Annotated in this window: 57 protein-coding genes and 3 pseudogenes (1 of these 60 only partly in view); 25 read left to right on the top strand and 35 right to left on the bottom strand. The window is 61.6% G+C overall.

The features are described 5' to 3' along the window. The 5 genes from NKH98_RS22520 to NKH98_RS22500 all read left to right on the top strand — a co-directional run. Positions 1–760: the 3' portion of an ABC transporter ATP-binding protein gene (locus tag NKH98_RS22520; protein ID WP_352901774.1), read on the top strand. It extends 905 nt beyond the left edge of the window; only the last 760 of its 1,665 coding nucleotides appear in the window; its start codon lies beyond the left edge, outside the window; it ends in the stop codon at positions 758–760. A 23-nt stretch (positions 761–783) separates the two neighbouring features. Beyond that, positions 784–2,454, top strand: coding sequence for a peptide ABC transporter substrate-binding protein (locus tag NKH98_RS22515; protein WP_352808166.1), 1,671 nt, complete (start codon positions 784–786; stop codon positions 2,452–2,454). A gap of 86 nt (positions 2,455–2,540) precedes the next feature. After that, positions 2,541–3,491: an ABC transporter permease gene (locus NKH98_RS22510; protein ID WP_352507726.1), complete on the top strand. Its 951-nt coding sequence runs from the start codon at positions 2,541–2,543 to the stop codon at positions 3,489–3,491. 32 nt (positions 3,492–3,523) lie between these two features. Then, entirely contained in the window at positions 3,524–4,402 is an 879-nt protein-coding gene (locus tag NKH98_RS22505) for an ABC transporter permease (protein ID WP_352808167.1), read from the top strand. Positions 4,403–4,492: 90 nt separating this feature from the next. Then, positions 4,493–5,743 (top strand): NAD(P)/FAD-dependent oxidoreductase, encoded by a 1,251-nt coding sequence (locus tag NKH98_RS22500; RefSeq protein ID WP_502894298.1) that lies wholly within the window; start codon positions 4,493–4,495, stop codon positions 5,741–5,743. A 130-nt stretch (positions 5,744–5,873) separates the two neighbouring features. Here the strand turns inward: NKH98_RS22500 and NKH98_RS22495 are convergent, their stop codons facing one another. Beyond that, positions 5,874–6,812, bottom strand: a complete 939-nt coding sequence (locus tag NKH98_RS22495) for an ornithine cyclodeaminase family protein (RefSeq protein ID WP_352808169.1) — start codon at positions 6,810–6,812, stop codon at positions 5,874–5,876. A gap of 54 nt (positions 6,813–6,866) precedes the next feature. Between NKH98_RS22495 and NKH98_RS22490 the strand changes: the two genes are divergently transcribed. From NKH98_RS22490 to NKH98_RS22470, 5 genes and pseudogenes are all read left to right on the top strand, one after another. After that, the gene (locus NKH98_RS22490; RefSeq protein WP_352901768.1) at positions 6,867–7,904 is read left to right on the top strand and encodes a GNAT family N-acetyltransferase; all 1,038 of its coding nucleotides are present in this window, start codon (positions 6,867–6,869) and stop codon (positions 7,902–7,904) included. Positions 7,905–7,915: 11 nt separating this feature from the next. Next, positions 7,916–9,094: an alanine racemase gene (locus NKH98_RS22485; RefSeq protein WP_352901765.1), complete on the top strand. Its 1,179-nt coding sequence runs from the start codon at positions 7,916–7,918 to the stop codon at positions 9,092–9,094. A gap of 54 nt (positions 9,095–9,148) precedes the next feature. After that, positions 9,149–10,422: pseudogene (locus tag NKH98_RS22480) on the top strand (NAD(P)/FAD-dependent oxidoreductase). Then, positions 10,419–11,873 (top strand): aldehyde dehydrogenase family protein, encoded by a 1,455-nt coding sequence (locus NKH98_RS22475; protein WP_352901763.1) that lies wholly within the window; start codon positions 10,419–10,421, stop codon positions 11,871–11,873. The pseudogene NKH98_RS22480 and the gene NKH98_RS22475 overlap by 4 nt, the downstream one beginning before the upstream one ends. A 285-nt stretch (positions 11,874–12,158) precedes the next feature. Then, positions 12,159–12,377 (top strand): hypothetical protein, encoded by a 219-nt coding sequence (locus NKH98_RS22470; protein WP_352478687.1) that lies wholly within the window; start codon positions 12,159–12,161, stop codon positions 12,375–12,377. Positions 12,378–12,642: 265 nt separating this feature from the next. Here NKH98_RS22470 and NKH98_RS22465 read toward each other — a convergent pair whose 3' ends face one another. Then, on the bottom strand, positions 12,643–12,801 hold the full coding sequence (locus NKH98_RS22465; RefSeq protein ID WP_352901869.1) for a hypothetical protein: 159 nt from the start codon (positions 12,799–12,801) through the stop codon (positions 12,643–12,645). Here NKH98_RS22465 and fghA point away from each other — a divergent pair. Further along, positions 12,745–13,596, top strand: coding sequence for an S-formylglutathione hydrolase (gene fghA / locus NKH98_RS22460; RefSeq protein ID WP_352901761.1), 852 nt, complete (start codon positions 12,745–12,747; stop codon positions 13,594–13,596). The two genes, NKH98_RS22465 and fghA, sit on opposite strands and share 57 nt — an antisense overlap. A gap of 22 nt (positions 13,597–13,618) precedes the next feature. Here the strand turns inward: fghA and pqqE are convergent, their stop codons facing one another. The 7 genes from pqqE to NKH98_RS22425 all read right to left on the bottom strand — a co-directional run bounded on the left by pqqE (position 13,619) and on the right by NKH98_RS22425 (position 20,624). Beyond that, on the bottom strand, positions 13,619–14,740 hold the full coding sequence (pqqE, locus tag NKH98_RS22455; RefSeq protein WP_352478690.1) for a pyrroloquinoline quinone biosynthesis protein PqqE: 1,122 nt from the start codon (positions 14,738–14,740) through the stop codon (positions 13,619–13,621). Further along, on the bottom strand, positions 14,737–15,033 hold the full coding sequence (pqqD, locus tag NKH98_RS22450) for a pyrroloquinoline quinone biosynthesis peptide chaperone PqqD (RefSeq protein ID WP_352646240.1): 297 nt from the start codon (positions 15,031–15,033) through the stop codon (positions 14,737–14,739). The genes pqqE and pqqD overlap by 4 nt, the downstream gene beginning before the upstream one ends. After that, positions 15,030–15,785, bottom strand: coding sequence for a pyrroloquinoline-quinone synthase PqqC (pqqC, locus tag NKH98_RS22445; protein ID WP_352901758.1), 756 nt, complete (start codon positions 15,783–15,785; stop codon positions 15,030–15,032). The genes pqqD and pqqC overlap by 4 nt, the downstream gene beginning before the upstream one ends. Further along, the gene (gene pqqB / locus NKH98_RS22440) at positions 15,782–16,720 is read right to left on the bottom strand and encodes a pyrroloquinoline quinone biosynthesis protein PqqB (RefSeq protein ID WP_352901755.1); all 939 of its coding nucleotides are present in this window, start codon (positions 16,718–16,720) and stop codon (positions 15,782–15,784) included. The genes pqqC and pqqB overlap by 4 nt, the downstream gene beginning before the upstream one ends. A 464-nt stretch (positions 16,721–17,184) precedes the next feature. Next, entirely contained in the window at positions 17,185–18,045 is an 861-nt protein-coding gene (locus NKH98_RS22435; RefSeq protein ID WP_352901752.1) for a quinoprotein dehydrogenase-associated putative ABC transporter substrate-binding protein, read from the bottom strand. 1 nt (position 18,046) lies between these two features. After that, positions 18,047–18,571, bottom strand: a complete 525-nt coding sequence (locus NKH98_RS22430; protein WP_254819800.1) for a c-type cytochrome, methanol metabolism-related — start codon at positions 18,569–18,571, stop codon at positions 18,047–18,049. Between the two features lie 151 nt (positions 18,572–18,722). After that, complete coding sequence (locus tag NKH98_RS22425) at positions 18,723–20,624, bottom strand: methanol/ethanol family PQQ-dependent dehydrogenase (protein ID WP_254819801.1); 1,902 nt, start codon at positions 20,622–20,624, stop codon at positions 18,723–18,725. Positions 20,625–21,295: 671 nt separating this feature from the next. Between NKH98_RS22425 and NKH98_RS22420 the strand changes: the two genes are divergently transcribed. Then, positions 21,296–21,649 carry a hypothetical protein gene (locus tag NKH98_RS22420; protein ID WP_352803864.1) on the top strand — a complete coding sequence of 118 codons (354 nt, stop codon included), beginning with the start codon at positions 21,296–21,298 and terminating at the stop codon, positions 21,647–21,649. A 392-nt stretch (positions 21,650–22,041) separates the two neighbouring features. Continuing rightward, positions 22,042–22,422: a c-type cytochrome gene (locus NKH98_RS22415; RefSeq protein ID WP_352901749.1), complete on the top strand. Its 381-nt coding sequence runs from the start codon at positions 22,042–22,044 to the stop codon at positions 22,420–22,422. Positions 22,423–22,486: 64 nt separating this feature from the next. Here NKH98_RS22415 and gph read toward each other — a convergent pair whose 3' ends face one another. The 10 genes from gph to NKH98_RS22365 all read right to left on the bottom strand — a co-directional run bounded on the left by gph (position 22,487) and on the right by NKH98_RS22365 (position 32,460). Next, the gene (gph, locus tag NKH98_RS22410; protein ID WP_352901747.1) at positions 22,487–23,188 is read right to left on the bottom strand and encodes a phosphoglycolate phosphatase; all 702 of its coding nucleotides are present in this window, start codon (positions 23,186–23,188) and stop codon (positions 22,487–22,489) included. Continuing rightward, a complete protein-coding gene (locus NKH98_RS22405; RefSeq protein WP_352901745.1) occupies positions 23,185–23,742 on the bottom strand; it encodes a thioredoxin family protein in 558 nt (185 codons plus the stop codon). The genes gph and NKH98_RS22405 overlap by 4 nt, the downstream gene beginning before the upstream one ends. A gap of 22 nt (positions 23,743–23,764) precedes the next feature. After that, the gene (gene rpe / locus NKH98_RS22400; RefSeq protein ID WP_352803875.1) at positions 23,765–24,451 is read right to left on the bottom strand and encodes a ribulose-phosphate 3-epimerase; all 687 of its coding nucleotides are present in this window, start codon (positions 24,449–24,451) and stop codon (positions 23,765–23,767) included. A 62-nt stretch (positions 24,452–24,513) separates the two neighbouring features. Beyond that, a complete protein-coding gene (gene cbbX, locus NKH98_RS22395; protein WP_352901741.1) occupies positions 24,514–25,452 on the bottom strand; it encodes a CbbX protein in 939 nt (312 codons plus the stop codon). An 8-nt stretch (positions 25,453–25,460) separates the two neighbouring features. Beyond that, a complete protein-coding gene (locus NKH98_RS22390) occupies positions 25,461–25,895 on the bottom strand; it encodes a ribulose bisphosphate carboxylase small subunit (protein WP_254819809.1) in 435 nt (144 codons plus the stop codon). 18 nt (positions 25,896–25,913) lie between these two features. Further along, positions 25,914–27,407 carry a ribulose-bisphosphate carboxylase large subunit gene (locus tag NKH98_RS22385; RefSeq protein WP_502894294.1) on the bottom strand — a complete coding sequence of 498 codons (1,494 nt, stop codon included), beginning with the start codon at positions 27,405–27,407 and terminating at the stop codon, positions 25,914–25,916. Positions 27,408–27,428: 21 nt separating this feature from the next. Continuing rightward, positions 27,429–28,508, bottom strand: coding sequence for a class II fructose-bisphosphate aldolase (fba, locus tag NKH98_RS22380; protein WP_352901737.1), 1,080 nt, complete (start codon positions 28,506–28,508; stop codon positions 27,429–27,431). A 10-nt stretch (positions 28,509–28,518) separates the two neighbouring features. Further along, positions 28,519–30,525, bottom strand: a complete 2,007-nt coding sequence (tkt, locus tag NKH98_RS22375; protein ID WP_352901734.1) for a transketolase — start codon at positions 30,523–30,525, stop codon at positions 28,519–28,521. Positions 30,526–30,535: 10 nt separating this feature from the next. Further along, a complete protein-coding gene (locus NKH98_RS22370; RefSeq protein ID WP_254819812.1) occupies positions 30,536–31,408 on the bottom strand; it encodes a phosphoribulokinase in 873 nt (290 codons plus the stop codon). A 5-nt stretch (positions 31,409–31,413) separates the two neighbouring features. Next, entirely contained in the window at positions 31,414–32,460 is a 1,047-nt protein-coding gene (locus NKH98_RS22365) for a class 1 fructose-bisphosphatase (RefSeq protein ID WP_352901731.1), read from the bottom strand. A gap of 123 nt (positions 32,461–32,583) precedes the next feature. Here NKH98_RS22365 and NKH98_RS22360 point away from each other — a divergent pair, with 123 nt between their 5' ends. Then, positions 32,584–33,543, top strand: coding sequence for a LysR family transcriptional regulator (locus tag NKH98_RS22360; RefSeq protein WP_352901729.1), 960 nt, complete (start codon positions 32,584–32,586; stop codon positions 33,541–33,543). 129 nt (positions 33,544–33,672) lie between these two features. Here the strand turns inward: NKH98_RS22360 and NKH98_RS22355 are convergent, their stop codons facing one another. Then, positions 33,673–34,035 carry a hypothetical protein gene (locus NKH98_RS22355; RefSeq protein WP_352901727.1) on the bottom strand — a complete coding sequence of 121 codons (363 nt, stop codon included), beginning with the start codon at positions 34,033–34,035 and terminating at the stop codon, positions 33,673–33,675. 79 nt (positions 34,036–34,114) lie between these two features. On the opposite strand from NKH98_RS22355, the gene NKH98_RS22350 reads away from it, so the two are divergent. The 4 genes from NKH98_RS22350 (at position 34,115) to NKH98_RS22335 (ending at position 37,401) form a co-directional block, all read left to right on the top strand. Further along, complete coding sequence (locus tag NKH98_RS22350; RefSeq protein ID WP_352901724.1) at positions 34,115–34,693, top strand: TetR/AcrR family transcriptional regulator; 579 nt, start codon at positions 34,115–34,117, stop codon at positions 34,691–34,693. 46 nt (positions 34,694–34,739) lie between these two features. Next, positions 34,740–36,044, top strand: a complete 1,305-nt coding sequence (gene fabF / locus NKH98_RS22345; protein ID WP_352901721.1) for a beta-ketoacyl-ACP synthase II — start codon at positions 34,740–34,742, stop codon at positions 36,042–36,044. Positions 36,045–36,111: 67 nt separating this feature from the next. Then, positions 36,112–36,927, top strand: a complete 816-nt coding sequence (locus NKH98_RS22340) for an oxidoreductase (RefSeq protein WP_352901859.1) — start codon at positions 36,112–36,114, stop codon at positions 36,925–36,927. A 273-nt stretch (positions 36,928–37,200) separates the two neighbouring features. Then, entirely contained in the window at positions 37,201–37,401 is a 201-nt protein-coding gene (locus tag NKH98_RS22335; protein WP_352480432.1) for a hypothetical protein, read from the top strand. Positions 37,402–37,422: 21 nt separating this feature from the next. Here the strand turns inward: NKH98_RS22335 and NKH98_RS22330 are convergent, their stop codons facing one another. The 5 genes from NKH98_RS22330 to NKH98_RS22310 all read right to left on the bottom strand — a co-directional run bounded on the left by NKH98_RS22330 (position 37,423) and on the right by NKH98_RS22310 (position 42,053). After that, the gene (locus tag NKH98_RS22330) at positions 37,423–38,052 is read right to left on the bottom strand and encodes a hypothetical protein (RefSeq protein ID WP_352901718.1); all 630 of its coding nucleotides are present in this window, start codon (positions 38,050–38,052) and stop codon (positions 37,423–37,425) included. After that, positions 38,052–38,912, bottom strand: coding sequence for a lanthanide ABC transporter permease protein PedC (locus NKH98_RS22325; RefSeq protein ID WP_352901856.1), 861 nt, complete (start codon positions 38,910–38,912; stop codon positions 38,052–38,054). The genes NKH98_RS22330 and NKH98_RS22325 overlap by 1 nt, the downstream gene beginning before the upstream one ends. A gap of 11 nt (positions 38,913–38,923) precedes the next feature. After that, on the bottom strand, positions 38,924–39,712 hold the full coding sequence (locus NKH98_RS22320) for a lanthanide ABC transporter ATP-binding protein PedB/LutE (protein WP_352901716.1): 789 nt from the start codon (positions 39,710–39,712) through the stop codon (positions 38,924–38,926). A 98-nt stretch (positions 39,713–39,810) separates the two neighbouring features. Then, complete coding sequence (locus NKH98_RS22315) at positions 39,811–40,782, bottom strand: YVTN family beta-propeller repeat protein (RefSeq protein WP_352901714.1); 972 nt, start codon at positions 40,780–40,782, stop codon at positions 39,811–39,813. Between the two features lie 20 nt (positions 40,783–40,802). Continuing rightward, entirely contained in the window at positions 40,803–42,053 is a 1,251-nt protein-coding gene (locus NKH98_RS22310; protein WP_352901712.1) for a lanthanide ABC transporter ABC transporter substrate-binding protein PedA1, read from the bottom strand. A 255-nt stretch (positions 42,054–42,308) separates the two neighbouring features. On the opposite strand from NKH98_RS22310, the gene NKH98_RS22305 reads away from it, so the two are divergent. Together NKH98_RS22305 and gfa are read left to right on the top strand one after the other, a co-directional pair. After that, positions 42,309–43,436, top strand: coding sequence for an S-(hydroxymethyl)glutathione dehydrogenase/class III alcohol dehydrogenase (locus NKH98_RS22305; protein ID WP_352901709.1), 1,128 nt, complete (start codon positions 42,309–42,311; stop codon positions 43,434–43,436). A gap of 70 nt (positions 43,437–43,506) precedes the next feature. Continuing rightward, positions 43,507–44,076 carry an S-(hydroxymethyl)glutathione synthase gene (gfa, locus tag NKH98_RS22300; protein ID WP_352751279.1) on the top strand — a complete coding sequence of 190 codons (570 nt, stop codon included), beginning with the start codon at positions 43,507–43,509 and terminating at the stop codon, positions 44,074–44,076. Between the two features lie 35 nt (positions 44,077–44,111). Here the strand turns inward: gfa and NKH98_RS22295 are convergent. Continuing rightward, positions 44,112–44,198, bottom strand: a pseudogene (locus NKH98_RS22295) (transposase); the annotation flags it as partial. A 213-nt stretch (positions 44,199–44,411) separates the two neighbouring features. On the opposite strand from NKH98_RS22295, the gene NKH98_RS22290 reads away from it, so the two are divergent. Both NKH98_RS22290 and NKH98_RS22285 read left to right on the top strand, forming a co-directional pair. Continuing rightward, on the top strand, positions 44,412–44,657 hold the full coding sequence (locus NKH98_RS22290; protein ID WP_352901706.1) for a type II toxin-antitoxin system Phd/YefM family antitoxin: 246 nt from the start codon (positions 44,412–44,414) through the stop codon (positions 44,655–44,657). Beyond that, on the top strand, positions 44,654–45,040 hold the full coding sequence (locus NKH98_RS22285; protein WP_254819822.1) for a type II toxin-antitoxin system VapC family toxin: 387 nt from the start codon (positions 44,654–44,656) through the stop codon (positions 45,038–45,040). Before NKH98_RS22290 ends, NKH98_RS22285 begins: the two co-directional genes overlap by 4 nt. Before the next feature lie 40 nt (positions 45,041–45,080). On the opposite strand, the gene NKH98_RS22280 is transcribed toward NKH98_RS22285, so the two are convergent. From NKH98_RS22280 to NKH98_RS22245, 8 genes are all read right to left on the bottom strand, one after another. Continuing rightward, positions 45,081–45,911 (bottom strand): BtpA/SgcQ family protein, encoded by an 831-nt coding sequence (locus tag NKH98_RS22280; RefSeq protein WP_352901703.1) that lies wholly within the window; start codon positions 45,909–45,911, stop codon positions 45,081–45,083. After that, complete coding sequence (locus NKH98_RS22275) at positions 45,908–46,816, bottom strand: ribokinase (RefSeq protein WP_352901701.1); 909 nt, start codon at positions 46,814–46,816, stop codon at positions 45,908–45,910. The genes NKH98_RS22280 and NKH98_RS22275 overlap by 4 nt, the downstream gene beginning before the upstream one ends. A gap of 3 nt (positions 46,817–46,819) precedes the next feature. Next, a complete protein-coding gene (locus NKH98_RS22270) occupies positions 46,820–47,590 on the bottom strand; it encodes a glutamine amidotransferase (RefSeq protein ID WP_352901698.1) in 771 nt (256 codons plus the stop codon). Between the two features lie 18 nt (positions 47,591–47,608). Continuing rightward, entirely contained in the window at positions 47,609–48,706 is a 1,098-nt protein-coding gene (locus NKH98_RS22265; RefSeq protein ID WP_352901695.1) for a phosphotriesterase family protein, read from the bottom strand. Between the two features lie 4 nt (positions 48,707–48,710). Further along, positions 48,711–49,715: an ABC transporter permease gene (locus NKH98_RS22260; RefSeq protein WP_352901693.1), complete on the bottom strand. Its 1,005-nt coding sequence runs from the start codon at positions 49,713–49,715 to the stop codon at positions 48,711–48,713. Further along, the gene (locus tag NKH98_RS22255) at positions 49,712–50,509 is read right to left on the bottom strand and encodes an ATP-binding cassette domain-containing protein (protein WP_023721835.1); all 798 of its coding nucleotides are present in this window, start codon (positions 50,507–50,509) and stop codon (positions 49,712–49,714) included. Before NKH98_RS22255 ends, NKH98_RS22260 begins: the two co-directional genes overlap by 4 nt. Positions 50,510–50,582: 73 nt before the next feature. Next, positions 50,583–51,521 carry an ABC transporter substrate-binding protein gene (locus NKH98_RS22250; RefSeq protein ID WP_254819828.1) on the bottom strand — a complete coding sequence of 313 codons (939 nt, stop codon included), beginning with the start codon at positions 51,519–51,521 and terminating at the stop codon, positions 50,583–50,585. Between the two features lie 116 nt (positions 51,522–51,637). Then, positions 51,638–52,249: a cupin domain-containing protein gene (locus tag NKH98_RS22245; protein ID WP_352480706.1), complete on the bottom strand. Its 612-nt coding sequence runs from the start codon at positions 52,247–52,249 to the stop codon at positions 51,638–51,640. Positions 52,250–53,269: 1,020 nt separating this feature from the next. Here NKH98_RS22245 and NKH98_RS22240 point away from each other — a divergent pair. Further along, the gene (locus NKH98_RS22240) at positions 53,270–53,587 is read left to right on the top strand and encodes an SAM domain-containing protein (protein WP_352480705.1); all 318 of its coding nucleotides are present in this window, start codon (positions 53,270–53,272) and stop codon (positions 53,585–53,587) included. Between the two features lie 138 nt (positions 53,588–53,725). On the opposite strand, the pseudogene NKH98_RS22235 reads toward NKH98_RS22240, so the two are convergent. After that, positions 53,726–53,991: pseudogene (locus tag NKH98_RS22235) on the bottom strand (helix-turn-helix domain-containing protein); the annotation flags it as partial. A 133-nt stretch (positions 53,992–54,124) separates the two neighbouring features. Here NKH98_RS22235 and NKH98_RS22230 point away from each other — a divergent pair. Continuing rightward, the gene (locus NKH98_RS22230) at positions 54,125–54,427 is read left to right on the top strand and encodes a PilZ domain-containing protein (RefSeq protein WP_502894293.1); all 303 of its coding nucleotides are present in this window, start codon (positions 54,125–54,127) and stop codon (positions 54,425–54,427) included. A gap of 412 nt (positions 54,428–54,839) precedes the next feature. Next, positions 54,840–54,987: TadE/TadG family type IV pilus assembly protein (locus NKH98_RS22225; protein ID WP_502894297.1), on the top strand; the 148-nt coding region annotated here is incomplete at its 3' end.

Genomic DNA, 54,987 nt, shown 5'->3' with positions numbered 1-54,987 from the left:
GCTGTTCGGCGCGCAACGGACTGTGACAGCGGTCAACGAGGTTTCGTTCGAACTGGCGCCCGGCCGCACGCTTGGGGTCGTAGGCGAGAGCGGTTCGGGGAAATCGTCGCTGGGCCGGCTGCTGATCAAGCTGCTGGACAGTGACGGCGGCGGGATCTTGTTTGAGGGCTGTGACATAGCCAAGCTTTCCGAAGCGAAGTTCCGCCCGCTTCGACCGCGGATCCAGATGATCTTCCAGGATCCCTTCGCTTCTCTGAACCCACGCTCGACGGTCGGTCACATCATGACGGTAGGCCCGCTGGCGCACGGGATGCCTTATGTCCAAGCGCGCGATGAAGCGCGTGCGCTTCTGGCCCATGTCGGTCTCGATGCCGGCGCTTTTGGCCGCTACCCGCACGAGTTCTCGGGTGGGCAACGCCAGCGCATCGGCATCGCTCGTGCGCTGATGTTCAAGCCGAAGCTGTTGATTGCCGACGAGGCGGTCTCCGCACTCGACGTGTCGATCCAGGCGCAGATCCTGCAGCTTCTGGACCAGATCCAGCGCGAGACGGGCGTGTCGATGGTCTTCATCACGCACGACCTGCGCGTCGCCAGCCAGATCTGCGACGAAATCGCAGTGATGCAGAAGGGCCGGATCGTCGAGCGCGGACCGCCCTCGCAAATATTCCTGAACCCGCAAGCAGCCTACACGCGCCAACTGGTAGCGGCGATTCCAGGAGAGCGGCCGGGCAATGCCCGTCCAGTAGCAGCAAACGCATAAGAAATAACAAGAGAGGAACTACCATGACCAAAAATTCATCGACTACGTCCAACTACTCGAGGCGCGAAGCGCTGCGCCTGATGGCGATAGGTGGGGCTGCAGGCCTGATCGCGCCCAATCTGTTGGGCAAGCCCGCCTTCGCCAAGACCCCTCCTGCAGGGCCGGCCGGGCGCGTCGTCGTCGGCCTCTCCCAAGAGCCGACCGTGTTCAATCCGCTGATGGCGCATATCGAAGTCGATGACGCGATCCATTTCTCGGTTTTCGACGCGCTGGTCCGCATGGATCCCCAAGGCGACCTACATCCAAACCTCGCGGCCGAGGTGCCAAGCCAAAAGAACGGCGGCATTTCGGAGGACGGTCTCAACTGGCGCATCCGGTTGCGTGACAATGCACGCTGGCACGACGGTGAGCCCTTCACGGCCGAAGACGTGAAATTCACCCTTGAGCTCATCACGAACCCGAAGTTTCGGGCTTGGCGCACGAGCGGCCATTCGCTCGTGCAGGACATCACAGTGGTTTCGCCCACCGAGATCACATGGCGGATGAAGGAGGCCTTCGCGCCCTATCTTTCGTTCTTGGCCGAAACCTTCATCGTGCCCAAGCACATTCTGGGGAAAGAAGCCGATCCGAACACAGCCGCGTTCAACCAGGCGCCGGTCGGCACCGGAGCATTCAAATGGGGCCAGCGTGTTGCGGGCGATCATATCGAGCTCGTCGCCAATCCTGAGTACGCCGGCGAAGGTCCCTATGTCGAGCAGCTCATCTTCAAATACATCCCCGACATGACCGTGCTCTACACTCAGTTCAAGAGCGGCGACGTGGACCTGGTCGATCAGTCGTTCATCACCGCCGACCATTATACCGAAGCCCGCGAACTGCCGGACCGCGTGGTGACACTGGAGACAGGGGCATCCCTGGAGTCGATCTACCTCAATTTGGGCCGCCCGCAGTTCAAGGACCTGGCAGTGCGCCAGGCGCTCTACGCCGCGTTGGACAGGAAGGCGATTGTCGACACGATCTATTACGGCGTGGGTACCCTCACCGAGACCTTCATGCCGAAGGAGTCCTACTACTATGACCCGAAACTGCCGGTTCAGGAGTTCAATCTGGACCGGGCGCGCCAAATCCTCGATGAGGCCGGCTGGGTGCCGGGGCCGGATGGAATCCGCGCCAAGGATGGGGTGCGACTGTCCTTCTCCAACTCGACAACTTCCGGCAACAACCTGCGCGAGCAGACGCAGCAGTTCCTGCAGCAGACGTTTGCCGAGATCGGCGTCGAGATGACGATCTCGAATTTGCCGGCTGCAGTCATGTGGGGCGAGTTCTGGCTGAAATCGCAATTCGACACCGCCATGGTGGGCGTCACCTATCTGATTGCCGCGGACCCCGACGCCACAAACCGGCTCCATACGAAGGCAATCGCCGCTCAAGGCGGACACGGTTCGAACACCGGGCAATATTCCAATCCTGAGGTCGATGCCCTGCTCGAAAAGGGTGCTCGCAGCTTCGATCCGGAAGAACGGCGCGCGATCTATAATCGTGTGCAGGAAGTCGTGCGCCACGATCTGCCCTTCCTGCCGCTGTTCGCGTACACAATCGTCCTCGGGCGCAAGAAAGGGCTGGACGGCTTCGAGCCCAACGCCAACACCCGCACCGCGTCGTGGAATGCCGCGGCCTGGCAGTGGAAGGCCTAGATCCACGCAGTTGCCGCCGCCCAGCCCGATTCCGCCGCGGCGGCGGCAACAGACCAAAATCATCAACCCACAATGGAGGGACTCGAATGCGCGGCTTCCTGCTCAATCGCCTCTTGCAGAGCCTGGTGCTGCTTGTGATCGTTTCGATCATCGGCTTCGGCATTTTGAACCTCCTTCCCGGCGGCCCGCTGGCGCAATTCGGGCTTGATCCCGGAATGACCCAGCAGGATATCGAGCGTCTCAAGGGGCTGCTGGGCCTCGATCGCCCTATATGGATCCAATATCTGGACTGGGCATGGCGGCTGGTGCGGGGCGACTGGGGTCACTCCTTCCGCGACGGAGCGCCGGTCTTGGAGGTCATCGGCAGCCATCTCTTTGCCACGCTGCTGCTGATGGGTTCCTCAACCGTGATTGCAATCTCCATTGGCGCCTGGATCGGAATCCGCGGCGCCACGCGCCGCTACTCACTGTTCGACTATCTTGCAACTGTCGGCGCCATGGTCGCGTTGTCGGTCCCCACCTTCTGGTTCGGACTCGTCGGCATCTACGTCTTTTCCCTGAAGCTGGGCTGGCTGCCCGCGGGCAATATGTCCGAGATCGGCGATGCCTCGATCCTGGGCTATCTCCACCATCTGATCCTGCCAAGTATCGTGCTGTCGCTGGTCCATGTCGCGATCTGGAGCCGCTACATGCGGACGGCGACTCTCGACGCCATTAGCCAGGACTTCGTCAAGACGGCCCGGGCCAAAGGGTTGAGTGAACGCCGGATTTTGATGAAGCATGTCGTCGGCAACGCACTTTTGCCGATGATTACCTTGGCCGGGATGCAGCTTCCCAGCGTCCTTACCGGCGCGCTCGTGACCGAAACCGTCTTTACCTGGCCAGGAATGGGACGGTTGTTCCTCGATAGCCTTGGTTACAGCGACTATCCGGTTGTGATGGGGCTGCTGATGTTCTCCGCCATCCTCGTTCTGCTTGGAAACCTGATCGCCGACATTGTCGTCGCTATTGTCGATCCGCGCATTCGCCTGGCTTGAGCGCGCAACTTCCCCGACAGGAGACAGCCGATATGACCGCTTTCACCGCAAATGCAGCTCCAAGCCGATGGAGTAACAACCGCGCGGCACGTCGTTTCATGCGTCATCGCTTGGCGCTGCTCGGGTTGGCGATGATCATCTTCCTGAGCCTCGCCTGCGTCCTCGGCCCCCATCTCCTGCCTTATGACTCACTGTATATCGATCTGCGGGCCCGCTTTGCCCCTCCGCTGACGGGCTACCACTTTCTAGGTACCGATCCGCTTGGCCGCGACCTGGCGGCAAGGCTTTTGATGGCGGGACGAATCTCGCTGCTGGTGGGTTTCTTTGCCATGGTTTTATCGACGCTCATCGGCACGCTGGTCGGCGTAATTGCCGGCTATCGCGGCGGCTGGGTCGGGGCCACCCTGATGCGCACGGTCGATGGTTTCCTGTCATTCCCATCGATCTTTCTGCTGCTGGCGCTGGCTGCCGCACTGAAGCCCAGTCCTGTGATGATCACCGTCATTATCGCCCTCACCAGCTGGATGGAGGTTGCCCGCATAGTCGAAGCGGAAGTCCGCTCGTTACGCGAACGCGAGTTCGTCCTGGCCGGGCGAATGCTGGGATTGAGTGGCACCCACATCATGTTCCGCGAGATACTGCCCAACGCCATGGGGCCGATTATCGTTGCTTCCACCTTGACGGTCGCGCGCGCCATTCTCATGGAAGCCTACATCAGTTTCCTCGGCTACGGGATCCAGCCGCCACTGCCCAGCTGGGGCAACATGCTCAATGGCGCTCAGCAATATCTGGGCAGCGCACCCTGGCTGGCAATCATTCCCGGAGCTGCAATCACGATCGCGGTAACCAGTTTCAACTTCATCGGTGACGGGCTGCGTGATGCGCTCGACGTCCGAGACGACCACATCTGAAGTTTCACCGACCGTAGAGAAGTCAGCCCCGTGCAAGAGCCTCATATCGCCGACAAGAACACACCCTACTGGTGGGAAGCAGCGCCCGTCATGCCGCTGCCGCGGCAGCCCCTCGCAAAGAAGCTTGACGTGGCAATCGTCGGCGCCGGTTATGCCGGTCTTTCGGCCGGGCTTGTGCTGGCGCGCGAAGGACGCTCGGTCGCAGCTTTTGATGCAATGAATCCGGGCGAGGGTGCTTCCACCCGCAACGGCGGGATTACGAGCGCGAGCATCCGGCCGGACTATGCCACGATCACCCGGCGCTTCGGGGAAGAGAAGGCCATGGCGATCGAGGCCGAGGGTAAGGTCGCACGCGAATTCCTCTACGACTTCATCAAGACCGAAGGGCTCGACTGCGACTTCCGACTGGTTGGCCAATTCAAGGGCGCCTTCGGATATGAACAGTATGAGAAGATGGCGCGCGGCGCCGAGACGCTGGCAAAGAAACTGGGGATCGAGTCCTACGCGGTTCCGCATGCCGAGCAGCGAAATTATATCGGCACCGACTTCTACCGCGGCGGAACCGTTCGGATGGACATTGGCGGGCTGCACCCCGCAAAATTCCATGCTGAGCTCCTGCGGGTGGCGCTCGCATCCTGGTTGACGGTCCATTCGCATACAGTGGTAAAGTCGATCGAGAGTAACGGTTCGGGGTTCCGTGTCGCGACTTCGGCGGGGACGGTGGACGCACGGCAGGTTCTGGTCTGTACCAACGGCTATACCGACGGCGCTGCTCCCTTCCTGCGCCGCCGCCTGGTTCCGGTCCGCAGCCGGATCATCGTCACCGAGGAACTTGCGCCCGATGTCATGGCGCAACTGATGCCGAAGCTGATGACGGTCACCGAGAACCGGCAACTCGGTTTCTATTATCGTCCCTCGCCCGACGGAAAACGTATCCTGCTGGGGGGCCGTGACAGTTCCCGCGTCGGCGATCCGGCGGCGCCGAAACTTCTCCTTCGCAAGGGCCTGGTGAACCTTTTCCCAGAGTTGGAGAACGTGCGCCTTTCGCATTGCTGGTTCGGCAATGTGGCGATGAACCGAGACATGCTGCCCCGCATCTTCGAGAAGGACGGCGTGGTCTATGCAACTGGCTTCTGCGGTTCGGGCGTGGTCTGGGCGCCATGGATTGGCATGCGTGCGGCCCACAAGTTGATGGGGCATGGCGCGCAGTCGCGCACTGCGTTCGACTTTCGACCGCCTTCGGCCGTCCCGCTCTATCGTGGCAATCCGTGGTTCATGCCGGCGATTATCCAGGGCTATCGGTTGCAGGACCGTATCGCCTTCTGGCGCGCCAGACGCTAGTCGCCGATCCGTGGTTCATGCGGGCAACTCTTTGGCGCGCCCGCCGCTGATACGACTGCAGGATCACGCGCCGCCACCTTGTTGCCGTGTCGAAAAATCCGTCGGGACTGGGGGCCTGGTGCGAAACTGATCAGCGGTGGGACGCCTTTGCGCGGATCAGCGCGTCGGCCATGTAGAGGTCCTGCAGGGAGATGCCGGAACTGTCGAAGACAGTGATCTCATTGTCGAAGCGGCGTCCGAGCGCACGCCTTTCAATAACGTCGCCGATTGGTGTTACCACAAGCACGCCGGCGTCGATCTCGTCGCGCACGTGTTGGAACTCGCCGATCTGGACGGACTGGGAAAGCAGATCACAAAACAGACGTGCCTTGGGAAACAATTCGCTCGGCAATTCGCGTTTGCCCGGAGCATCCGACCCGATGCTGACGATATGGGTTCCGGGTCCCACCCAAGCGGCATCGAACAGCGGTTCGCGTGCGGGTGTCGCCGTCACCACGATGTCGGCCGTGCGCACGGCTTCTTCCGGCAAGGCAGCGCGCGCCTTCAGTCCCCTTTCGCCGATCCGATCGACAAAAGCGTCGCGCCGCGGCGAAGGCCGGGCCACGACCAGCACTGTTTCGATTGGGCGGATGCGTGCCAGCGCCATCACTTCGAAGCTCGCCTGGTTGCCGGCCCCGAAGATCGCCAGAACCTTGGCTTGCTTGCGCGCAAGAAGATCGGCCGCAACCGCGTCGGCGGCGGCCGTCCTGTAGGCGTTGACCTTCCCGGCCTCGACTACGGCACCCAGCCGACCTGTATGCTGATCGAGCAGCACGATGGTCGAGTTGTGGCGGGGAAGGCCACGTGCCGGGTTGCCCGACCAGAAGGAGCCAATTTTCACGCCGGTCAGCTCGCCCGACGAACCGGATTTGATTGAGAAGGTATTGGTCACCTCCTGTGTGCGCCCCAGAACAGCCGGAAAGACCCAGCTCTGCCGCGATGCTGCCGCCACGAGAGCCTCGCGCGCCGCCTCGAAAGCAAGTTCATGCGTGACGAGGGCGGCTGACTCCTCTTCGCTGATGTAGATCATCCAAAATTCCTCCTGGGCATCGCCGATCGGGCAACCACGAAGTGGCGATTCAAGGTGCCAGGTATTCCTCGCCCGATTTGCACGATTTGGCATGCCGAGGAACTGCGTAAAACGAATAATAACGCTGATTTGACGGGGCAAAACAGCAGCGAAATCTGTCCGCCGGGCGCGACCCTAAGATCCGACTTCAATCCGACTCTGGATCAACTGACAGCGTTGCACCTTATGGCCTTTGAGCATGACAGAGATATCGTCAGCGCCCCGATCGAGCTGATGGAATTGGAAACCCGCCATTTGCCGGGCTCACTGAAGCTGTCGCAGGAGATGGCCTGGCCCTACCGTCAGGAGGATTGGGAATTTGCCCTGATGGTCGGCCATGGCCTGGTCCTTGAGCGGGCAGGACAGGTGATTGGCACGGCTATGTCCTGGACTTACGGACAGTCCTATGCCTCGGTCGGGATGATCATAGTTACTGGCTCCGCGCAAGGCGGTGGCAACGGGGCCCGGCTCTTTGATGGATTGCTTGAGGCGACACACGGTCGCAACCTGCTGCTCAACTCAACCGAAGAGGGGCTGGCGCTCTACAAGCGACGCGGCTTCACTGCCTGGGGCACGGTGCTTCAGCACCAGGGCTCGCTGGCTGTCGCTGTGACGCGGAGTACCCGCGAAGACGTCCGTCAAGCGACAGCCTCTGACCTAGCGGCGATCCAGGCCTTCGACGAACGGGCCACAGGCATGCCCCGGCTGGCGATGGTGGCTGCGCTCGCCGATGTGGGCAACGCATTGGTCATCGAGCGCAGGGGACGGATTGCAGGCTACGCTGTCGCCAGGAGGTTTGGCCGCGGCTATGTCGTCGGCCCTTGTGCAGCCGAGAGCGACCACGACGCGCGGCTTCTGATCCTGGCCCAGCTTTCGAAGCTTCACAATCAATTCGTTCGCATCGACGTCTATGCCGAGGATGGATTGGGCGGCTGGCTTGCGAGCCTTGGCCTGCAGCGGTCCGGCACTGCGACCGCCATGGTCAAAGGGCAACGACCCGTCGCAGAAGGGCCAGCCCATATGTATGCGTTGGCAAACCAGTCGTTCAATTAGGAAACGAGATTATGAACAAGATGGCCGCAAGCCTGGCGGTGAGCGAGACGGCTAGGACGATCGACGCCTTGGTCACGCCGGCGCTGCTTCTCGACCGTGGGCGGCTCGGACGCAACATTCAGCGCTTGGCTGGGCGCGCCAGGAAGCTTGGCGTGGTGCTGCGCCCGCATATGAAGACGGCCAAGAGCATCGATGTCGCCCGATACGCGTTTCACCTCGAACCCGGACCGATCACGGTCTCGACCATTGCCGAGGCGGAGTATTTCGCGGGCCATGGCTTTCGAGACATGACCTACGCGGTCGGCATCTCGACGGCCTCGGCCAAGCGGGCCATGGAGCTTTGTCGCCGCACCGGCGCTGATGTGAAGCTGTTGCTCGATTCGGTCGAGCAGGCCGATGCCCTGGCCAGCGTCCGCGAAGCCACCGGTATGACCCCATCCGTTTTCATCGAACTGGACTGCGATGACCATCGCGGTGGCTTGAGGCCGGACGACCCGAAGTTGCTCGACGTGGCCGGCAGTGTCGTCGCGGCCAGTGCCAAACTGGTCGGCGTTCTCGCCCATGCAGGCGAATCCTATGGCTTGAACACGCCCGATGCGCTGGTCAAGGCAGGCGAGAACGAGCGGTCAGCCACGGTGCGCGCCGCTGAAATCCTGCGCGCCCATGGCCATGCCTGCCCGATCGTCAGCGTCGGCTCGACCCCGACAGCGCATTTAGCCAGCAATCTTGAGGGGGTCACGGAGCTGCGTGCCGGCGTCTACATGTTCTTCGACCTGGTCCAGCACGGCGTTGGGGTGTGCGAACTCGATGACATCGCGATTTCCGTATTGGCCACGGTGATCGGGTCCAAGCCGGAAAAGGGATGGGTGCTGGTTGACGCCGGATGGATGGCGCTTTCGCGCGACCGGGGAACCGCAAACCAGCAGATCGACCAGGGTTACGGCGTGGTCTGCGACGAAAAGGGGCGGGTGCTTGAAGATGTGATCGTGGCCCAGGCCAGCCAGGAACACGGTATCCTCGCCATTCGTGCCGGTTCTGGAAAGTCCATGCCCGAGCTGCCGCTCGGGACTCGGGTCCGGATTCTGCCCAACCATGCGTGTGCGATGGCCGCACAGCATGATTTCTACAGCGTCGTCAACGGGGACAGCCCCAAGATTGAAGCGCGTTGGGAGCGGATGCGCGGCTGGTAGGCGCGCAACTAGCTCGGAGTCGCTCCACTCAAATCAGCACCGGTGGTCAAGAAAATGAAGTTTACCTCTTACTGGCTGGATACGTCTCAGCCGTTCAATGAAGGGTCGTCCAAACCGCTCGAAGGCCACTACGACGTGGCGATTGGGGGCGGCGGCTTGACCGGCTCCTCCGCCGCGCTGGCCCTTGCCAAAAAGGGCGCCCGGGTTGCCCTGTTGGAGGCCGAAACGATCGGCAATGCCGCGTCCGGCCGCAATGGCGGCATGTGCAACAACGGCTTTGCCCAGAACTATGCAATCATGGCTGGCAGGCACGGCAAGCCTGCCGCAAATGCGCTCTATAAGGCTTTCGACGCCGGCGTCGATATGGTCGAGCGGTTGGTGCAGGAAGAGAAGATCGACTGCAGCTTCTCCCGCGTCGGCAAGCTCAAGCTTGCCGCCAAGCCCGAGCACTACGACATGCTGGCGCGCAGCCAGGAACTACTGGCTGCCAATGTCGATCCCGACACCAGGATGATCGCGCGCGAGGACCTGCGAACTGAAGTCGGCACCAACCGCTACCATGGCGGGCTGCTCTTTCCCAAGAGCGCGGCCATGCATGTCGGCCGGTTCGTCCGGGGCCTCGCGACCGCCGCTGCCCGGCGTGGCGCAGAGGTCCATGAACGCTCGCCCGTCATGGCGATGCGCAAGGTTTCAGGCGGGCATGAGGTAACGACGCCAAGGGCAAGATCGTCGCGCGGCAGGTTCTGTTGGCAAGCGGCATTTCCCAGGTTGGCCCGCTCGGCTGGATCCGCCGGCGCATGATCCCGGTCGGTGCATTTCTGATCGTGACCGAGCCGCTGTCGCCTTCGCAACTCGAGCGCCTCATGCCGACCCGTCGCAATGTCGTCGACACGCGCAATCTCGTTGTCTACTGGCGGCTCACGCCGGACAATCGCCTTCTGTTCGGCGGGAGGGCGCGCTTTGCCGTGTCCAACCCTCAATCCGACGAAAAAAGCGGCCGGATACTCAAGGCGGCGATGGTCGAGGTCTTTCCGGAACTGGCCGGCACCCGCATCGACTACTGCTGGGGCGGCATGGTCGACATGACCCGCGATCGTCTGCCGCGCGCCGGAGAGCGCGATGGCATCTATTACTCGATGGGCTATAGCGGACACGGGACCCAGATGTCGACGTTGATGGGCACCATCATGGCCGACGTCATGGACGGGCGCCCCGAGCTCAATCCTTGGAAGGATTTCGATTGGCCAGCGATCCCCGGTTATTTCGGGCGCCCCTGGTTCCTGCCGATTGTCGGCGCCTATTACCGCATGAAGGATCTTGTAGGGTGATGACGCCTCTCGAACACCTGGCCCGCAACGGCCACCTGGACAAGTTCTTCATCGACGGTCAATGGGTTGAGTCGAGCGGCACCGCGACGGGCGTCGTCGTCAATCCCGCCACAGAAGAGGTTGTGAGCCAGTTTCCGCTTGGAAATGGCAAGGACGTTGACGCGGCCGTTGCAGCGGCCCGCCGGGCATTCGCCACCTGGAGTCGGACCACGGCAGAAGACCGCGCGGGTCTGCTCGATCGCCTGCAAGCGCTGCTCGAGGCGCGCGGCGAACTGCTGGCTCAATGCCTGAGCCTCGAAATGGGCGCGGCGATCGGCTATGCGCGCAGCGCCCAGGTGCCGCTGGCGATCACACATGTTAAGGTCGCTCGCGATGTGCTGACAGACTTTCGCTTCGTCAAGCAACGGGGGCAAACCGCCGTCACCCACGAACCGATCGGTGTCTGCGCCCTGATCACTCCGTGGAACTGGCCACTTTACCAGATCACCGCCAAGGTTTCGCCGGCGCTCGCTGCAGGCTGCACGATCGTGCTGAAGCCGAGTGAGCTTTCTCCCTTGGACGCCCTGCTATTCGCCGAGGCAATCGAGGAAGCCGGCTTCCCTGCCGGGGTTTTCAACCTCGTGCAAGGTGATGGTCCAGGCGTGGGTATGAGTCTCGCCTCCCATCCGGATGTCGACATGATCTCCATTACCGGGTCCACCCGCGCGGGCATTGCGGTGGCCCAGGCGGCAGCGACGACTGTCAAGCGCGTCGCGCAGGAGCTGGGCGGCAAGTCGCCCAACGTGATCCTGCCGGACGCAGATCTCGATCGCGCCGTTTCTCTGGGCGTAGCCGCCGCCTTCCGCAATCTCGGCCAGTCATGCAGCGCCCCGACGCGCATGATCGTGCCACGCCCGCGGCTCTCCGAGATCGAGGCAATCGCCAAAAGGGCCGCAGCCCAGATTGTCATTGGCGATCCTCTTTGCGAAGCCACTACTCATGGTGCAATCGCAAACCGTGCCCAATTCGACCGCATCCAAACCATGATCGGCGTCGGCATTTCTGAGGGCGCCAGGCTCCTCACCGGCGGACCGGGCCGTCCGCACGATCTGAACGTCGGGTTCTATGTGAGGCCGACCATCTTTTCCGACGTGCGCACGACCACGCGCATTGCCCAGGACGAGGTCTTCGGGCCAGTTCTCTGCATCATCCCCTACGACACAGTCGAGGAGGCCGTCACCATCGCAAATGACACCGTCTACGGTCTGGGGGCTCATGTGCAGGGCCAGGATCTGGACGCCGTCAGGGACGTGGCCTCGCGGATCCGCTCCGGTCAGGTGCATCTCAACTACCCGGCCTGGGATCCGCACGCCCCGTTTGGCGGTTTCAAGCAGTCTGGAAACGGACGCGAATATGGGATCGAGGGCATGTTGGAGTATCTCGAGGTAAAATCCATCCTCGGCTATTTCTAGGCGACATCTTCGCCCAGCGCAGGGGCGCCCGTGGGCCGAGCCGAGCGCCTGGACCGGGCTCGCGTACGTACCTGGCAATTTGACATGGCTCTGCAGCGCGCTAGCCATCTGCTGAGAAACCGGTGGAGGCCGCTAGCCAGGCTTGGTCGATCCCGAATGCCGTCGAAATTAGAGATGTCTGGCCGTAGCGGTCCAGCCGATCGAGTGTGTACGTTTTCGTACATCGATTTGGAACACAACCACGGATAGAGTACCATCCCTATGGGCAGCTATGGGGAGGGTTGGATGAGTAAGGTGCAGAGGGTCAGTCCGGTAGTAGAGCAGGCAATCGCCGCAGTCCTCAATAGGGAGGATCGTGGTGACACCATCTCGGTCACAGCGACATTAAACGCAGCACGGCAAGCCGCCCCTTATCTGGTCGCATCCGACGAAGAGCTGACCGAGGCGATCGTCGAGGCAGCAACTGCCCTGGGCCTGTCCGTGGCTTTCGACGCTCGGAAATAGCCGTCGGCTCACAGGGTGGCTAAGAGTCGGAAAGTTGGTGTCGTGCTTAGGAGCCCTCCTATTAGGAGGTAACTATCACCCGCAACACTTCCTTGCTCGGTCCCTGGTCACGCATGCTGCGAACCCACGCGATGACGCGTGCGTGCTCGTCCGCCATAGCCGCGTCGAACCTGCTGTCGCCGCTGAAAGCCACGGTGCATTTGCGCAGAGCTCGTCCCGGAATCATTGCTGAGGTACTGGGCAGTGTTGGCCATCCCGGCTCCGATCAAGAGCCCTGCGCGCCAGCCAGCCCACCAAGGTTGCCGCGATCGCCCACGATGTCGTAGAGGCTATGGTCGGCGGTCAAAAAATTGGCGGAGAAGAATATATGCCAGAGCACCTGAAACTCGTCTCGATTGCCAAGTCGCATGGCGGTGCCCAGCACGTTTACTCTCATCTGTCGACGAACTGCTCGTGCGAAATGACGTTTGCCATTTTCGTGCCTCCGCAGGCGCGGGAAAGGCGTTGCCCCGTGGTGTGGTACCTCTCCGGACTCACCTGCACGCATGCGAATGTAATGGAAAAAGGCGAATACAGACGTATTGCCGCCGAACTTGGCTTCATCGTCGTGTGTCCCGACACCAGCCCGCGTGGTGCCGGCATTCCAGATGAAAAGGACAATTGGCAGTTCGGCACCGGCGCCGGTTTCTACCTCGACGCCACGCAAGAGCCGTATGCCAAGAACTATCGCATGTATTCCTATATCGTCGAGGAACTGCCAGCCGTGATCGGGCGCGAATTTCCCGCCGATATGGCGCGCCAGTCGATCTTCGGCCATTCGATGGGCGGGCATGGCGCGCTGACGATCGCACTGAAAAATCCCGCGCGTTTCAGAAGTTGCTCGGCCTTCGCGCCGATTGTGCAACCAAGCACAGCCGGCTGGTCGAAGCCGGCTTTCCAAAAATATCTCGGCCTGGATGAGGCCTCGTGGCGGCGCTACGATGCCACTTCGCTCATCGAGGACGGATACCGTTTCCCGGAATTCCTGGTCGATCAGGGAACGTCAGACGGTTTCCTCAAGGAGGGCCTCAGGCCTTGGCTGCTCGAAGACGCGTGCTCCAAGGCAGGCATTCCGTTGAAATTGCGGATGCAGGATGACTACGATCACTCCTATTTTTTCATTTCGACATTCATGCAGGACCATATGACGTGGCATGCCGAACGGCTTTCACGAGGCTAAGGCCGTAGGAATAGGTCGGCAGTCAGGCCGGCTCGGTGACGACGCCGATACGCCGGTAGACGAACAGTTCGTCCTTCGAAGGAACCGTCGCAGCGCGCTGGGCTTCGTCGATCAGCATTGCCATGCGCGCATGGATCGGCGATTTCGCGCAAGCCGGGTCCGTCGCGGCGGCGTCGCCGGCGATTGCCATCGCCTGGCAGCGGCAGCCGCCCCAGTCGATCTCGCGCCGCTCACAGTTGCGGCAGGGCTCCTGCATCCAGTCCGTGCCTCGAAAGGCATTAAATGCCGGGGAATCGGTCCAGATCGCGGCCAGGCTGCGAGGTCCAAAACGCTCGAAGCTGAGCGACGGGATGGTCTGGGCGGCATGGCATGGCAGTACGGTGCCGTCTGGCGTCACCATGAAGGCGTCGCGCGCCCAGCCGCCCATGCACGGCTTGGGATAGATGGCGAAATAATCCGGCGTGACGAAATCGATGTTCATGATGCCGGTGAGCCGTTCGCGCGCCGCCGCGACGATCTCCGCCTGCCGATCGACGGCAGCACGCTCGGGCATCAGTTGATCGCGATTGGTCAGCGCCCAGCCGGCGTACTGCACGTTGGCTATCTCGAGACGCTCCGCATCCAGCGAAAGGGCCAGATCGATGAATTCCGGTACCTCCTCGATATTGTGGCGATGGATCGGCGCGTTGATGGTAAGCGGCAAGCCGGCCGCGCGGGCGCGGCGTGCCGTTTCCAGCTTCTTTTCGTGGCTGCCCCTGTGATTGCCGATGCGCTCGGTGGTCGCCGGCCGTGCGCCTTGAAAACTCAGTTGCAGATGGTCGAGCCCGGCTTCGGCAAATGCCTCGATGCGGCCATCCGCAATGCCGACGCCGGCAGTGATCAGGTTGGTGTAGACGCCGCGCGCCGAAAGCCCGGCGATCAATTGCTCAAGATCGCGACGCAGCGTCGGTTCACCGCCAGACAGATGCACCTGGAGAACGCCAAGATCGGCCGCCTGCGAGAACAAGTCGAGCCAGCTCTGCGTGTCGAGTTCGCGATTGGCCTTCAGCAATTCGAGCGGGTTGGAGCAATAGGGGCATTGCAGCGGGCAGCGATGCGTCAGTTCCGCCAGCATGCCGATCGGGGGGAGAGGGGGCTCGCTCATAGCTTCACCAGCAGCTTGTCCGACCATTCCTGCAGGAAGGCAATGACATCGGCCGCCACAGCCTCCTGTTCGGCATCATAATCTGCGGCAAGGCCGGCAATGATGTGGCCGACCGTGGACCGCCCATCGCAGCGGCGCAATATGTCGAGGCTGATGTCGTTTGGCCAGAACACCTTTTCAGGCGAAAGCACGGCGAACGCCTGGCGCCCGGGGTCATACTGTATGCGCACGTGCTTAGGCAGCGATGGAACCGACAGCGGCGACACCATGGCTCTTTCGCGCAGTGCCATCATGGGGCCTCCGGACGGAAGGCGCCGGGCGGGATATTGCCCGGCTCGCCATAGGCGTGTTGAAGCGCGTCGAGCATGGCCCAGAGTATATCGCATTTGAACACGAGTGCATCGATCGCCCGCTGCTGGCGTTCCGCCGTGTCGGCATGTTCGAGCACATAGGCAAGAGCGAAGTCGGCGTCGCGTGAGGCCTGTTCGGGCCGTCGGCTGAAATAGGCCAGCGTGTCCTCGGTGATATAATCGTACCTGGCCAGCATCGCGGGTACCCGCTCGCCGATGATGAGCGGCGAGAACATCTCGGTCAGCGACGACGCGACCGCCTCCAGCAGGGTCCGGTTCGTGCAAAAAGAGAGGTAAGCGCCAACCGCAAAACGTGTCGCCGGCAGGGCCAGCCTCTCGCTCTTCACCGCTTCGGCATCCAGACCGAGCGAGGTCGCCAGGTGCAACCAGCGCGCAATACCGCCGCTCCAGCCGTCCTCGCCGTCATGATCCTCGATGCGTTTGCGCCAGGCGGCGCGAAACGCCGGATCCTCGGCATGCGCGAGGATCATGGCATCCTTGCGCGGAATGACAGCCTGATAGCAATAGCGGTTCAGCGCCCAGGCCTGCATCTCGGTCCTCGACAACGCACCGCTGGTCATCCTGTGATGGAAAGGATGGCGGTTGTGATAGCGTTCGGCACCGACCTGCCGCAGCACGGCTTCGAGCTCTCTGGAGGACAGGCTGTTGCTGGCGGCGTCGTGGAAATCACTCAAAGTTCCATCTCCATCCCGTCGCGGGCCACTTCCCAGCCAGCCGCTGCGACTGCTGCATGCTCGGGAGAATTCTCGTCCAGAACAGGATTGGTGTTGTTGATGTGGACGAAGACACGACGGCCGATCCTCACATCGGCCAAGCCGGCGATCGACCCTGCGTCTCCCGACATTGCCAGATGCCCCATGCGCGCACCGGTCTTTTCGCCGACGCCGGCAGCAATCAACTCGTCGTCGGTGAAGACCGTGCCGTCGAACAGAAGGCATGCGGCATCGGCTAGACGCGTGCGCAGGGTCGCATCGATGCGGGCGCAGCCGGGGATGTAGAAGACGGAGCCGCGACTGCCGGAACCGGCGATACGGACGCCGATCGTGTCGCCGGCGTCAGAGCTGAAATTCGCATCCGGCTGACCTCTTTCTTCGAGATAGAGCGCTATCTTCCCGGGCACGGGAAAGCTCTCGACAGCCACGCCGGTGTCGTGGCCGTCTGCGTCGCAGATCGCCAGTTCTTGCGCCAATGGCAAGATGCGTCGCGGCACGAGCGCCGGATCGAGGACATTGAAAATCGAATTCGCCTCCAGCGTCGCCAGAACCTGTGTCGTTGCATAGATAGCGAAAGGCTGCCGCTCACGCAGGCTGAGCAGGCCGGCGATATGATCGACATCGGCATTGGTCAGTACCACCGCGCGAATGGGCGTCGAGCGCAGCGGCGCATCGTGCGCGGGCTGCAATTCAGGCGTCGCCGCGATCTGCTGGCGAATGTCGGGTGACGCGTTGAACAGAACCCAGCCGAGCCCATCCGCCGACGCGGCGACACTTGATTGGGTTCGTGAATGCACGCCAGCCATCCCGGTGCGAGCCGCACGGCTCAGACGATAATTGCAGTTCCACTGCGGAAAGCCACCGCCGGCCGCCGATCCGATGATTCTCAAGCGCATGAAAACGCCCGCCCCGCGGCTTCCCTGACCACCAGCAGCCAATTTGCAGCCGCAAAAAACGTCCCGCTCGCTTTGCGTGCCTCAAGATCTTTCACGAAAACCCATGCGGCAAGGGGATGCGTGCCCCTGTTGCCAGGGACACGCACCTCTGCGGCCTACTTCTTGGGAGTAATCTCAGCAGGCAGATACCGCGAAATTTCAAAGCCCGCAGCAACCTGACACATCGTCGGTTTTGTCCAGCTCTTCTTCATAACATTTCTCCTCTTCTACCAGCCCGAAGGGGCCGATCCGGTGGTTAGCCAACCATTGCAGCGCACCGAAGCAATGGCTCGTCCATCACGTCTCAAATGGACAAATGAAACACAAGGTTTTGAAAGGCCGAAAAACAAAACGATCGAAAATAGCTGTAGCCTTCACTTCAATTGTTCATCGCGCAGGTTTGTACTCCTCCTGACCCATCCCGACTATTGCGTAATCGGATTATCGTGCTCGTCGATCAGCGGCACATTATAACCCAGCAGGAGCTTGGTGATCTCCGCCTGGTTCTCCCTGATCACCCGGTTGAGCGTCCGCTTCCATTCCTGGTCGGACGGACGTATGCCCATGGTGATGCGGTAGGACATGCGCGAGCCTTTCTTTTCCTTCAGCAGCGGAACAATGGTGATATCGGCTCCGAGTTCCCTGGCATAGTAACCTGCCATCGGCCCCCACAGGACCGCCGCGTCAATCTTGCCGGCCAGCATGTCCTTGATCATGACCTCCCCCATCGAAGGAGTGACGCGCGTATCCACCGCGAGTGGATAGATCTTGGCGGTCCGCAGAAGCTTGTTGGCGGCCATGTTGGCGGTTGGCGGCGTGCTTTCGACGACGCCGATTCTCTTGCCGGAAAGTTTCGGGTCTTCGATCGTCTCGATGCCTTCCATGCCCTTGCCTTCGGGGTATACGAGCACATAGGCGGAGCGATAGTAGGCGTTGGTGTTCTGCACCAGTTCGTCGCCTTGGGCGTAGCCCATGATGATGTCGCATCGGTTGGCCCCCAGCGTGTTGCGCACAAAGCCGACGACAGTGGGAAACCATGTGTAGGCGACTGATTTCCGCCCCGTCTTCTTGGCAACCAGTTCAGCCAGCTTGTTTTCGAAGCCTTGGCCGTTCTTGTCGGTAAAAGGCATGTTCGAGGGATCGGCGCAGACGCGCAGAATGTTGGGATCCACCAGTTCGCCCGCAGCGCCAAGTCCGGCATTTTGCGCCAGAACGTTCGACGCCAGCAAGGCGAGCGCGCCGAGGATCGGCAGAACGACGCGCAGCTTCGATGCAGTATTGGTCATATCATCCACCCATGCAGGATGCTTCGGCATCCTTGGCTGCCTGAGCCTTGTTTTCGTGCTTGGGCGGCCTGCCGCGGGGTGCCGCGCCATCAGCGCGCGCGCGCAGATAGACGTAGAGATCGTCCAGGTAACAATAGACGTTCTTGTTGTCGCCAAAGGCAGGCATGACGTTTTCCTTGCCGCCGCCGACATTCTTGCGGCCCTCGGCGACGATCGAGAGGAACGTGGCGTAGTCCATGGTTTTCAGACTATTGACCAGGGCAGGCGCATAGCTCGAACCTGTTGCGTCCTGCCCGTGACAGACATGGCAATCGGAGTGATATCGGCGGTACCCGCTGAAGGTGTACCAATCGACGGTTCCGTTTTCGATCTTGTAGGTCGGATTTCCGTCCGCATCTAGATATTTGCCTCCTTCTTGCTTCACCGCCTTGGCTTTTTCCATGCTGTCTTCGGCCCGTGCCAGAGTTGAGCTGGCCACAGGCAGCAGGACTAGGGCGAGAGCGGAAACTGCAATGCGAACGATCATTCAGACTCTTCCTTCATCTGCCAGGGACACTGGCTGCCGTCGTGCAGCGGCATTGATCGGTGTTGGGTGGGCGCAATCGAGAGCCCGGTTCCCGGCTTAGGGTGACCCGGGCTCTCGTTTTCGAACCTAGTCGTAAGGCTCTTCCCGGTTATCAGTCCGGGAGGCCGAAGACGGTGAGCTGGCCGCCCAGCGTCGTATAGTCGGCAAGTGCCGCGTAGCCGCCGACGGCACCCAGGCCGGCGGTTCCAACCACTGCGGCCTGGTCGCCCTGCTCACGGCCCTGATCAACGGCGCCATGCCAGGCAGCGGCGTTATCGGGCGAAAGCAGCCCACCTGCCAGACCGATACCGGCCCATCCACCGACGCCGGACAGAACGGCGATGTACTGCTTGCCGTCATGCTCGTAGGTCGTGATGTTGCCGATGATGCCGGACGGGGTCTTGAACTTGTAGAGTTCCTTGCCGTCCTTATCGACCGCCTTGATGTAGCCTTCGAGGGTACCATAGAAGACGACGTCGCCATCTGTCGCCAATGCGCCCGACCACACCGAGAACTGCTCGGGCTTCGACCAGACGATCTCACCCTTGGCTGCATCCCAGGCAATGAAGTTGCCCATGTTGCCGTCACCGCCGGGCGCCGCATACATCGACACGGTGGCGCCCACATAGGGCTGACCGGCGGTGTAGCTCACTTTGTAAGGCTCATAGTCCATGCAGACATGGTTGGTCGGCACGTAGAACAACCCGGTCTTCGGCGAGTAGGCGGCCGGCTGCTGGTCCTTGGTTCCAAGCGCGGCCGGGCAGATACCGGTCGAGTTGGTGTCTTCGCCGTTCTGCTGGGTCGAATACTTGGCGACGACCTGCGGGCGGCCATACTGGTCGCTCTTGGGATCCATGTTGACTTCCGTCGCCCAGTTCACTGCCGGATCGTATTTTTTGGCGACGAGAAGTTCGCCGGTGGCGCGATCCATCGTGTAGGCAAAGCCGTTGCGGTCGAAATGCACCAGCACGTCGTGCTTGGCGCCGTTGACCTCCATGCCATCGACGAGAATCATCTCGTTGATGCCGTCATAGTCCCACTCGTCATGCGGGGTCATCTGGTAGAGCCATTTGGCAACACCGGTATCGGCGTCGCGAGCCATGATTGTCATGGACCAGCGATTGTCGCCTGGGCGCTGGACCGGGTTCCACGTCGAGGGATTGCCGGTGCCGTAATAGACCAGGTTCAGCTTGGGATCATAGGAATACCATCCCCATGTCGTTCCGCCGCCCGTCTTCCACTGTTCGCCTTCCCAGGTGTTGGTGCCGGAATCCTTTCCGACGGGCTTGCCGAGATGGGTCGTCTTCTCGGGATCGAGAAGGGTGTCTGCATCAGGACCTTCCGAATAGGCTTTCCAGGCAAGCTTGCCGTCTTTCAGATTGTAGGCGGCCAGCCAGCCGCGAACACCGAATTCAGCACCGGAGACGCCCACGAGCACCTTGTCCTTGATGACCACGGGTGCCGACGTGCCGGATTCGCCCTTTCCGCCGTCGGTCTGGTCGCCGTTCTTGACAGACCAGACGACCTTGCCGGTCTTGGCATCGAGCGCGACGACGGTGGTGTCGGCCTGGTTGAGAATGATCTTGCCGTCGCCATACGCGACACCGCGATTGACCGTGTCGCAGCACATGATCGGAATGACGTTCGAGTCCTGCTTGGGCTCGTATTTCCACAGGATCTTGCCGTCGTTCTTGAGGTCGAGAGCATAGACGTTGTTTGGGAAAGGCGTGTGGACATACATCACATCGCCGATGATCAGCGGCCCGCCTTCGTGACCGCGCAGCACGCCGGTGGAAAAGCTCCATTTGACCTGCAGGTTCTTTACATTGTCCGCAGTGATCTGGTTGAGTTTGGAATAGCGGGTGTTGGCGTAGTCACCCGTCTGCATCGCCCAGTTCTTCGCATCTGATGCGAGCTTTGCAAGGTCTTCATTGGCCGAAGCCGTATAGGCAGCGCCTAGCGACAAAAAAGCCGCGGTCGTCAGTATGTAGGTAGTTTTCGCAAGTACACGCATCCGAAATCCTCCCGAGGTTCACAGTGACGAATCGACCGTCAAGCCCACAAGGGGCCTGCCCAAGCGATTCATGTGGGGAAGTAATTTCCGGCAGCTGTCACGACCTACCCCGACAAGCAGAGGGCACGTTATTGCCCGCCCCACTTGGCCTTCGAAAGACTGCCACCGCTCCCTGACAATGGCGCTCTTGAAGCCGGAAACAGGGAAAAAGCTATGTCATCGCTAAAGGCCAAGCAAGCAAAAACCCTGAGGTGATGTTGCGGTGCAATATCTATTATGGTGCGTCGCAGTATAAAGACACAAACAAGAGAAGTATCCTGTGCGGAACTATTGAGAGAATGACTGGCGGCGACGACATATATAATATCCATATCGTTGTCGTATTATTGATGAAATTCGGGTTGGAATTTATTTCCATGTAATTTACAAGGTCGCTTCGAGGTAAGTATGCGTACGCCTGGTTGGTTGCCGATAGTGGGCGAGGCATGAAATGACCGCTGGAAGCGGGGTGTGCAGCGGGCCGTGAATCCGCCTCTTGCCGGTCGACAGGGCATTCCTCCTTTGGTCCTATAAGCAGGCCATGGGAGCTTGACTGGCTTTGCGGTACGTCGCCAACTAGGGCGATGATCCTGTCCGGATACATCGTGCCCAGGCCAACTGGAGGTTCCCTCATGATCAGATCTGTTGGATCTTTTATCCTACCGCTGGTCTTTTCGGCGACTCTGGCCTTTGCGAACCCGGCCAGCGCCGCGGGAGACTACCCGACGGCAACGATTGCAGACTACGTGCTCGGCTGCATGCAAACAAATGGCCAGACACGTCAGGCGCTTGAAAGCTGTTCGTGCTCGATCGATGTTATCGCCTCGATCCTCCCCTACGATCACTATGAGAGGGCGGAGACCTTCAAAAGTATGTCGTTGACGACAGGGGAGGCGGCAGGGTTGTTTCGCGAAAGCGCGCCAGCTCAGGCGGCGCGGGCGGAACTGAAACGCGCGCAGGCTGAAGCCGACGTACGCTGCTTTTAGTCAGGCGGAACAGGCACGCGTGGCGGTGCCTCACAGGGCCGCCATTTCTATTGGCCATTGGCTGCGAAATAACTTGCAATCCGCATTCGAGCCGTAAGGCGACCAGGTCACGCCCGGAAGGTTTTGGTGGACGACAGCAAAAGGTCGCTCTCACAACCGGCTTTGAGGCGAGGATGGCGGCTGCCTCCACAGCCGACAAGCGCGGCGAAACAGGACCTTTGTACGATTGACGTCCTTCATCGGCAGTCTAGCTTTTCGAGGCGTGTAGGTGCTGCCGGTCCCGGGGGAAAGGACGAATAGTTCGCTCTCCCGCACAAAAACGGATGCCGGCGGCCAAGGCATCGACACGCGTAAATTATCCAGGGCACTCACACGATCAATGAGGAAATGCCATGCGCGCAGTCGCGTTTTTCACCGCCGTGTCCGTCGCTACCTTTGTCACCACCCAGTCTTGGGCCCAGGCTGCCGCGGCGGGTGAGAAGGTCTTCGCCAAATGCAAGGTCTGCCACGTCGCAGACAAGGACCAGAACAAGGTCGGTCCGTCGTTGAACGGCGTCATCGGCCGAACGGCCGGGACGCATCCGGGGTTCAGCTATTCCAAGGCGATGACCGAGGCCGGAAAATCCGGCGTTAAATGGGACGAAGCCACGCTGACCAACTATCTTCGCGATCCCAAGGCGATGGTCAAAGGAACGAAGATGGCGTTTGTCGGCCTCAAGAAGGACGAGGACATCGCCAATGTCATTGCCTACCTGAAGCAATTCTCCAAATAACCCGGTACCGCCGGCCATTTGGAGTGCGCCCGGCCGGCGTTGGCCTGGGCTTTGCGCTTGGGTGTCACGCAGCGTCTTGCAGCGTCTGCATCGCGGACGGCAGATCGAACAGGCTGTCGCAAACGAGGTCGGCGCCAAGCTCTTCAACGGGAATTTGGCTGTATCCGCCACGCAGCAGAATGACTGCCATGCCGGCCGCGCGGGCGGCGGCCACGTCGGCGCTGCTATCTCCGACCATCAGCGTGTCACGAGGTTCGACCTGAAGCTGGTCGAGCGCCAGCAATAGCGCGTCTGGCGCCGGCTTCAAGTATGTCACGGCGTCTCCGCCGACGATCGCGCCGAGATAGTCCGTCAGCCCAAAATGCAGCAGGATTTCGCGGGCCGCCAACTGCGGCTTGTTGGTCACCACGCCCATGGCTATTCCGCTCAAATGCAAGTGCGTGAGAACCTCCCTGACGCCAGGCATCAGCCTTGTGCGGCCGGTCAGATGCCTGCGATAGATCGGCGCCATGACGCGGTTGGCCTCTTCGAGCGCGCTGCCGAGGAGCGGCGTGCCGGAAGCCGCGAAGGCTCGTTCGACCAGTTTCCTGATGCCGCCGCCGATCATGGACTTGACCTGATCCAGGCGCAGCGGTGGCAGATCGCGGCCGGCCAGCAATTCGTTGACGGCCGCCGTTATATCAGGCGCCGAATCGACCAGCGTACCGTCGAGATCGAACAGGATCGCCTTGGGCGATCGAAACGGCCTGCCTGCGCCGACGTTCATGCAGCATCCTTCCACTTGATCGAACAGCCGATCGAAGCGATCTGGTCCAGCGGTCCGTCGCCGGTTCGGGCAACCTGCTTCATCGCCTCGAACAGATCGCGCCTGAGCCCAGGCGGTCCAACGTCGCGTCGCGACGCGTCAAGCCGGCCGCGATATTGCAGCGTCAACTCATTGTTGAGCCCGAAGAAATCCGGAGTGCAAACGGCTCCGTAGGCACGCGCCACCCTCTGGTGCTCGTCGTGGAGGTAGGGGAAAGTGAAGCCGTTCGTCCTGGCGAAAAGTTTCATGTTGTCGAAGGAATCATCGGGGTAGGCGTCGGCATCGTTTGAGTTGATGGCGACAAAGCCGACGCCTTCTGCCTTGAGGTCGTTGGCATCGCGAACGATGCGTGAGATCACCGCCTTCACATAGGGGCAGTGATTGCAGATGAAGGCCACCACCAAGCCGTTCGGGCCGGCGTGGCTGAAGATGGAATGCGATTTGCCGTCGACGCCGGGCAAAACGAAATCGACGGCTTGCCAGCCGAAATCACAGACAGGTGGGATTGCCCCCATGTTACCCTCCGATGAGATGGTTTTACGCGGCTTTCTGGAGCGCCCCGTCGGCCGCCTGCCTGATGGCGCCGATATTGGCACGATAGGCAGCCTCGGTGCCACCCTTGAAAATGGCCGAGCCGGCGACCAGCACATTGGCGCCGGCCGCGGTGACCAGCGGAGCGGTCTCGGGCGTGACCCCGCCGTCGATCTCGATGTCGATCGGACGTTGGCCGATCAGCGCCTTGACCCGCCTGACCTTGTCGACGACACCCGAAATGAAGGCCTGGCCGCCGAAGCCTGGATTGACCGTCATCAGAAGCACCAGATCGAGCCGGTCAAGCACATATTCGATCACGCTCTCCGGCGTTGACGGGTTCAGCGACACGCCGGCCTTCTTGCCGAGATTCCTGATTGCCTGCAGCGAACGGTCGAGATGCGGTCCGGCCTCGGCATGCACCGTAATGATGTCGCACCCGGCATCGGCGAAGGCGCCGAGATAGGCGTCGGCCGGAGCGATCATCAGGTGGCAGTCGAAGACCTTGTCCGTTCGATTACGGATCGCCTTGACCACCGGCGGACCGAAGGTGATGTTGGGCACGAAATGGCCATCCATCACGTCGAGATGGATCCAGTCGGCACCCGCCCGGACGACCGCGTCAACCTCGTCGCCGAGCCGCGAGAAGTCCGCGGAAAGCACCGAGGGCGCGATGATTGTCTTGGTACCCATGGTCGTCGGCTCCCATTCTGTCGTCCGTTTCCAGTCGCTGCACACCAACCGCCGTCATCTTGTCAGCGCGCCTTCGTCTCCGGTTCGCCTTCGAGCTTACCTTCCGCGAATACGCGGCTGCCGCGAATATCGGATTCCTCGATGGTGATAAGATCGGTTTTCGTCAACGCCCGGTCGCGCGATGCGAAAAGCCGGCTGGCCTGGCGAAGCCGCGCCCGGTCGAGGCCATTGCGGACCGATCGAGCGTTGGAGAAATGCGGCAGCCGCATGCGGATCGGGAGATACTCTTCGAGCGCCTTGGCCGCCGCTTCGCTGAGACGGTAATTCTGTTCCGCCAGCATGATCTCGGCGATCGATTTGAGTTCGCTGACACCGTAGTCGGGAAAATCGAGGTGATGGGCAATGCGCGAGCGCATGCCGGGATTGCTGTTGAAGAAGCGGTCCATCTTGTCCTTGTAGCCGGCGAGAATCACAACCAGATCGTCACGGTTGTTTTCCATGCACTGCAGCAGGATTTCGATCGATTCCTGACCGTAGTCGCGCTCGTTCTCGGGCTTGTAGAGATAGTAGGCCTCGTCGATGAAAAGCACCCCGCCCATGGCGCGCTTGATCACTTCGCGGGTTTTGGGCGCGGTGTGGCCCACATATTGGCCGACGAGATCGTCGCGCGTCACCGCGACCATGTGCCCTTCGCGGACATAGCCGAGACGATGCAGGATTTCTGCCATTCTGAGCGCCACGGTGGTCTTTCCGGTGCCGGGATTGCCCGTAAAGTTCATGTGCAGCGTCGGCGCGCCCGAGGTCAGCCCGAACTTGCGGCGAAGCCGGTCGACCAGAAGCAGCGCCGCGATCTCGCGGATGCGGGTCTTGATGGGCTTCAGGCCAACGAGTTCGCGGTCGAGCTTATCCATCACCTCGTCGATGTTGGACGCTTCGAACTCGGCCTGCAGATCGACCGATTCGTCCTGCACGGCAGCGCCCTTTGCTATCGCGTCCAGCATGGTTTCGGCTAGCTCCGCTCGCCTTCGGGCCTGTCGGTCGCATAAGGCACGATCGAATAGCCCTGGCTGCGGCCGTCGCGCTCCTGGCGCAGCAGCCGGAAGCCGGGTTCATTGGGTGGCCGGTTGACGATGAATGACATGCGCGGCGCTTCCCAGCCCTTGGTCGAATCGAAGGCGGTGACCCGGACATACATGTTGGGCATGGCTTTCCGGCAATTGTTGACTTCAAGCAGGATGCCCGCCGGGTCCCTCAGGTCGAACATCGGGTTGCCGTACATTTCCCAATAGGTGTTTCGCGGATGCGGATCGTCCGTGTATTCGACGCTGACCGCCCAGTGGTTTTTCAACGCGTATTTGATCTGCGCCGAAATCTGCTCATCGGTCAGGTCGGGCAGGAACGAAAACTGTCCCTGCGTGACCTTGTTTCCCGGATTGGTCATCATGGCGACGGTTCCTTTCGTCTAGAAGCTCGGCGTTGCGGTTGGCACAAAGTCGGCCGTGTCGGTCGATTCGTAGTTGAAGGTGACGTCCTTCCACGTCTCCAGGGCCGCCTTGAGCGGCGTGCACCATCTGGCCGCCTGTTCGAGGATCTTGGTCCCTTCGCGCAGATAGTCGCGGCCCTCGTTGCGGGCGAGGATCATCGCCTCCAGCGCGACGCGATTGGCCGTCGCGCCGGCCTGGATGCCGTCCGGATGGCCGATCGTGCCGCCGCCGAACTGCAGGATGACATCCTCGCCGAGATAATGGATCAACTGGTGCATCTGGCCGGCATGGATGCCGCCCGAGGCGACGGGCATCACCTTGTTGAGCGAGGCCCAGTCCTGATCGAAGAACAGCCCGGTTTCGAGGTTCTGCGGCGTGCGCTCCTCGCGCAGCGTGTCATAAAACCCCTTGATCATCAGCGGGTCGCCTTCCAGCTTGCCGACCACCGTGCCGGCATGGATGTGATCGACGCCGGCCATGCGCATCCATTTGCAGATGACGCGAAAATTCATGCCGTGGTTCTTCTGGCGCGAATAGGTCGAGTTGCCGGCCCGGTGCAGGTGCAGGATCATGTCGTTGCGGCGTGCCCACTTGGCCATCGACTGGATCGCCGTGTAGCCAATGACGAGGTCGATCATGACGATGCAGGAGCCAAGCTGTTTTGCGAATTCGGCGCGCTCGTACATCTCCTCCATCGTGCCGGCGGTGACGTTGAGATAATGGCCCTTGACTTCGCCGGTGGCGGCTGACGCCTTGTTCACTGCCTCCATGCAGTAGAGGAAGCGGTCGCGCCAGTGCATGAAGGGCTGCGAGTTGATGTTCTCGTCGTCCTTGACGAAGTCGAGGCCACCCTTCAGCGCCTCGTAGACGACGCGGCCGTAGTTGCGGCCTGACAGGCCAAGCTTCGGCTTCGTCGTCGCGCCGAGCAGCGGCCGGCCGAACTTGTCGAGCCGCTCGCGTTCCACCACGATGCCGGTCGCCGGGCCCTGGAATGTCTTGAGGTAAGCCACCGGAATGCGCATGTCCTCGAGCCGCAGGGCCTTGACTGCCTTGAAGCCGAACACGTTGCCGATGATCGATGCAGTCAGGTTGGCGATTGAGCCTGGCTCGAAAAGGTCGAGGTCGTAGGCGATATAGGCGAAGTACTGCTGCTCGATTCTGGTGCCTGGACCTGTGTTCGGCACCGGCTCGGATTTGAACGCCTTGGCGCGGTAGAGCTCGCAGGCGGTCAGCCTGTCGGTCCACACCACGGTCCATGTCGCGGTAGAGGATTCGCCGGCGACGGCGGCGGCCGCCTCCTCGTGGTCGACGCCCGGCTGCGGCGTGATCCGAAACATGGCGATCAGGTCGGTCTCCTTGGGTCGGTAGTCCGGCTCCCAGTAGCCCATCTTCTTGTAGGGGATGACGCCCGACCTGTAGCGTTCGCTGCCTTCCTTGAGCGTGCCTGCTGACGGCATCTCGATCTTGTTCATGACAGGTCTCCTGTTTGCCGCTCAGGCGGCTTTCGCGGTTGCGATATGCGGGTCGAGCTTTCCTGCGGCGTAACGTTTCGCCATCTCATCCATGGCGATCACCCTGATCTTCGACGCGTGGCCTGCGGTGCCGAAGCGTTCGAAGCGATCGCGGCAAAGGTCGCGCAGCGCGTCCATGGCGGGTTTCAGGAATTTACGCGGATCGAATTCGCGCGGGTCCTGCGTCGCGACGCGGCGGAACTGCCCGGCCATGGCCATTCGGCAATCGGTGTCGATGTTGACCTTGCGCACGCCGTAGCGGATGCCGCGCTCGATTTCCTCGACCGGGACGCCAAAGGTCTGGGGCATCTCGCCGCCATAGTTGTTGATGATGTCCTGCAGTTCCTGCGGCACGGAGGAAGACCCGTGCATGACCAGATGCGTGTTGGGCAGCTTTTCGTGGATCGCCTCGATCACCTGCATGGCCAGGATGCCGCCGTCAGGCTTGCGGCTGAATTTATAGGCACCGTGTGAGGTACCGCAGGCAATCGCCAGCGCGTCGACCCGGGTGGCGGTCACGAAGTCGACTGCCTGATCGGGATCGGTCAAAAGCTGGTCATGGGAAAGCGCACCTTCGGCGCCGTGTCCGTCCTCGGCCTCGCCCTGGCCGGTTTCCAGCGAGCCGAGCACGCCGAGCTCGCCTTCGACCGAAGCGCCGACCCAATGCGCCATGCGTGCGACACGTTCGGTGATGGCGACGTTGTAGTCGTAGCTCGCCGGCGTCTTGGCGTCCGCCATCAATGACCCGTCCATCATCACCGAGGTGAAGCCGTGGCGGATCGCCGACAGGCAGGTGGCTTCGTTGTTGCCGTGATCCTGATGGATACAGAGCGGAATGGCCGGATGGATTTCGGTCAAAGCCTCCATCATCTTGGCCAGCATGATGTCAGTGGCGTAGGAGCGGGCGCCGCGCGAGGCCTGGATGATGACCGGCGCGTCGCAGGCCCTGGCCGCCTCCATAATGGCGAGGCCCTGTTCCATGTTGTTGATGTTGAATGCCGGCACCCCGTAGCCATGCTCGGCGGCATGGTCGAGAAGCTGGCGAAGGGTGATGCGGGCCATGGTCGTCCTCCTAGATGATGAGCTTCAGCGCCGCTGCCGCGACGGCTTCGGGCGTGATGTCGAAATGCCGGTAGAGATCCGGGGCAGGGGCGCTGGCGCCGAAACCAGCCATGCCGACGAAAGCGCCGGTGTCGCCGATCCAGCGGTCCCACCCGAGCCGTGCTGCGGCTTCGATGGCGATGCGCGGCGCCAGGCCGAGGACGGCCTGGCGGTAGTCCGCATCCTGTTCCTCAAACAGCTCCCAGCAAGGCATCGAGACGACCGCGGCGGCGATGCCGTGCTCGGTCTCCAGCCGTTCGGCGGCGGCAATAGCGATCTCGACCTCCGAGCCGGTGGCGATCAGCGTCACGGCGGGGTGCCGGGCTGGCTCGCGCAGGATGTAGGCGCCACGACTCGACCGGTTCTCGTCGCCGTGCCCTTGGCGCAGCATCGGCAGGTTTTGGCGCGAGAGCACCAGCACGCTTGGCCGGTCCTCGCTTCTCAGTGCCAGTTCCCAGCATTCCGCCGTTTCGATGATGTCGGCCGGACGGAAGACGTTGAGGTTTGGCGTCGCCCGCAGCATTGCCAGGTGCTCGACCGGCTGGTGGGTCGGGCCGTCCTCGCCGAGACCGATGGAATCATGCGTCATCACATAGATGACGCGCTGGCCCATCAGCGCCGAGAGCCGCATCGCGCCGCGCGCGTAGTCGGCAAAGCACAGGAACGTGCCGCCATAAGGCACGAAGCCGCCATGCAGCGCGATGCCGTTCATGGCTGCGGCCATGCCGTGCTCGCGGATTCCATAATGGATGTAGCGGCCGGCGTAGTCGCCCGGCGCGATGCGGTTCATAACCTTGGTGATCGTCAGGTTCGAATGCGTCAGATCGGCAGAGCCGCCGACGGTCAGTACGGTTGCGGCGTTGATTGCAGCGAGCGCCATTTCCGAGGCTTTTCGCGTCGCAACCTTGGTCGCCTTTTCGACATGCTCCTTGCGGAAAACACCGAGCGCTTCGAAGACCGCGTCGGGCAGGGCCCCGGCGACCGCGCTCTCGAAGGCCTCACGCTGCGGCGAGGCGGCAAGCCGGTGCTCCCAGGCGCGCCGCACCGCTTGACCGCGGCTGGCGATCTCGCGCCAGGCGAAAAGGATGTCGTCCGGCACCTCGAAAGGCGCATAGGCCCAGCCGATGTTCCGGCGCGTCGCGGCGATCTCCGCATCGCCAAGCGGCGCGCCATGCGTCTTTTCCGAACCGCCCAGGTTGGGCGCCCCCTTGCCGATCACCGTGCGGCAGGCGATCAGAGACGGCTGGTCCGATTGCTGCGCCGCTTCGATTGCCGCCGCAACAGAGTCGGTGTCGTGGCCGTTCACCGACTGGACATGCCATCCAGCGGCTTTGAACCGTGCCGGCTGGTCCATCGATGTCGACAGCGAAGTCGGTCCGTCGATCGAGATCTCATTGTCGTCCCAGAAGACGATCAGCCGGGAGAGCTTCAGGTGACCGGCAAGATCGATCGCCTCGTGGCTGATGCCTTCCTGCAGGCAGCCGTCGCCGGCGATCACGTAGGTGAAATGGTCGACGAGATCGGCGCCGTGCCGGGCAGCAAGCATGCGCTCCGCCAGCGCCATGCCGACCGCAGTCGAAATGCCTTGTCCAAGCGGACCGGTCGTCGTCTCGATGCCAAGCGCATGGCCATATTCCGGATGTCCGGCGGTGCGGCTGCCCAGCTGGCGAAACCGCTGCAATTCTTCGATAGGCATGTCTTCAAAGCCGAGCAGGTAATGCAGCGCATACTGCAGCATCGAGCCGTGCCCGGCCGACAGCACGAATCGGTCACGATCGGGCCAGTTGGGCGCCGACGGATCGATATTGATAAAGCGGCTGAACAGCACCGTTGCGACATCGGCCATGCCCATCGGCATGCCCGGATGACCGGAATTGGCCTTTTGGACGCTGTCCATCGCCAATGCGCGAATGGCGTTGGCCATGTCGCGCTCCGAGACGGCGGCGACGGGCTTCGATGCTGCTGCCTGGCTGTTCATGGCGTCCTCCTCACGACACACGGTTCTTGCGTTCGATCAATTGCAGGATGAGCGGCGTCAGGATCAGCTGCATGGCAAGGTCGAGCTTGTTGCCGGGCACCACTATGGAATTCGGCCGCGACATGAACGAGTCGTGGATCATCGAAAGCAGGTAGGGGAAATCGATGCCGCGGGGATTGGCGAAGCGGATGACCAGCATCGATTCGTCGGGCGTCGGAATCCAGCGTGCGATGAACGGATTGGACGTGTCGACGATCGGCACGCGCTGGAAGTTGATAGCGGTCTGCGAAAACTGCGGGACGATGTAGCGGACATAGTCCGGCATGCGCCGCAAGATCACGTCCATCACCGCCTCTGTGGAATAGCCGCGCGTTGCGCGGTCGCGGTGGATCTTCTGGATCCATTCCAGATTTATGACTGGCACCACGCCGATCCTAAGGTCAGCGTGCCTGGCCAGGTTGATTTTGTCGGTGACGACGCAGCCATGCAGGCCCTCGTAGAAGAGCAGGTCGCTCGGCGGGAATTCGCGCCATTCGGTGAAATGTCCCGGCGGCGTGCCGTACTGCTTCTCCTCATCCTCGTCATGGATGTAGGTGCGGGTCTTTCCGGTTCCCCGGCGGCCATATTCCTCGAAGACCTCTTCTAGGATAGCCAATTCATTGGCCTCGGCATGGAAGTGGGTGAAGTTCGGATTGCCCGCCTTTTCCTCCTCGGCCACCTTCGCCTTCATCGTGGCGCGGTCGTAGCGATGGAAAGCATCGCCTTCGATGAAGGCGGCCCCGATGTTCTCGCGCCGGAAGATCAGTTCGAAGATGCGCTTGACAGAGGTGGTGCCTGCGCCCGACGACCCGGTGATGGTGATGATGGGGTGCTTTGCCGACATGGTGTTCAGGCCCTGAAAAGGCCGCGGCGGCTGAACAGCGGCGCGCGCTCGCCGATGGCGCTCGGCTCGGTGTGGTAGCGGGTGATGCGCGCGACTTCGCGCGCCGATCCGAAAACCATGGGCACGCGCTGGTGCAGGTTCTCTGGTTCGATTTCGAGGATGCGGGTGATCGTATCGGTGGCGGCACCGCCCGCCTGTTCGACGAGATAGGCGATCGGGTTTGCCTCATAGACGAGGCGCAGTCGCCCCTGGCGGTAAGTCTTGCGCTTGTCGCCCGGATACAGGAATACGCCGCCGCGCATCAATATGCGGTAGCAGTCCGCGACCAGGGAGGCGATCCAGCGCATGTTGAAGTCCTTCTCGCGTGGGCCTTCGGTGCCTTCAAGGCAGTCGTCGATGTAGAGCCGCACCGCCTCGTCCCAATGCCGGTAGTTGGCGGCATTGATGGCGAACTCCTGGGTTCGCTGTGGGATGATCCGGCTCTCGTAGGCCTGGACGAAGGTGCCGAGCCGGGTCGAGAGAACGAAGACATGGGTGCCGCTGCCGAGCGACAGAACCAGCGCCAGCTGCGGCCCGTAGATGAAGAAACCGGCGCCCAGCTGGTTCACGCCTGCCTGCAAAAACGAGGCGGCCGGATTCCTATCCGGCGCACCAATTGCAGGGAGGAGCGAGAAGACCGTTCCGATCGACACGTTGGTGTCGATGTTGGATGAGCCGTCGAGCGGGTCGATGGCGATGGCAAGAGCCGCTTGCCTGTCGAGCAGCACCGGCTGCTCCAGTTCCTCGGAAGCGTAGAGCGCGACCGGAGCGTGGCGCATGGCGTCGAGGAAGATGTCATCGGCAAAGACATCGAGATCCTTCTGGATGTCGCCGTCAGCATTGGCGCCGCGGGTTCCGGCAAAGGCCGTGCCGAGCACCCCTTGATTGATGGTGCTGCGGATCGTGGTGGCCGCCTGCGTCAGCTGACGGATGGTCGCTACGACCGCGGAGCGCAGTTCGTCCGGCTCGCCAAGATAGGAGTTCAGAAAAGCGTCGAGCGTTGCCGCTGGCATCGTAACCTCCCGATCCAGCCGCCTCTCCTGGGGTCGGCCGGATTGGGAAAGGAGAACAAACGACGCTGCATAAGTAAAATTCAATAACTTTACTCAGGCAGTAAAAAAATTTTAGTATGCCATATGAGAAACCTCACGCTTAAGCAATTCAAGACCGTTCAGGCAATCATCAGCCACGGAAGAATCGTCAGCGCGGCCAAGGTGTTAGGCCTATCTCCTCCAGCGGTGACGATCCAGTTGCGGCAGGTGGAGGAGGAGTTCCAACTGGCCTTGTTCGACCGGACGTCGGACGGCATGCGTCCCACTGCCGCAGGGCTGGCCTTCGTCGAAACGGCACAGGCCATCGAGGAGCGGCTTCGTCTGCTGGAAGACAAGATGGATGCGATCAAGGGCGTGCGCGCCGGCAGCTTGCGGCTCGGCGTCGTTTCCACGGCCAAATATTTCGCGCCGCGGCTGATGGCCGCCTTCATGAAGGAACATCCCGATATCGACATGCGCCTTGCCATCGGCAACCGCGCCGAGACGATCGACAATCTGAAGAACCACGACATCGATATCGCGCTGATGGGACGCCCGGCCAAGGAAATCCCTGTGCGTGCTTCGGTCTTCGGCGATCACCCGCTGGTCATCATCGCACCGCCCGACCACCCGCTGGCGTCGGCACGCGACATTTCCAAGGAGCGGATCGCCGAGGAGCATTTCCTCATTCGCGAGTCCGGCTCCGGAACGCGCATCTCACTGGAAATATTCCTGAGCGACGTGCCCGGCCGCATCGACGATCTCGGCGTCGAGATGGACTCGAACGAGACCATCAAGCAGGCAGTGATGGCCGGGCTCGGCATCGCGTTCATCTCTGCCCACACCATCGCTGCCGAAACCGAAGCCGGCCGGCTGGTTATCCTCGACGTTGTCGGCATGCCGATCCGCCGGCAATGGTTTTCGGTGATGCGCAGCGATCACGCTATCTCGCCGGCGATGGCGACCTTCCACGATTTTCTGATGCGCAAGGGCGCGATGTACCTGCCCCTGTTCGGCAAGCTCTATCCGCATGAGGAACCGAACACTGGAGGTCGCGCCAGTTAGGGCGCGCGGTCCAGGCAAAACGCTTGCCCCCAAACTTATTCGATGGCGTGATCGAGGCACCATGTGGCGAGCCGCGCGGACGCGAGAGCCAACGGCCAGTAGCACGCAGGTTGCGGTCTGAACTTCGGCTTAGCGTATTGTCGCGTCGGCTCCCAGATGCGTGTCGGTCCCGGTCGAGACCGTCACCTTATCCCCGGACCTTGAGAACGCGTAGAGCGAGCCCTGGTGACCCGGCATGGAAAAGGCCACGGAGTCGTCGTCGGCGAGACCCATTACGACGCGCAGCGGAACGCCCCCGGTCTTCGGCGCGAAGGTGGCGGTGACCTCCAAGAGGTCGCCGTCGGCCGGGACGTAGTAGACCACCATGTCAAGGTCTCCCTCGTGCAGGCTGCCGCCCTCGATCGGGCGTCCGATGGTGGCTTCCTCGGCAAAAGCCGGGGTCGCAAGAAACAGCGCGGCCAGGAGCGATGCGCTCAGGGTTTTGCGGATCATCTCATATCTCCTTTTTAGATTGCGTTCGACCTCTATATGATTTATAGATTACGAATGCAATCCAAAAAGGAAGCTAACGATGCGCGTAAGTCGTACCCAGGCCGCGGAAAACCGCGAAACCGTAATCAACGTGGCAAGCCGCCTTTTTCGGGAGCGCGGGTTCGATGGTATCGGCCTTAAGGATCTGATGAAGGGTGCCGGACTGACCCAAGGCGCGTTTTACAAGCAGTTCGCATCCAAGGACGACCTGGCGGCGCAGGCGTCCAGGCGGGCGATGGAGAGCGCCACCCGTCGATGGTCGGCCGCGACTGCGGCAAACCCTGATGATCCGCTTGGCGCGGTGATCGCGTTTTACCTCAGTATGGATCATCGCGGAGAAAAGATGGACGGCTGCCCCATCGTGGCGCTCGGCTCGGATGCCGCCAGACAGGGCAAGGACGTGAAAGCGCCGTTCGAAGCCGGGATCAAGGAGCATCTCGAAATCCTCGGCCGTTTCATCGCTGAGACCAATGGCGGGGACTTCGATGGCAAGGCCATGGCCATTCTCTCGACGATGGTCGGTGCGCTGATGTTATCGCGCGTCATCAACGATCCTGAGCTTGCGCAGGCCTTTCTGGATGCGGCGGCCAATCAGGTTCGCGAAGCAGCCGGCGCTTGAGCGGCGTTGCGGCGCCCGCGGCGCGCCCGAACTGATAGGGAAATAGATGCGACGGATTGTTGTTACGGGCATGGGAGCGGTCACGCCCCTTGCTGCCGATATCGAGGCGTCCTGGTCGCGTCTCCTGGCCGGCCGCTCGGGTATCCGGAGGCTTGCGGATGATATGGTGGGCGACCTGCCGGCGAAGGTCGGCGGGGTGGTGCCCTCCACACAAGAAGATCCGGAGGCTGGTTTCGATCCGGATGCCGTCTTTCCGCCGAAGGATCAGCGCAAGGTAGATCGGTTCATTCTGTTTGCCTTGGCGGCGGCAGAAGAGGCGCTCGCCCAAGCAAGATGGGCACCCATCTCGGAAGCGGATCGCTTGCGCACGGCCACGATCATCGCCTCGGGCATCGGCGGATTCCCGGCCATAACCGAGGCGGTGCGCACGGTCGACCGACGCGGCGTCCGCCGTCTATCACCTTTTACGGTGCCGTCGTTCCTGGTGAACCTCGCGGCAGGCCACGTCTCGATCCGCTATGGCTTCAAAGGTCCGCTCGGTGCACCGGTGACGGCGTGCGCGGCCGGCATTCAGGCGATCGGCGATGCCGCTCGCCTAATCCGCGCCAACGAAGCCGATATTGCCGTGTGCGGCGGGACGGAAGCATGCATGAATATCGTCAGCCTCGGTGGGTTTGCCGCGGCACGCTCTCTTTCGACCTCCTTTAATCACCGTCCTGATGAGGCCTCCCGACCGTTCGACAAGTCGCGGGACGGTTTCGTCATGGGCGAAGGAGCCGGCATGCTGGTCATCGAGGAATTGAGCCACGCCCTGGCGCGCGGCGCAAGACCGCTGGCCGAGCTTGTCGGGTACGGCACGACGGCTGATGCTCATCACGTCACCTCCGGTCCCGAGGACGGCGACGGTGCGCGCCGGGCCATGGAGATCGCAATCGCCCAAGCAGGGATTTCGCCCCGCGAGGTTCGTCATCTCAATGCCCATGCGACCTCTACGCCGGTAGGCGACCTGGGTGAGATCGAAGCAATCAAGAGCGTGTTCGGGCGCGATTTCGCGATAGCTGTCAGTGCAACGAAATCGGCGACCGGACACCTGCTCGGAGCCGCTGGCGGGCTCGGAGCTATCTTCGCAATCCTGGCGCTCAGGGATCAGATGGCACCGCCGACCCTCAATCTGAGCGCTCCCGATCCGGCCGGCGACGGGATCGACTTCGTCGCAAACCATGCCCGGCCGATGGCGATGGACTACGCAATCTCCAATGGCTTCGGCTTCGGAGGCGTTAATGCCAGCGCGCTGTTCCGGCGCTGGACGGATGATCTGGCCGGCGCGAGCACCGGAGGCGCTCATGATTGACGCCTTTCGCTCCGACCTTTCGCGCTTCTCCCCCGCCAATGCAAACACGAAGAAAGATGTGACCTTCATGAACAGGACCAATCTAGGCGTCGCCCTGGTGACCGGGGCATCCAGCGGCATCGGGCACACAACGGCCAAAGCCCTGAAGAACGCAGGTTTTCGCGTGTTCGGAACCAGCCGTCGCGCGGTCGCCGAACGATCCGACGGCATTACCATGCTGACCGGCGACGTGACCGATGACGCGTCCGTGGCAAAACTTGTACAGAACGTGCTGGCCGAGACCGGGCGCATCGACCTGCTCGTCAACAATGCCGGCGTTGGCCTGCTTGGTGGCGCGGAGGAGTCCTCGATGGCCCAGGCCAAGTCGCTGTTTGACGTGAACGTCTTTGGCGTTATGCGAGTAACCAAAGCGGTCCTGCCGACAATGCGCCGTCAAGGCAAGGGCAGAATCGTCAATTTGAGCTCGGTGCAGGGGTTCATTCCAGCTCCCTATTTCGCGCTTTATTCGTCGACCAAGCATGCCATTGAGGGCTATTCCGAATCGCTCGACCACGAACTGCGTCCTTTCGGAATTCGCGTCGTGTTGGTGGAGCCCGCCTATACCCGCACCTCATTTGAGGAAAATCTCGCCAGGCCGGATCAGTTGCTCGATATCTACGACTCTGCGCGCGCCGGCATGAATGCAGCTGTGCGCAAAGCAATGGAAAAAGGCGATGCGCCGGAAGTGGTGGCCAGGACCGTTTTGGCGGCTGCGACCGATCCCGCTCCGAAGGGGCGCTATGCGGCTGGAAAAATGGCGCGCCAAGTCAGTTTCCTGCGCCGTTTCGTCCCCGCATCCGCATTCGACAAAAGCCTGCGAAAGCAACTAGGGCTGCCGGTTTGACGGGACATCGATGAACACCCGTGAAGATCGGAATCATCGACGCTGGAAACATCGGCACCACATTGGCGCGGCGTAACCTGACCCGATCACTCCGGAGAAACGCCCTGCCGTCGTTGGCGTTAGATTAGCGGTATGTTATATTGCAGCGCGAAAGAGCGGGGGCCGCGCCCTTTCAGCACCGGTAAGCGATCTGTATGTGCGACCCCTGCAGACTGGTGGGTATCACGGAAACCTCCCGGCATGGGGTTGGGGATTCGATGGGGACAAGGGGCAATGCTTTACACGCTCGTTATGATGGTCTGCCTGACGGCTGTGCCGCAGACCTGCGAACAACGCGAACAGATGGTGGACGGCCTGGCGATGAATCCCGGGACCGCGTTCATGCAGGCGCAGTCGCTGGTCGCCCAGTGGATCGAGACGCATCCCGGTTATGTCGTGCGGCGCTGGCGGGTGCTGCCCGGCCGGGGTTCGTGAGATCCGCAAATCGAATGGGTTCTATTTCTCCGCGCCAAGCGTTTCCGAGACGACCTTGGACAATTGATAAAGCCGCTGCTCGATGATCGTCGGCACTTCACAGACGTAAGTCAGTGATTGGACGCGTTCATTGAAAATTCGCGTTGCGAATTTCAGCTTTTCGGTTCGCCGATCGATCTCTTCGGGATCTGCATCCGGCTTTGCCCGCAACGCATCGACATCGGACCCTTCCTTGCGCAACGCGGCGGCCATTTCGAGCTGCTTGTGGGCGTAGCGGGAAATGCCCGAAATCACCTGCGAGCGCTCGGCGTCCAGGTGATCGAACATGCCTTGCACCAGCATCGCCATTTTGGGTGCAAGCTGTTCTGCAGGCAAGGAGGCCGCGAAATCCCTGATCTTCTTTTGAGCTTCCGCAATCGGCATCCGGCGAGCTGCCACTTCCTCGATCAGGGCGGAGATCGTGGGGTCCTTCGACCAGTCCTTCGCGGCTGAAGGAAGGTCCGGTCCGCTCCAGATCTGGCCGAGCGAGAGTTGCGGCACCTTGCGCTGCATGCAGGGCCAGTCTGGATCGGGGTTGGCTGCCATGGCGGTGATGCCCGGCGCGAGCATGGCAACCAGAGCCAGGCCGCGAACAAGGCTCATTCGTGCCATCAGGTATTTCCTCCCGTGTCCTGTTTGCGGGTCATCAGGCCGCGCGAAGGGTCGTAGGCGATGATGGCGGCGGCAAGGAACAGCAGCGTGCAGCCGGCAACGACGCCCAGCGCCAGCCACTCAACCTGGCCGTAGAAGGCGAAGCGGATCAGTTCGACGGCGTAAGTAAACGGATTGGCAAGGCAGATCTTGTAGAGCAGGGGGCTAGCCTCCTGGATACGCCACAAGGGATAGAGTGCCGGAGAAGCGAAATAGCCAGGAAAGATGACGAAGTTCATGATGCCAGCGAAGTTTTCGAGCTGCTTGATCATCGAGGACAAAACCATGCCGAGCGCGCACAGCATCATACCTGACAGGAACAGCGCCGGCAGCACGGTGAGATAGCCAAGCGGCGGCGCCTTGACGCCCCAGAACCAGGCAACGATCAGGAACGCGTAAACCTGCGCGATCGACACGGCGACACCGGCGAGCATCTTCGAGATCAGTAAAAACCAACGCGGGAAGGGGCTGACCAGCAGGGTGCGCATGTTGCCCATTTCGCGGTCATAGACCATCGACAGCGAAGACTGCATGCCCGAAAACAGCAGAATCATGCCGCACAGGCCCGGCGTGATGTAGACCTCGTAGAGCACGTAGGTCTTGTAGGGCGGGATGATCGATACGCCGAGCACCTGCCGGAATCCGGCGGCAAAGATGAACAGCCAGACGAGCGGCCGAACCAGCGAGGATATGAAGCGCTCGCGCTGGTGCAGGAAGCGCAGGCACTCCCGCACGACGATCCCCTTTAGGCAAATGAGGTAGTGACGGAGCCCAAATTGTTCGAACTTCACCGGCGTGAGGGCGGCGACTTTTGCGGGCATTGCGGGAGCGCTCATGGCGACATCTCCGCGATGCCGCTTGTTTCGATGCGGTTAAGCCTGGAAAAGGTGTCGCGGATCGAACTGGCACCGCTCGTCACAACGACATCGGCCACCTTACCCTTGGCAACCAGGTCGCCCTGCCGCAGCACGACGACATGGTCGCTGTCGTCGACCTCATCGATCAGATGCGTCGCCCACAGCACACCGATGCCCTCGGTTTCGACGAGTTTGCGGATGGTGGCCAAAATGCCCGCACGCAACTGGATGTCGAGACCGACCGTCGCCTCGTCGAGCAGCAGCAGGGAAGGGCGGTGGAGCAGCGCCCGCGCGATCTCGATGCGCCGCATTTGGCCGCCGGAAAGACTGCGTGCCTTGTCATGCTGACGGCCCTGCATGTTGACTGTATCCAGCAGCGCGGCAATGCGCTGCCGGGCTTGGTGTCCGCCGATGCCATGCAATGAGGCGTGGTAGGAGAGGTTCTGGTGGACGCTGAGGTCGAGGTCGAGCGTGCGTGCCTGGAACACGATGCCGACACGCCTGAGCGCTTCGCCCGAAGCGCGGCCGACGTCATGGCCGAAGATGCGGATCGATCCGCGGCGCGTGCCGTAAAGATGGCTGATCAGTGAGAACAAAGTTGTCTTGCCGGCGCCGTTGAGGCCGAGCAGAACGGTGAAAGTTCCTGGCGCGATCGAGAATGAGACGTCGTTGAGCGCCCGCTTCGTACCATAGGAATGGCTGACGCCGGCAACGTCGAGTGCCGCCACCTCCTCTCCAGGTCCGCTTGTCCTCACATGCCGCATGCCGATGGCTCCTTCGGGGCGCGCTGGTTTTCTCGTGGGCTTGCAACATCCCCGCGGCAAAGATTTGTCATGTCGGCCTCCCTGATAATCGCTGCGGTCTAGTGAGGCGATATGGCCACGCCCCAAGGCTGCTGGCCGACCGTTACCGATTGAACCGGCTCGTCCGTCGCCGTGTCGATGAAGGTGATGTCGTTGGAATTACCGTTGGTGGTGATCAGCGTCTTTTGATCGGGTGTGAAGTCGAGATGCCAGACGCGTTGGCCAACCAGGATGTATTTTTCCACCTCGTAGGTTTCGGTATTGATGACGGCGACATGGTTCGCCGGGCCGAGCGCGACATAGGCCTTCTTGCCGTCGGCGCTGATCGCGATGCCCACCGGCTGGATGGTTTCGGGCCGCAGTCCCGCAATCGCGAACTGGATCTTCTTCACCACCTCGCGCTTGAGACTATCGATGACGCTGACGGTGCCGCCGATTTCGGCGCTGACCCAGATCTGTGATCCGTCGGGCTTGAATTGCGCAAAGCGCGGACGCGTGTCGACCAGGACATTGTCGGTCACCTCATGGCTGTCGGTGTCGATAAAATGCGCCATGCTGGTGGTTTCGGAGGTGTTGACCATGGTTTTGCCATCGGGACTGATAGCCATGCCTTCAGGCTCCACCCCAACGGGAATCTCGGTCATGACCTGCTTGCGCTCGATGTTGATCGCGGTGACGAGATTGTCGTCCTCGTTGGCGACGTAGAGCGTGGTGCCGTCGGGCGAAAGCACGAACAGTTCGGGATCCGGGCCGGATGGCAGCGTGCCCACAATCTGCAGCGTCCCGGTATCGATGATTTCGATCGTATCGTCATCGCTGGCGCACAAATAGATGAACTTGCCGTCATGCGAGATGGTGATACCGCGCGGCCTCTGGCCGACTTCGACGGTCTTCACCACTTGCATCGTCGCCGTGTCGACGACCGTTATCGTATTGTCTTTCTCGTTGGAGACGTAAACGGTGTAAGCCCACGCCGGATTGGCCATGAAGCCGGTTGCGAGAATGGCGAGTGCGCAAGCTCGTCTCTGCACGAAGATTCCTCCCGATGGTTCTACTTAAGAACGCATTTCGTTTCCGGCTGATCGATACCGAGCGTATCGAGCTCGGAGATCTGGTGGAGATAACCCTCCTGTGGCGATGTCGAGACGACGGATTTGGTGTCGCCGAGCAGGATTGGCTGGCGAAGCTGATGGTTCCATTTGCGGAAGGTCAGCTTCTGTCCCTTGAAGGCGGCGACCGAGAAATCGTCCGAGCGGATGTAGTCGCCGATCTTCTTCGGATCGTCGCCATTGGTCCGCGTGCTGGCTTCGCCCACCGCCCGCACCGCCGTCCAGGCCGACATATCCTTGGACAGCATTCGCCGGCCGGTCGTCCTCAGGAAACGGCTCTGCATCTGAATGCCGCCCCATTGCTCGCTCGCGGGATGCCAGGACGACGCGACAAGGCCGGCCGTGCCGGCGACCAGCCGTGGTGTCCAGGTGCGGTAGGGCACATAAGTTCCGAACACCTCGCTCTCATCGGCGACAAGCACCACGTCATGCTCCGGCAGATCCTGCGTGAACACGGAAATCTGCTGCTGTATCTGCGTGGCGCCGGTGTCGGTGCGGCGCGCCGTGCCGGTGTCTTTGAACTCCTTCTCGGCGACGATCTGACCGCCGAAGCGGGCCGCCGCGCGGCGCAACGCGTCCGCATATAGATGATCCTGCTCATGCGAACCGTAGAGCAGCACCCAATTCGGCCATTTCTTTACCACGAGATACTGCGCCAGCGCGTCAGCCAGCATGCTTCGCGTCGGCGCGATATGGAAGATATTTATGCGGCAGTCTTCCTCGCGCAGGCTGTCGTCGGTAGCACCGACATTGAAGACCAGAACGCCCTTGTCGCGGGCGATATCTGCGATCGACAGCAATTGCTTGGCCGAGAGGTCCGCGACAACATAGCGGTCACCTTTGGCAATCAGATCGTTGAAGGCTTGGGCCGCGTCGGCGTCCGGCTTGATCTCGGTTATGTCGAGGCTGAATTTCTGGCTGAGGAACTTCCCTGTCGTATTGTTGTCGCCGATCGCCACATTGGCGCCGGCAACACCTTCGTCGCGTGGCGGCAGGTCCAGCAGGGAAAGCGCCAGTTGCGGCGCGTAGGCCCGCAAATAACCTATTCTGATTTCGGTTATCTTTCTTTCCGGCCTGTCGGTTGCGACCGGTTGCTTGGCCGTCACTTCCTGGGCCATCACGTCCGCAACGTCGGCGGTCTGGAAAAAAAGGCACAAAAAGGCCGCGAGAGTGCCTGGCACCGCGCTCGTCATCGATAAAACTGCCTGTTCTTGCACTAAAGTCCGATTGTTCCCGGACCAGCGCGAATTCAAGGTGCCCACAATGAGCTTAGCGGACCCCACAAGATTTATCAAAGCCCTGCAAGTGGACTTGCGTGTCTGCTTTAGTCCTATGCCTTTTCGTGGGAATACGGCGATGAATGAGCGTGTTGCGGTCTTCGACTCCGAGATGATCCGCAGCAATGCCGGAATGTGAAACTCTATGGGTTGTCTTGGGAGGATTGCCTGATGAAAACGCGCGCCGCTGTTGCTGTCGCCGCCGGAAAGCCGCTGGAGATCATGGAGGTCGACCTCGAGGGTCCTCGCGATGGCGAGGTGCTGGTCGAGATCAAGGCAACCGGCATCTGCCACACCGACGAGTTCACGCTGTCGGGCGCCGACCCGGAAGGCCTGTTTCCGGCGATCCTTGGCCATGAGGGCGCCGGCGTCGTCGTCGATATCGGCAAGGGCGTCACCTCGGTCAGGAAGGGCGACCATGTCATCCCGCTCTATACGCCGGAATGCCGGCAGTGCCCGTCCTGCCTGTCGCGCAAGACCAATCTGTGCACCGCCATCCGCGCCACCCAGGGTCAGGGGCTGATGCCCGACGGCACCTCGCGCTTCTCGATCGGCAAGGACAGGCTGTTCCACTATATGGGCTGCTCGACCTTTTCCAACTTCACCGTGCTGCCCGAGATCGCGGTGGCCAAGGTCAATGCCGACGCGCCCTTCGACAAGATCTGCTACATCGGCTGCGGCGTCACCACCGGCATCGGCGCTGTGATCAACACGGCCAAGGTCGAGCAAGGCGCGACGGCGGTTGTGTTCGGCCTCGGCGGCATCGGCCTCAACGTCATCCAGGGCCTGCGCCTTGCCGGCGCCGACATGATCATCGGCGTCGATGTGAACAACGACAAGAAGCAATGGGGCGAGAAGTTCGGCATGACGCATTTCGTCAATCCGAAGGAGATCGATGGCGACATCGTGGCTCATCTCGTCAACATGACCAAGCGCGGCGCCGACCAGATCGGCGGCGCCGACTACACCTTCGACTGCACCGGCAACACCAAGGTCATGCGCCAGGCGCTTGAAGCGTCGCATCGCGGCTGGGGCAAGTCGGTCATCATCGGCGTTGCCGGCGCCGGCCAGGAGATCTCGACGCGGCCGTTCCAGCTGGTCACCGGCCGCACCTGGATGGGCACCGCCTTCGGCGGCGCGCGCGGCCGCACCGACGTGCCGAAGATCGTCGACTGGTACATGGCCGGCAAGATCGAGATCGATCCGATGATCACCCACACGCTGAAGCTCGAGGACATCAACAAGGGCTTCGACCTGATGCATGAAGGCAAGTCGATCAGGAGCGTGGTGGTTTACTGAGGAGGAGAAAGCCGCCGGCTAACCAGCCAGCGGCCGAAAATGCACATGTTCAACACGGGAGGAGACAAAAATGCCGGAGAAACTGCATCCTAAAATCGACAATGGCCTGCCACGGGAAAAGCCCGACTTTGCCGGCGGCACGCTGGTCTGCGCCTGCACCAGCAACCCGGTCAAGGTGAAGGTCAAGGGCCAGATCGCCCACAACCATGCCTGCGGCTGCACCAAATGCTGGAAGCCGGAAGGCGCGCTGTTCTCGATCGTGGCGGTTGCCGGTACAAACGACGTGACGGTGACCGAAAACGGCGACAAGCTGAAGGTGGTCGATCCGGGCGCGCTGATCCTGCGCCATGCCTGCACCGGCTGCGGCGTCCACATGCACGGCCCGGTCGAGCGCGACCACGCGTTCAAGGGCCTGTCCTTCATTCATCCGGAACGCTTCCAGGAAGACGGCTGGTCGCCGCCGGGCTTCACCGCCTTTGTCTCGTCGATCATCGAATCCGGTGTCGATCCGAGCCGCATGGACGGTATAAGGTCACAGCTGAAGTCGATCGGGCTCGAACCTTATGATTGCCTCAATCCTGGCCTGATGGACTATATCGCCACCTGGACGGCCAAGAGATCCGGCGCGTTGCCGGCCTAGTAGCCGCTCGACCATCATCGATCGAGCCGGGCGACGCCGCCCGGCGCGATCATGTGCAGGTGCGGACGGTGGGTCATCGCGGAGCCCTGCGTGTGGAGAACGGCGGTGATGCCGATGCGGGGCGTCGAGAGCGTAGGCCTCGACGCGCTAGTTTTCGGGCATTGCCCATTTCAATCGCATCGATTGCGCCATTGGCCTCCGCCCAGCGCGAAGATCGGCCACGGCTTTTGGTCGAGGGAATGGGCAATTGGTTCCCATCCTATTCGCGGAGAGACAGACACTTGAAAACCGGGCCCAATTAGACTAAGTTTCATAGACTAAGTCGGGAGCCCGCAATGCGCACCGTCAATATTCACGAGGCCAAGACGCATCTGTCTCGTCTTATCGACAGGGCGGCCAAAGGCGAATCCTTCATTATCGCGAAATCCGGCAAGCCGATGGTCAAGGTCGTTGCCATAAACGCACCTGCGGCCGGCGAAATGCGTCGCGTTGGGTTTATGGCCGGGGAGTTTTCAGTTCCGGACAACTTTGATCGGATGGCCGCTGAGGAAATCGAGAAGCTGTTTGGCGGCGATGGATGAAACTTCTGCTCGATACCCATCTTCTGCTCTGGGCGGCGGGCGAGCCCGAGAAGCTCCCGTCCGCCGCCCTCGCCGAAATCGAGAATGTCGACAACCACCTGACTTTCAGCGCCGCAAGCCTCTGGGAGATTGCCATCAAACGCGGTCTGGGCCGCCCTGACTTTAGGGTCGATGCGCGTCTTTTACGTCGGGGGCTGATAGACAATGGCTATCATGAGCTGCCAATCACCGGCGAGCATGCCATTGCGGTGGATGGGCTTCCACCCATCCACAAGGACCCCTTCGATCGGATCCTGATTGCTCAATCGATTGTGGAAGGCATCACATTGCTGACCATCGACGATCTGGTCGCGCAGTATCCTGGGCCTGTCCGTCGTCTCTGACAGAGGTGGCCCGGGCGGTGGGCTAAGCGGTTGAAGTCAGCTATCGCTTCAGACCACCCATGAACGCCTTTACTCGAGCAGAGTCGACCTGGTTCCACCAGACGCCGTCGTGCTTCAGCGCGCTGGCGATGATGACCCCGTCGACACTGGCGAGGATATCCTTGGCATTGTCCGCCGTGACACCGCTTCCGACCAGCGTCGGCAGGCCGGCGGCCTGCTTGATCATGCTTATGTAGCCCAAATCCGCGGCGTGGCCGGTGCGCTGGCCGGTCGCGATGATGGCATCGGCGTCGAAGAAGACCAGATCCTTGACTAGTTCCTCCACCGGACGGTCGGCGACGATGGCATGTGCGCCGTGTTTGACATGGGCATCGGCGAAGATGCGAATGCCGTTGGCGCGCAGCCTGGCGCGGTAGCGCGCCGCGCGGCCCGACTCGCCTTCGACAAAACCCTCATTGGCGACATAGGCGTTCGCCCATTGATTGACGCGGACGAAACCGGCGCCGGCAGCGCTGGCGATCGCCAAAGCCGGGATCGCGGCATTGGCCAGCACGTTGATGCCGACCGGTCTGCCGAGCTCGCGGCGGATGCGGTCGGAAACGACCGCCATATAGGCCGCCGTCTCCGGCCCGATATCGTCAGGCTTGGCGAAAGGGATGTCGCCATGGTTCTCGACGATGACGCCGTCGCAGCCGCCGTCGAGATAGGCTTTGGCGTCCTCGAGCCCGCGCTGGTAGATCACTTCCACGGCCTCGCCGTCATAGCGCGGCGCGCCGGGCAGGGGCGCCAGGTGAACGACGCCGATCACTACCTTGGTGCGGCCGAAAAGATGCAAGAGTGCGTCGCCGCCGGATTGGCCGATCTGGGTCATGAGAGCTCCATTTGATCGATGAGCACCGCCATCTCGGAGGCGGAAGGACAGGATATCAGCGTGCCCGGCCGTGTCACGGCGATTGCGGCGGCCGCCAGCGCAAGCTCCAGCGCCGAGGTGACCGACATGCCCCGCGAAAGCCCGCCGGCGAGACAGCCGCAGAACACATCGCCGGCGCCGCTGGTATCGAGCGCCTCGACCTGCGGCGCCGGCAAACGAAGCGGCTCTTCCTGGCCCGGGCCAAGCACCAGACAGCCTGCGGCGCCGAGCGTGATGACGACGGTGCCTGCGCCTTTGGCTACCAGCGCGCCGGCTGCTGCTATCATGTCATCCCGGCCGGTCAGGGTTTTCGCCTCGGATTGGTTGACAACCAAAAACTCCGCCAGGCCAAGATCGGGAACGGATGCCGCATCGATCGGGCTGGCGTTGAGAACGGTGCGTGCGCCGTTTTCCTTTGCTGCTCTGAGGCTGGCATCGGTCGCGGCGGGACGCAAATTTCCCTGGCAGACGAGGATGTCGCCGGGAGCGATCCAGCGGACAAGTGCTGTTTGCGCCACCGGATCGAAGGCTTCGCTGCAGGCAACGCCGCTGACAATGAAATTCTCGCCGCCTCGATCGACGACGATGGTCGAGCGGTCGCTCGGCAGCTCGAATTCGCTGACCTCGAGGTCTGACAGTTCGCTGTCGAGGCGGCTCCTGATCCATGTGCCTTCGCGGTCCTTGCCGAGCGCCGTCCAGAACGTCACCTCTGCACCAGTCCGCGCTGCTGCGACCGCTTGGTTGGCGCCCTTGCCGCCGAGCCCGTCGGCATAGCTCACGGCATTCAAAGTCTCGCCCGCGGCAGGGAGGCGGCCGACGCGAAACATGGTATCGATGCAGGCATTGCCGACGACGTGGACATGCATGGCTCAGCTCTCGCCGGTCGCCCAGCCCAGCATCTGTTCGAACAGGGTCTTGTAACCTGGCCAGGCGATGAATTGCGGCGGGAGCCAATGCGGCCCGACATCGGATGTCCAGGCCACGGTGCGGCCCTTGCCGTAATGGCCGGTGACCAGCAGCGGGAGCGACCCATAATCCGACGACACGCTGGCCAGAACTTCCGCATCGTCCTTCAGTGTCACCTCGTTGAAACCGAGCAGGATCGGCCAGTCCGAACCGAGGCCCCTGAGGATAGGATGTGTCGACCCTGGTTTCGGCACCGGGGCAAAGCCTTCGGGAATCTCGACGCGGTCGTCGTAGGCCAGGCAGTTCACCGGCAGCACGTCCTCGATCGGCGTCTTGCGGTAGCGCGCGCCGCCATTGATGCCCTGGAAGCTGTAATAACCGCCGAACATTAACAGACCGCCGCCGTCGCTGACGTAATCGCGGAGCAGGCGCAGGCGGTTCGGCGTCGGCTTGGAGTGGACCCAGGTGTCGGGATGCAGCAGCAGCGTGTTGGCGCCAATGTCGGAGAGCACGACCGCGTCATAGGCCGACAGCGCCTCCATCGTCTGAGGAAAGCCGCGCTGCGCCTCATGCGCCGGCATGAAGGTGACGTCGAAATCGGTCGCCTTGAGCGCGCCCAGCAATTCGTCGGCGCCGGTGTGATAGGTGACAGTCGGGAACTGGTCGAAACCCTTGATGTGGGTCGCGGTCGACACCCAGGATTCGCCGGCGAGCAGGATCTTCTTCTTGGACATTTGAACTCCGTCGTAAGTCTAGGCCGCTTGGAGCCGCGCGAACACGCTCTTCGGATTGGCGATCAGCATGCGGTCGATGGCCGCCTGCTCGACGCCATGCCGTTTCAGGCGCGGTATGAAATGCTTCAGGATATAGCCATAGCCGAAGCCGCCGAAGCGCGTCAGCATGATCTTGAGGAACACATCCTGCGACAATAGCAGGCGGTCGCCGAAGCCGGCCTCGACAAGAGCGGCGATGGCGCGTGCATTCTCCTCGTCGGAGGGCGATTGCGCGTCCTGGTCGGCATAATAATAGTCCATGCCGATCATGTCGTATTCGAGGAACGCGCCGCGCCGGGCGAGGCTTTTCTGGTAATCGGGATCGTCGTGGCTCGGGTTCATGTGGCAGAGCACCGTGTGGCGGAGATCGGCGCCCTCGGCCTCGACGATATCGAGCACGTCGTGCGCCAGCCGCTCCCAGCCAGGCAGATGGATCGACAGCGGCACGCCGGTGATGCGCGAAGCGCGCGCCGAAGCTCGCAGCGACTTGCGTTCCTCGGCGGTGAAATCCCTGCTGACACCGACCTCGCCGATCAGCCCGGCCATGATCGGCGGCTGCGTCTCGCCGCCGCCGACATCGTTGACGATGAACTCGGTCACGGCGTCGACATCCATGGCCTTCAGCCATTCGGGATGGGTATGCTCGAGATAGAACCCGGTGCCCATGACGATCTTGAGGCCGGACATGCGGCTGATGCGGGCGAGCTTTTCGGGGTCACGGCCGATGCCGATATTGGTGGCGTCGACGACGGTGTGGCCGCCCAGCGCGCGATAGCGCTGCAGTTCCGACAGCGCCAGGTCGGCGTCGTCGAGGGAGACATTGTCGCGGTTGACGTAAGGGTTCATGCGCAATTCGCCGATGATCTCGATGTTCACCGGCTGCTCGGCGATCGCCATGTCATCGGGATGGCAGGGGCATTTCCAGCTGCGCGCGCCGTCGAGCAGTATGTGCTCGTGCATCAGCGTTATCCCCATGTCCTCGACCGGAACCGGGCCGAGCACGGTCATCACGTGGCCGGTTTCGACCCCGACTGGCAACCGCTGCCTGGGCGCTGCGTCATCGAACAGACCACTCATCGGCTCAACGGCTCCGCACGGCGCCGCGGAACAGGCGGAAGTTCAGCCAGATGGCGATCAGGATGATCGTTCCGGTGACGATCGGCGTCAGGAAGGGCGACAGATGCGCCAGGATCAGGCCGTTGCCGATGACGGCCACGGTCAGCGCGCCGAGCACCGTGCCGATGATCGTTCCACGGCCGCCGAACAGGCTGGTGCCGCCGAGCACGACGGCGGCGATGACTTCCAGCTCGAAACCCTGTCCGGCATTTGAAGATCCCGATCCAAGCCGGGCAGCAATGATGATGCCGGCAAGGGCCGCCGCGGTGGCGGAAATCACATAGACGAAGAGCGTCGTCTGCCGCGTGTTGACGCCGGCACGCCGCACCGCCTCGGCGTTGGCGCCGATGCCGGTGACATAGCGGCCGAACGGCGTCTCGTTGAAGGCGAGATAGGCGATCGCCAGGATCGCCAGCGCGATCAGCGCCGGCACCGGCACGCCAAGAAACCAGGCGCGGCCCAGCACGGTGAAAGCGCTTCCGGGCTCGATGGGGATGGAATAGCCGCCTGTGATCAGCAGCGCCACGCCCCGGATCACCGAAAGCCCGGCAAGCGTGACGATGAAGGACGGGATGCCCTCATAGGCGACGAAATAGCCCTGCACCGCGCCAAGCAGGGCACCGAGCGCGAGCATGACGAGGATAACGACTGGCCACGGCAGGCCAAACTGCAAAAGTGTCGCCGACAGCGTTGCCACCAGCGCCAGCACGGAGCCGACCGAAAGATCGATGCCGCCGGTGGTGATGACGAAAGTCATTGCCGCGGCAACGATCAGCAGGGGCGCCGACTGCCGCAGGATGTTCAACAGATTGGGCGATGTCAGAAACGCGTCGGTCGCAACCGAGAAGATGATGCAGACGACCAGAAAGAACAGCGCGATCGAGACGACACTGCCATTGGCGAGGAGCACATCGCGCCAGGTGCCCTTGCGTACACGTGAGGGCTGGGCGGCGTGGATCGCGTCGCTCATGCCGGCGCTCCACCGCGGTAGCCGTTGGTGGCGGAACGCGCACTAAACTTGCGGCCGACGATCAGATTGACCACGTCCTCGATGTTGGTCTCGCCGATCAGCCGCTCGGCTACGTTGCGCCCTTCGTACATGACCTGGATGCGGTCGCAGACGAGGAACAGATCCTGCAGCCGGTGGGTGATCAGGATGACGCTGACACCGCGCGCACTGACCGCACGGATCAGTTCGAGCACCGCCTCGACCTCGGCCACGGCAAGCGCTGCCGTCGGTTCGTCCATGATCAGCACGGCCGGCTCGAACGAGGCGGCGCGGCCGATCGCGATCGACTGGCGCTGCCCGCCGGAGAGGTTTTCGACCTTGAGTCGCGTGTCGGCAATGACGATGCCGAGCCGATCGAGCATCTGGCGCGTCTCGTCATGCATGCGCTTCTTGTCGAGAAAGGAAATACCTGCGATGCGGCGACGCGGCTCGCGGCCGAGAAACAGATTGCCGGCGACGTCGACCGTGTCGCACAGCGACAGGTCCTGGTAGACCATCTCCACGCGCGCCGCACGCGCGTCCGCCGGCGAGCTGAAGATCACCGGCTTGCCGTCGATTTCGATGGTGCCGGCGTCGGGAACCACAGCTCCCGACAGCACCTTGCTCAATGTCGATTTGCCGGCGCCATTGTCGCCGACCAGCCCCAGCACCTCGCCCGGCTTCAGCGTCAGCGATACGTCATCGAGCGTCTGGATGGCGTTGTAGCGCTTTGAGATGCCGCTCATCCGCACCCGATAGGTCTGGCCACTGCTCATCTGGGATTCCACGCGATTGCAGTCATCCGCGGCGCAGCCTCAGAAGGCGCCGCGGCCCGGTCGCCAACGCAGTTTACTTGAACATCGCGCGGTATTGGTCGACATTCTTCTTGGTCACGATCGTCACCGGGATGTTGATGATCGGATCGATTTTCTCGCCCTTCTTGAGCTTGCCCAGCGCTTCGACCGCAGCCTTGCCTTCGCCGGCTGGATCCTGCTGCACGACCGCGACCACCCAGCCGTCGTCGATGCCCTGAACGGCCTGCTTGGTCAGATCCCAGCCGAACACCTTGACGTCGCCCGTGCGGCCCTGGCTGGTCACGGCCGAAACTGCGCCGAGCAAGGCCGGCTCTCCGGTTGCATAGAGCGAGTTCATGTCCGGATTGGCAGTCATCAGGTTTTCCGAAGCACTCAACGCGGTCTCTTGAACGTTCTGGCCGTCGACCGTGTCGAGGAAGGTGACGGCCTGGCCGCTTTCGGTCACCGCCTTCTTGAAGCCGTCGAGCCGCTGGTTCTGGATGAATGAATTGAGTGCGCCGACGATACCGATCTTGGCCTTGCCGCCCATCTCGGTCTTCACATAGTCGGCGTAGAATTTGCCGATGTCCTCGCCGGCCTTGGTGTTGTCGACGCCGATGAACGAAATATTGTCGCCGTCGGGGATCTGCGCGTCGATGGCTATGACGGGAATGCCGGCCGCCTTGGCTGCGGTGATCGCAGGCTTGACGCCGTTGACGTCGATGGCGACCAGAATGATGCCGTCGACTTTCTGCGTGATGTAGTTCTCGATCGCGTCGTTCTGCGCGCTCGGCACATTATTGGCGTTGAAAATGACCAGCTTGGCGCCGGCGGCGTCGGCTGCCTTTTGCGCGCCCTCGTTGATCTGGTTGAAGAACAAGGCCTGCTGGTTGATGTTGACGAGAGCGAACGTATCGGCAAGCGCCGATCCCATGGCTGCCGAGCCCATGGCAACGGCGGCGGCACAGCCGGCGAGAAGTTTGAACAGACGCATTTCGGTTCCCCTTGCTTGCGGACCAGACCTCGGCCGGTCCCGTTGGTGCTACAGGCACGAGGCAAGCATTCAAGAGACTTGAATATTTGTCAATCCAAATGAACGCCGAGCGTTGCTCAGAAAGTCGCCGGCGTATTGACCCAGAAAATGCTGGCGCGTTCCTCGCCGATGTTGCGGTAATGATGCGGCAACTCCGACCTGAACACGAAGGCATCGCCCGTGGCGAGAGCATGGCTCTTGCCGTCGACGATCAGTTCGATCCGCCCGGCGAGCACGTAGCCGACTTCCTCGCCGGAATGCTGGATCGGACCTTCGCTCGAGCCCTCCGCCTCGATGTGATGGATGTTGCATTGTAAGAGGTGGCCAGGCGAATATGGAATGATGCGTTCGAGAGAAATTCCTTCGCCGCGCCGTAGCGCGTCGAGCGCAATCAAAGGCCTTGCGCCCGCCCGGAATACGATCGCCTCGTCGTCGTCGACTTGCTCGAACATCCAGCCGATGTTGGTGTCGAGAACCTCGACCAGACGGTGAAGCATGGGCAGGGACGGCGAAGCCTTACCGTTCTCGATCTTGGACAGCAGGCTTTCCGAGCAATTCGCAGCCGCGGCCAGCGTCTTCAGCGTCATGCCGCGTGTCTGGCGGGCGAGACGCAGCCGAGTTCCAAGTCTCGCGGCATTTACGGTGGCGTCCGTTTCTGACTCTGGCCGCCGTCGATCGATCTTGTTCATCTGTTCGCCAACCATTCAACGGTCAAGGGCAACTAACGCGCGAGCAAAAGACCTCGGCTGACGATTTGCAAGTGCTGATGCGTCAAATTCGAGACTGCAGCCGCAGCTATCTCATCCGGCGAATGCCGCTCCCGCATGAACCGTGCTGATGATCCCGCGCCAGTTATCCCCTATCGCTTGGCCGTCCATCGTGGTCGAAATCGCCAGCCGTTACCGCGTTCGCGTCACGTGGCGAGTGGACTTGGGACGACAATGCGTGCAAGGCGGGCCACGTAGCCAATCTACACAACCACGGCCGCGACGACACGACAAAATCTGGACTGTCACCGAATTGCGGAGCGCGCCCAGAAGTCACCCGCGGCAGCGCCCCATGGAGTTACGCCCAGGCCGCGCAGGCTCTCGATAGCCGCGACGTATCCAATGAAATCCCTGGGGCAGTCGCGCGCTTGAGCTTCGGCAATTTTGAAGAACAGAAATATTGGACTAGCGCCTTGCGGAAGTGAATTGCGGAAGCGGCGACCGATTAATGCTTTAAAAGTATAGATACATCTACACGAGGTGCGAAGAAGCAACGCCAATACAGCTGATTGGTTACAGCATATTTATTTTCGCATATGTGGTATTGACCGTCCGGGGATTCCTGTACACGGTCCCGTGGGATGGTGAAATTATGCGGCAAATAGGTGTACCCGCCGTCTACCCTGGACCGCACCGAAGACCGAGCTATGGCGCGGCAATCTGAACCGCCGCAGCACTTGAATTTGGTCTGCGGGTCAATCTTATCTTCGTACCAATCATGGGCGTTAGCGGCTGTTGCGGCGGCGATACAAATCGCCGTGAAGATGAGCCTTCGCATGGCATTCCTCAAGTATCTGGCAGGCGCTGCTCGTTGGGGGTTCCATGTATATTAGCGTTCCATTGAAAATACCATTGGCCTCCGATCGACTTAACGCAGCTCCAGCCAGCGGCGCTCGCAACGAAAGACCGCCAGCCCGGGCAATTGGATTGTGAGCGTTTTTGGTGCAGCGCGGACGCAGCTCGTCCGCACCTGCCCAAGGGCGAGCCGACGCATTCATTGACAACGACATTGATCCGGCAATTCTACCTAGGCTCTCTGACGATGATCTTCGGGAGCTTGGCATAAAATCTGTCGGTCACCGGAAAAAGATCCTGACCGCCATCGCTGAGCTCTCGCATCAGGCGGACCAACCACTCCCGGCGAGCGAAGCGGCTACGCGGAATGCTCACGACGGTGCAGCGCCAAACGCGAAGCAAATGAGGCCGAAAGGCGGCACCCCACGGCCATGTTCGTCGACCTCGCGGGATCGGCCGCCTTAGCGTCGTCGCTCGATCCCGAGGACTTACGCTCCGTCATAATCGCGTAGCGATCCTTGGTCGCCACAGAAGTCGCCCGCTATGACAGCTATGTCGCCAAATACATAGGGGACGGCGTCCTTTGCTACTTCGGCTGGCCACACGCGCCCCGTGCGGCTTCTCCCGCTTGCTCTCCACGATCATCCGCTCGGTGTGGGCCGGCAACTGGTTCCGGCCGGCGCGAGCGGCCCGTTAGGGCCTCAAGCCCCTCATCCTTAGCGACTGAAGATCTTGTACCCAGTCTTACGCGAGATGCCGAACTCCCGGCACACGTTGCTCATGCCTTCTCCATCGAGAAGGCGGGGCACGAAACGAAGTCGCTCCTCCATCACCGAACACTCTTTCCAAGGCGTCAACACCTCCGCCATGCCAAAAGTGTTACCCATGGGTCCGGCACAAAACGTCACCTATGTCTCGGGTCGCTCATTCACCGCACCTTTCAATCGTGCTATGGAAATCAAATCGTAGGGCCATAACGGTAGGCCGTGCGGTCAGGAGCGCTTGGAGGAACCAGCATTGCCGGAAGGTGCGGAACCTCGTCGTGATCATCGGCAACGCGTCTTGAAACGTGCGACCATCATCATCAGCATCACAAGTTCTGAAATCAGCTGCACCATGCGCAATCAGCATGCAAGCGGAGCAGAATTGAAGTTGCCAGCCGAAACAAGGATTCCGACCGAGTTTCTTCTGTACGTTCCCGTCGACGGGGTAGCTTACCGATCTGTTGTGCGATGGCGCAAAAACGAGAAGGTCGGAGTCCAATTCACTGGCGTTGAGCCGAAGCCTCGCCTCCATTACGGATAGCGCGAGGTATTAATAACGCGCTTCAGCGTAACGCGCTTCAGCGAAACGTCGAAGGTTGATCATTGACCGGGCTTGCAGATTTGCTAGGTCGGCAGTGCGCCTTGCCCCCAGTATTTCCCATCACCTTCCTGCGAATGCAGCCTGACCAGCCTCGCTGGCTGGCAAGCCGGGCGCTTCATGCGCTTTGGCGGCGACCCAGGATGCTCCTAGCGTGCGTCCATAGCCGCTTGCGGATCGCTCGGGTGCGGATCTCACCCATGGGGGCGAATGCCGGCTTGCCAGTTTCGCGCTCAACGCCAAGCAGTTGGCCGAGAGCGGCCGCCGGACTTGTGCCGGCCGCGCCAAGGAGCGGACATCAAATGGAGTGAAATCCTTAGTCGTTCCTTCACCCATCTTTGCTTTAAATACCTCCATGGAATTGGGTGCCCGTATCTTGAAGCGGTTTGTCCGCCGGCTGCGACGAACCGGCAAGAGTGGCAACGTTGCCACTATTTTTGCCCTGTCGTTGCCGATCGTCGTCGGCGGCGCGGGTCTCGGCGTTGAGACTTCCTACTGGTATT

Source organism: Mesorhizobium sp. M0833 (genome assembly GCF_040319905.1).
Classification (GTDB): domain Bacteria; phylum Pseudomonadota; class Alphaproteobacteria; order Rhizobiales; family Rhizobiaceae; genus Mesorhizobium.
Note: the sequence above shows the minus strand (reverse complement) of the source record. Positions and strands in the feature narration are given on the sequence as shown.

What these genes read in the sequence shown, in the direction of transcription:
- NKH98_RS22515 (WP_352808166.1), top strand. Translation starts at nt 784, where the DNA reads ATGACCAAAAATTCATCGACTACGTCCAACTACTCGAGGCGCGAAGCG.
- NKH98_RS22510 (WP_352507726.1), top strand. Translation starts at nt 2,541, where the DNA reads ATGCGCGGCTTCCTGCTCAATCGCCTCTTGCAGAGCCTGGTGCTGCTT.
- NKH98_RS22505 (WP_352808167.1), top strand. Translation starts at nt 3,524, where the DNA reads ATGACCGCTTTCACCGCAAATGCAGCTCCAAGCCGATGGAGTAACAAC.
- NKH98_RS22500 (WP_502894298.1), top strand. Translation starts at nt 4,493, where the DNA reads ATGCCGCTGCCGCGGCAGCCCCTCGCAAAGAAGCTTGACGTGGCAATC.
- NKH98_RS22495 (WP_352808169.1), bottom strand. Translation starts at nt 6,812, where the DNA reads ATGATCTACATCAGCGAAGAGGAGTCAGCCGCCCTCGTCACGCATGAA.
- NKH98_RS22485 (WP_352901765.1), top strand. Translation starts at nt 7,916, where the DNA reads ATGAACAAGATGGCCGCAAGCCTGGCGGTGAGCGAGACGGCTAGGACG.
- NKH98_RS22470 (WP_352478687.1), top strand. Translation starts at nt 12,159, where the DNA reads ATGAGTAAGGTGCAGAGGGTCAGTCCGGTAGTAGAGCAGGCAATCGCC.
- fghA (WP_352901761.1), top strand. Translation starts at nt 12,745, where the DNA reads ATGCCAGAGCACCTGAAACTCGTCTCGATTGCCAAGTCGCATGGCGGT.
- pqqE (WP_352478690.1), bottom strand. Translation starts at nt 14,740, where the DNA reads ATGAGCGAGCCCCCTCTCCCCCCGATCGGCATGCTGGCGGAACTGACG.
- pqqD (WP_352646240.1), bottom strand. Translation starts at nt 15,033, where the DNA reads ATGATGGCACTGCGCGAAAGAGCCATGGTGTCGCCGCTGTCGGTTCCA.
- pqqB (WP_352901755.1), bottom strand. Translation starts at nt 16,720, where the DNA reads ATGCGCTTGAGAATCATCGGATCGGCGGCCGGCGGTGGCTTTCCGCAG.
- NKH98_RS22435 (WP_352901752.1), bottom strand. Translation starts at nt 18,045, where the DNA reads ATGACCAATACTGCATCGAAGCTGCGCGTCGTTCTGCCGATCCTCGGC.
- NKH98_RS22430 (WP_254819800.1), bottom strand. Translation starts at nt 18,571, where the DNA reads ATGATCGTTCGCATTGCAGTTTCCGCTCTCGCCCTAGTCCTGCTGCCT.
- NKH98_RS22425 (WP_254819801.1), bottom strand. Translation starts at nt 20,624, where the DNA reads ATGCGTGTACTTGCGAAAACTACCTACATACTGACGACCGCGGCTTTT.
- NKH98_RS22420 (WP_352803864.1), top strand. Translation starts at nt 21,296, where the DNA reads ATGATCAGATCTGTTGGATCTTTTATCCTACCGCTGGTCTTTTCGGCG.
- NKH98_RS22415 (WP_352901749.1), top strand. Translation starts at nt 22,042, where the DNA reads ATGCGCGCAGTCGCGTTTTTCACCGCCGTGTCCGTCGCTACCTTTGTC.
- gph (WP_352901747.1), bottom strand. Translation starts at nt 23,188, where the DNA reads ATGAACGTCGGCGCAGGCAGGCCGTTTCGATCGCCCAAGGCGATCCTG.
- NKH98_RS22405 (WP_352901745.1), bottom strand. Translation starts at nt 23,742, where the DNA reads ATGGGGGCAATCCCACCTGTCTGTGATTTCGGCTGGCAAGCCGTCGAT.
- rpe (WP_352803875.1), bottom strand. Translation starts at nt 24,451, where the DNA reads ATGGGTACCAAGACAATCATCGCGCCCTCGGTGCTTTCCGCGGACTTC.
- cbbX (WP_352901741.1), bottom strand. Translation starts at nt 25,452, where the DNA reads ATGCTGGACGCGATAGCAAAGGGCGCTGCCGTGCAGGACGAATCGGTC.
- NKH98_RS22390 (WP_254819809.1), bottom strand. Translation starts at nt 25,895, where the DNA reads ATGATGACCAATCCGGGAAACAAGGTCACGCAGGGACAGTTTTCGTTC.
- NKH98_RS22385 (WP_502894294.1), bottom strand. Translation starts at nt 27,407, where the DNA reads ATGAACAAGATCGAGATGCCGTCAGCAGGCACGCTCAAGGAAGGCAGC.
- fba (WP_352901737.1), bottom strand. Translation starts at nt 28,508, where the DNA reads ATGGCCCGCATCACCCTTCGCCAGCTTCTCGACCATGCCGCCGAGCAT.
- tkt (WP_352901734.1), bottom strand. Translation starts at nt 30,525, where the DNA reads ATGAACAGCCAGGCAGCAGCATCGAAGCCCGTCGCCGCCGTCTCGGAG.
- NKH98_RS22370 (WP_254819812.1), bottom strand. Translation starts at nt 31,408, where the DNA reads ATGTCGGCAAAGCACCCCATCATCACCATCACCGGGTCGTCGGGCGCA.
- NKH98_RS22365 (WP_352901731.1), bottom strand. Translation starts at nt 32,460, where the DNA reads ATGCCAGCGGCAACGCTCGACGCTTTTCTGAACTCCTATCTTGGCGAG.
- NKH98_RS22360 (WP_352901729.1), top strand. Translation starts at nt 32,584, where the DNA reads ATGAGAAACCTCACGCTTAAGCAATTCAAGACCGTTCAGGCAATCATC.
- NKH98_RS22355 (WP_352901727.1), bottom strand. Translation starts at nt 34,035, where the DNA reads ATGATCCGCAAAACCCTGAGCGCATCGCTCCTGGCCGCGCTGTTTCTT.
- NKH98_RS22350 (WP_352901724.1), top strand. Translation starts at nt 34,115, where the DNA reads ATGCGCGTAAGTCGTACCCAGGCCGCGGAAAACCGCGAAACCGTAATC.
- fabF (WP_352901721.1), top strand. Translation starts at nt 34,740, where the DNA reads ATGCGACGGATTGTTGTTACGGGCATGGGAGCGGTCACGCCCCTTGCT.
- NKH98_RS22340 (WP_352901859.1), top strand. Translation starts at nt 36,112, where the DNA reads ATGAACAGGACCAATCTAGGCGTCGCCCTGGTGACCGGGGCATCCAGC.
- NKH98_RS22335 (WP_352480432.1), top strand. Translation starts at nt 37,201, where the DNA reads ATGCTTTACACGCTCGTTATGATGGTCTGCCTGACGGCTGTGCCGCAG.
- NKH98_RS22330 (WP_352901718.1), bottom strand. Translation starts at nt 38,052, where the DNA reads ATGGCACGAATGAGCCTTGTTCGCGGCCTGGCTCTGGTTGCCATGCTC.
- NKH98_RS22325 (WP_352901856.1), bottom strand. Translation starts at nt 38,912, where the DNA reads ATGCCCGCAAAAGTCGCCGCCCTCACGCCGGTGAAGTTCGAACAATTT.
- NKH98_RS22320 (WP_352901716.1), bottom strand. Translation starts at nt 39,712, where the DNA reads ATGCGGCATGTGAGGACAAGCGGACCTGGAGAGGAGGTGGCGGCACTC.
- NKH98_RS22310 (WP_352901712.1), bottom strand. Translation starts at nt 42,053, where the DNA reads ATGACGAGCGCGGTGCCAGGCACTCTCGCGGCCTTTTTGTGCCTTTTT.
- NKH98_RS22305 (WP_352901709.1), top strand. Translation starts at nt 42,309, where the DNA reads ATGAAAACGCGCGCCGCTGTTGCTGTCGCCGCCGGAAAGCCGCTGGAG.
- gfa (WP_352751279.1), top strand. Translation starts at nt 43,507, where the DNA reads ATGCCGGAGAAACTGCATCCTAAAATCGACAATGGCCTGCCACGGGAA.
- NKH98_RS22290 (WP_352901706.1), top strand. Translation starts at nt 44,412, where the DNA reads ATGCGCACCGTCAATATTCACGAGGCCAAGACGCATCTGTCTCGTCTT.
- NKH98_RS22285 (WP_254819822.1), top strand. Translation starts at nt 44,654, where the DNA reads ATGAAACTTCTGCTCGATACCCATCTTCTGCTCTGGGCGGCGGGCGAG.
- NKH98_RS22280 (WP_352901703.1), bottom strand. Translation starts at nt 45,911, where the DNA reads ATGACCCAGATCGGCCAATCCGGCGGCGACGCACTCTTGCATCTTTTC.
- NKH98_RS22275 (WP_352901701.1), bottom strand. Translation starts at nt 46,816, where the DNA reads ATGCATGTCCACGTCGTCGGCAATGCCTGCATCGATACCATGTTTCGC.
- NKH98_RS22270 (WP_352901698.1), bottom strand. Translation starts at nt 47,590, where the DNA reads ATGTCCAAGAAGAAGATCCTGCTCGCCGGCGAATCCTGGGTGTCGACC.
- NKH98_RS22265 (WP_352901695.1), bottom strand. Translation starts at nt 48,706, where the DNA reads ATGAGTGGTCTGTTCGATGACGCAGCGCCCAGGCAGCGGTTGCCAGTC.
- NKH98_RS22260 (WP_352901693.1), bottom strand. Translation starts at nt 49,715, where the DNA reads ATGAGCGACGCGATCCACGCCGCCCAGCCCTCACGTGTACGCAAGGGC.
- NKH98_RS22255 (WP_023721835.1), bottom strand. Translation starts at nt 50,509, where the DNA reads ATGAGCAGTGGCCAGACCTATCGGGTGCGGATGAGCGGCATCTCAAAG.
- NKH98_RS22250 (WP_254819828.1), bottom strand. Translation starts at nt 51,521, where the DNA reads ATGCGTCTGTTCAAACTTCTCGCCGGCTGTGCCGCCGCCGTTGCCATG.
- NKH98_RS22245 (WP_352480706.1), bottom strand. Translation starts at nt 52,249, where the DNA reads ATGAACAAGATCGATCGACGGCGGCCAGAGTCAGAAACGGACGCCACC.